Annotated in this window: 52 protein-coding genes, 2 pseudogenes and 1 riboswitch (2 of these 55 running past the window's edge); of the genes and pseudogenes, 8 read left to right on the top strand and 46 right to left on the bottom strand. The window is 52.0% G+C overall.

Features of this window, described 5'->3' with window-relative positions; translation table 11 throughout:
• Positions 1–947, top strand: the 3' portion of a protein-coding gene (locus EDM60_RS09420) for a peptide ABC transporter substrate-binding protein (protein WP_122963750.1). 700 nt of this gene lie to the left of the window's left edge; 947 of the gene's 1,647 nt are visible here — the last part of the coding sequence; the start codon falls outside the window, past its left edge; its stop codon occupies positions 945–947.
• A 159-nt stretch (positions 948–1,106) separates the two neighbouring features.
• Here EDM60_RS09420 and EDM60_RS09415 read toward each other — a convergent pair whose 3' ends face one another.
• The 5 genes from EDM60_RS09415 to EDM60_RS09395 form a co-directional block, all read right to left on the bottom strand.
• Entirely contained in the window at positions 1,107–2,984 is a 1,878-nt protein-coding gene (locus tag EDM60_RS09415; protein WP_122963749.1) for an alpha/beta fold hydrolase, read from the bottom strand.
• A 55-nt stretch (positions 2,985–3,039) separates the two neighbouring features.
• Complete coding sequence (locus EDM60_RS09410; RefSeq protein WP_122963748.1) at positions 3,040–3,612, bottom strand: TetR/AcrR family transcriptional regulator; 573 nt, start codon at positions 3,610–3,612, stop codon at positions 3,040–3,042.
• A gap of 141 nt (positions 3,613–3,753) precedes the next feature.
• Positions 3,754–4,614, bottom strand: a complete 861-nt coding sequence (locus EDM60_RS09405; protein WP_122963747.1) for a hypothetical protein — start codon at positions 4,612–4,614, stop codon at positions 3,754–3,756.
• Entirely contained in the window at positions 4,604–5,179 is a 576-nt protein-coding gene (locus tag EDM60_RS09400; protein ID WP_233454116.1) for a sigma-70 family RNA polymerase sigma factor, read from the bottom strand. Before EDM60_RS09400 ends, EDM60_RS09405 begins: the two co-directional genes overlap by 11 nt.
• 233 nt (positions 5,180–5,412) lie before the next feature.
• Entirely contained in the window at positions 5,413–6,591 is a 1,179-nt protein-coding gene (locus EDM60_RS09395) for a DUF4272 domain-containing protein (RefSeq protein WP_122963745.1), read from the bottom strand.
• A 148-nt stretch (positions 6,592–6,739) separates the two neighbouring features.
• Here EDM60_RS09395 and EDM60_RS09390 point away from each other — a divergent pair, with 148 nt between their 5' ends.
• Positions 6,740–7,828: a suppressor of fused domain protein gene (locus EDM60_RS09390; protein WP_122963744.1), complete on the top strand. Its 1,089-nt coding sequence runs from the start codon at positions 6,740–6,742 to the stop codon at positions 7,826–7,828.
• Between the two features lie 160 nt (positions 7,829–7,988).
• Here EDM60_RS09390 and EDM60_RS09385 read toward each other — a convergent pair whose 3' ends face one another.
• From EDM60_RS09385 to EDM60_RS09365, 5 genes are all read right to left on the bottom strand, one after another.
• Positions 7,989–8,840 carry a class I SAM-dependent methyltransferase gene (locus tag EDM60_RS09385; RefSeq protein ID WP_122963743.1) on the bottom strand — a complete coding sequence of 284 codons (852 nt, stop codon included), beginning with the start codon at positions 8,838–8,840 and terminating at the stop codon, positions 7,989–7,991.
• Between the two features lie 14 nt (positions 8,841–8,854).
• Positions 8,855–9,622, bottom strand: coding sequence for an ABC transporter ATP-binding protein (locus tag EDM60_RS09380; protein ID WP_217365289.1), 768 nt, complete (start codon positions 9,620–9,622; stop codon positions 8,855–8,857).
• Positions 9,623–9,641: 19 nt separating this feature from the next.
• Positions 9,642–10,697, bottom strand: coding sequence for a FecCD family ABC transporter permease (locus EDM60_RS09375; protein WP_229049759.1), 1,056 nt, complete (start codon positions 10,695–10,697; stop codon positions 9,642–9,644).
• A 28-nt stretch (positions 10,698–10,725) separates the two neighbouring features.
• The gene (locus tag EDM60_RS09370) at positions 10,726–11,892 is read right to left on the bottom strand and encodes an ABC transporter substrate-binding protein (RefSeq protein WP_122963740.1); all 1,167 of its coding nucleotides are present in this window, start codon (positions 11,890–11,892) and stop codon (positions 10,726–10,728) included.
• A gap of 150 nt (positions 11,893–12,042) precedes the next feature.
• Positions 12,043–12,240: riboswitch (cobalamin riboswitch) on the bottom strand.
• A 154-nt stretch (positions 12,241–12,394) separates the two neighbouring features.
• The gene (locus EDM60_RS09365) at positions 12,395–12,763 is read right to left on the bottom strand and encodes a winged helix-turn-helix transcriptional regulator (protein ID WP_122963739.1); all 369 of its coding nucleotides are present in this window, start codon (positions 12,761–12,763) and stop codon (positions 12,395–12,397) included.
• Positions 12,764–12,872: 109 nt separating this feature from the next.
• Between EDM60_RS09365 and EDM60_RS09360 the strand changes: the two genes are divergently transcribed.
• Both EDM60_RS09360 and EDM60_RS09355 read left to right on the top strand, forming a co-directional pair.
• Positions 12,873–13,667 (top strand): alpha/beta fold hydrolase, encoded by a 795-nt coding sequence (locus EDM60_RS09360; protein ID WP_167470264.1) that lies wholly within the window; start codon positions 12,873–12,875, stop codon positions 13,665–13,667.
• Positions 13,668–13,706: 39 nt separating this feature from the next.
• Complete coding sequence (locus EDM60_RS09355; protein WP_122963799.1) at positions 13,707–14,369, top strand: NAD(P)H-dependent oxidoreductase; 663 nt, start codon at positions 13,707–13,709, stop codon at positions 14,367–14,369.
• On the opposite strand, the gene EDM60_RS29570 is transcribed toward EDM60_RS09355, so the two are convergent.
• Positions 14,350–14,610, bottom strand: coding sequence for an NAD(P)H-dependent oxidoreductase (locus EDM60_RS29570; RefSeq protein WP_122963737.1), 261 nt, complete (start codon positions 14,608–14,610; stop codon positions 14,350–14,352). The two genes, EDM60_RS09355 and EDM60_RS29570, sit on opposite strands and share 20 nt — an antisense overlap.
• A 178-nt stretch (positions 14,611–14,788) precedes the next feature.
• On the opposite strand from EDM60_RS29570, the gene pdxR reads away from it, so the two are divergent.
• Positions 14,789–16,222, top strand: a complete 1,434-nt coding sequence (pdxR, locus tag EDM60_RS09345; RefSeq protein WP_122963736.1) for a MocR-like pyridoxine biosynthesis transcription factor PdxR — start codon at positions 14,789–14,791, stop codon at positions 16,220–16,222.
• A 124-nt stretch (positions 16,223–16,346) separates the two neighbouring features.
• On the opposite strand, the gene EDM60_RS09340 is transcribed toward pdxR, so the two are convergent.
• From EDM60_RS09340 to EDM60_RS09230, 23 genes and pseudogenes are all read right to left on the bottom strand, one after another.
• On the bottom strand, positions 16,347–16,577 hold the full coding sequence (locus EDM60_RS09340; protein ID WP_122963735.1) for a hypothetical protein: 231 nt from the start codon (positions 16,575–16,577) through the stop codon (positions 16,347–16,349).
• 63 nt (positions 16,578–16,640) lie between these two features.
• Positions 16,641–17,063, bottom strand: a complete 423-nt coding sequence (locus tag EDM60_RS09335; RefSeq protein ID WP_233454115.1) for a DUF6973 domain-containing protein — start codon at positions 17,061–17,063, stop codon at positions 16,641–16,643.
• A gap of 239 nt (positions 17,064–17,302) precedes the next feature.
• Positions 17,303–17,878: an SCO family protein gene (locus EDM60_RS09330; RefSeq protein WP_122963734.1), complete on the bottom strand. Its 576-nt coding sequence runs from the start codon at positions 17,876–17,878 to the stop codon at positions 17,303–17,305.
• Positions 17,879–17,895: 17 nt separating this feature from the next.
• A complete protein-coding gene (locus tag EDM60_RS09325) occupies positions 17,896–18,228 on the bottom strand; it encodes a c-type cytochrome (protein ID WP_122963733.1) in 333 nt (110 codons plus the stop codon).
• A 24-nt stretch (positions 18,229–18,252) separates the two neighbouring features.
• Positions 18,253–19,125, bottom strand: a pseudogene (gene cyoE, locus EDM60_RS09320) (heme o synthase); the annotation flags it as partial.
• 19 nt (positions 19,126–19,144) lie between these two features.
• Positions 19,145–19,450, bottom strand: coding sequence for a cytochrome o ubiquinol oxidase subunit IV (gene cyoD, locus EDM60_RS09315; RefSeq protein WP_063229517.1), 306 nt, complete (start codon positions 19,448–19,450; stop codon positions 19,145–19,147).
• 1 nt (position 19,451) lies between these two features.
• Positions 19,452–20,063, bottom strand: a complete 612-nt coding sequence (cyoC, locus tag EDM60_RS09310) for a cytochrome o ubiquinol oxidase subunit III (RefSeq protein ID WP_122963731.1) — start codon at positions 20,061–20,063, stop codon at positions 19,452–19,454.
• Positions 20,063–22,024, bottom strand: a complete 1,962-nt coding sequence (locus EDM60_RS09305; protein WP_122963730.1) for a cbb3-type cytochrome c oxidase subunit I — start codon at positions 22,022–22,024, stop codon at positions 20,063–20,065. Before EDM60_RS09305 ends, cyoC begins: the two co-directional genes overlap by 1 nt.
• Positions 22,025–22,048: 24 nt before the next feature.
• Complete coding sequence (cyoA, locus tag EDM60_RS09300; protein WP_122963729.1) at positions 22,049–22,954, bottom strand: ubiquinol oxidase subunit II; 906 nt, start codon at positions 22,952–22,954, stop codon at positions 22,049–22,051.
• 194 nt (positions 22,955–23,148) lie between these two features.
• A complete protein-coding gene (locus EDM60_RS09295) occupies positions 23,149–24,606 on the bottom strand; it encodes an aminotransferase class I/II-fold pyridoxal phosphate-dependent enzyme (protein ID WP_122963728.1) in 1,458 nt (485 codons plus the stop codon).
• A gap of 256 nt (positions 24,607–24,862) precedes the next feature.
• Positions 24,863–25,336: a DUF5680 domain-containing protein gene (locus EDM60_RS09290; protein ID WP_122963727.1), complete on the bottom strand. Its 474-nt coding sequence runs from the start codon at positions 25,334–25,336 to the stop codon at positions 24,863–24,865.
• Between the two features lie 196 nt (positions 25,337–25,532).
• Positions 25,533–26,852 carry an argininosuccinate lyase gene (gene argH, locus EDM60_RS09285; protein ID WP_122963726.1) on the bottom strand — a complete coding sequence of 440 codons (1,320 nt, stop codon included), beginning with the start codon at positions 26,850–26,852 and terminating at the stop codon, positions 25,533–25,535.
• Positions 26,853–26,902: 50 nt separating this feature from the next.
• Positions 26,903–28,459: an APC family permease gene (locus tag EDM60_RS09280; RefSeq protein WP_063229510.1), complete on the bottom strand. Its 1,557-nt coding sequence runs from the start codon at positions 28,457–28,459 to the stop codon at positions 26,903–26,905.
• A 257-nt stretch (positions 28,460–28,716) separates the two neighbouring features.
• A complete protein-coding gene (locus tag EDM60_RS09275; RefSeq protein ID WP_122963725.1) occupies positions 28,717–30,012 on the bottom strand; it encodes a hypothetical protein in 1,296 nt (431 codons plus the stop codon).
• 68 nt (positions 30,013–30,080) lie between these two features.
• On the bottom strand, positions 30,081–31,787 hold the full coding sequence (locus EDM60_RS09270; protein ID WP_122963724.1) for a HAMP domain-containing methyl-accepting chemotaxis protein: 1,707 nt from the start codon (positions 31,785–31,787) through the stop codon (positions 30,081–30,083).
• Between the two features lie 179 nt (positions 31,788–31,966).
• A complete protein-coding gene (locus EDM60_RS09265; RefSeq protein ID WP_167470263.1) occupies positions 31,967–35,470 on the bottom strand; it encodes an immunoglobulin-like domain-containing protein in 3,504 nt (1,167 codons plus the stop codon).
• Between the two features lie 44 nt (positions 35,471–35,514).
• Positions 35,515–38,379, bottom strand: coding sequence for an immunoglobulin-like domain-containing protein (locus EDM60_RS09260; protein WP_167470262.1), 2,865 nt, complete (start codon positions 38,377–38,379; stop codon positions 35,515–35,517).
• A gap of 552 nt (positions 38,380–38,931) precedes the next feature.
• A complete protein-coding gene (locus EDM60_RS09255) occupies positions 38,932–40,023 on the bottom strand; it encodes a GerAB/ArcD/ProY family transporter (RefSeq protein WP_122963721.1) in 1,092 nt (363 codons plus the stop codon).
• A 43-nt stretch (positions 40,024–40,066) separates the two neighbouring features.
• Positions 40,067–40,300 (bottom strand): hypothetical protein, encoded by a 234-nt coding sequence (locus EDM60_RS09250; protein WP_122963720.1) that lies wholly within the window; start codon positions 40,298–40,300, stop codon positions 40,067–40,069.
• A 69-nt stretch (positions 40,301–40,369) separates the two neighbouring features.
• Entirely contained in the window at positions 40,370–41,575 is a 1,206-nt protein-coding gene (locus tag EDM60_RS09245) for a Ger(x)C family spore germination protein (RefSeq protein WP_122963719.1), read from the bottom strand.
• A 24-nt stretch (positions 41,576–41,599) separates the two neighbouring features.
• Positions 41,600–43,135: a spore germination protein gene (locus EDM60_RS09240; protein ID WP_122963718.1), complete on the bottom strand. Its 1,536-nt coding sequence runs from the start codon at positions 43,133–43,135 to the stop codon at positions 41,600–41,602.
• A gap of 150 nt (positions 43,136–43,285) precedes the next feature.
• A complete protein-coding gene (locus EDM60_RS29375) occupies positions 43,286–45,850 on the bottom strand; it encodes a winged helix-turn-helix domain-containing protein (protein ID WP_122963717.1) in 2,565 nt (854 codons plus the stop codon).
• Between the two features lie 196 nt (positions 45,851–46,046).
• Complete coding sequence (locus EDM60_RS09230) at positions 46,047–46,226, bottom strand: hypothetical protein (protein ID WP_122963716.1); 180 nt, start codon at positions 46,224–46,226, stop codon at positions 46,047–46,049.
• 267 nt (positions 46,227–46,493) lie between these two features.
• Here EDM60_RS09230 and EDM60_RS29565 point away from each other — a divergent pair.
• Positions 46,494–46,835: pseudogene (locus EDM60_RS29565) on the top strand (RDD family protein); the annotation flags it as partial.
• Here EDM60_RS29565 and EDM60_RS28505 read toward each other — a convergent pair.
• The 6 genes from EDM60_RS28505 to EDM60_RS09205 form a co-directional block, all read right to left on the bottom strand.
• Positions 46,751–46,960, bottom strand: coding sequence for a hypothetical protein (locus EDM60_RS28505; protein ID WP_167470260.1), 210 nt, complete (start codon positions 46,958–46,960; stop codon positions 46,751–46,753). The pseudogene EDM60_RS29565 and the gene EDM60_RS28505 overlap by 85 nt on opposite strands.
• Positions 46,961–47,252: 292 nt before the next feature.
• Entirely contained in the window at positions 47,253–47,576 is a 324-nt protein-coding gene (locus EDM60_RS28500) for a hypothetical protein (protein WP_167470259.1), read from the bottom strand.
• Between the two features lie 35 nt (positions 47,577–47,611).
• Positions 47,612–48,445, bottom strand: a complete 834-nt coding sequence (locus EDM60_RS09220) for an alpha/beta fold hydrolase (protein WP_122963714.1) — start codon at positions 48,443–48,445, stop codon at positions 47,612–47,614.
• 87 nt (positions 48,446–48,532) lie between these two features.
• A complete protein-coding gene (locus EDM60_RS09215) occupies positions 48,533–49,264 on the bottom strand; it encodes an ABC transporter permease (RefSeq protein WP_122963713.1) in 732 nt (243 codons plus the stop codon).
• An 11-nt stretch (positions 49,265–49,275) separates the two neighbouring features.
• Positions 49,276–50,034: an ABC transporter permease gene (locus EDM60_RS09210; RefSeq protein ID WP_122963712.1), complete on the bottom strand. Its 759-nt coding sequence runs from the start codon at positions 50,032–50,034 to the stop codon at positions 49,276–49,278.
• Positions 50,031–50,942, bottom strand: coding sequence for an ABC transporter ATP-binding protein (locus EDM60_RS09205; protein WP_122963711.1), 912 nt, complete (start codon positions 50,940–50,942; stop codon positions 50,031–50,033). Before EDM60_RS09205 ends, EDM60_RS09210 begins: the two co-directional genes overlap by 4 nt.
• Positions 50,943–51,095: 153 nt before the next feature.
• On the opposite strand from EDM60_RS09205, the gene EDM60_RS09200 reads away from it, so the two are divergent.
• The gene (locus EDM60_RS09200; RefSeq protein ID WP_122963710.1) at positions 51,096–51,806 is read left to right on the top strand and encodes a response regulator transcription factor; all 711 of its coding nucleotides are present in this window, start codon (positions 51,096–51,098) and stop codon (positions 51,804–51,806) included.
• A gap of 2 nt (positions 51,807–51,808) precedes the next feature.
• Entirely contained in the window at positions 51,809–53,212 is a 1,404-nt protein-coding gene (locus EDM60_RS09195) for a sensor histidine kinase (RefSeq protein ID WP_122963709.1), read from the top strand.
• Between the two features lie 179 nt (positions 53,213–53,391).
• Here EDM60_RS09195 and EDM60_RS09190 read toward each other — a convergent pair whose 3' ends face one another.
• The 6 genes from EDM60_RS09190 to EDM60_RS09160 form a co-directional block, all read right to left on the bottom strand.
• Positions 53,392–53,985 (bottom strand): YdeI/OmpD-associated family protein, encoded by a 594-nt coding sequence (locus tag EDM60_RS09190; RefSeq protein ID WP_122963708.1) that lies wholly within the window; start codon positions 53,983–53,985, stop codon positions 53,392–53,394.
• A 288-nt stretch (positions 53,986–54,273) separates the two neighbouring features.
• A complete protein-coding gene (locus EDM60_RS09185) occupies positions 54,274–54,693 on the bottom strand; it encodes an SRPBCC family protein (protein WP_122963707.1) in 420 nt (139 codons plus the stop codon).
• Entirely contained in the window at positions 54,690–55,043 is a 354-nt protein-coding gene (locus EDM60_RS09180; RefSeq protein ID WP_122963706.1) for an ArsR/SmtB family transcription factor, read from the bottom strand. The genes EDM60_RS09185 and EDM60_RS09180 overlap by 4 nt, the downstream gene beginning before the upstream one ends.
• Positions 55,044–55,374: 331 nt before the next feature.
• Positions 55,375–55,563 (bottom strand): hypothetical protein, encoded by a 189-nt coding sequence (locus EDM60_RS29560; RefSeq protein ID WP_409362250.1) that lies wholly within the window; start codon positions 55,561–55,563, stop codon positions 55,375–55,377.
• Between the two features lie 1,304 nt (positions 55,564–56,867).
• Positions 56,868–57,422, bottom strand: coding sequence for a response regulator (locus EDM60_RS09165; protein ID WP_122963704.1), 555 nt, complete (start codon positions 57,420–57,422; stop codon positions 56,868–56,870).
• Positions 57,423–57,491: 69 nt separating this feature from the next.
• Positions 57,492–57,671, bottom strand: the 3' end of a protein-coding gene (locus tag EDM60_RS09160) for a hypothetical protein (RefSeq protein WP_122963703.1). It continues 201 nt past the right edge of the window; only the last 180 of its 381 coding nucleotides appear in the window; its start codon lies beyond the right edge, outside the window; it ends in the stop codon at positions 57,492–57,494.

Here is a 57,671-nt window from a genome sequence, read left to right as displayed (position 1 = left end):
ATAAAGCGAAGCTGGCCTTTTCCAAAAGCCCTACTTACTGGGATCAGGCCAACGTCAAGCTGGATCGGATTGAAATCGTCGTGATCGAAGACAACAACACCGCTCTCTCGATGTTTGAAAACGGCGATCTCGATTGGGGCGGCTATCCTTCCTTCGGCCTTTCCCCTGATGCAATCGGGCAAATCAAGGAACAGGGCAAGCTGGTCGTCGCCGATAATCCGGGGACAAAGGCAGTCATTTTCAATACGCAAAAACCGCCTTTTACCAACAAAAAAATTCGCCAGGCTTTCTCTTACTCCATCGAACGCCAACAGTTAATCGACAATATTTTGCAAACCGGGGTACCTCCTGCATACGGTTGGGTGCCGACCTCGATGGGCTTGAACCCGGACGGCTACTTCAAGGAAGACATAGACAAAGCCAGGCAGCTGCTCGCGGAAGGCATGAAGGAGCTGGGGTTGAGCGAGTTCCCGAAAGTGACGTACTACTACGACACGGGAGAAACCGACAAGAAGATCGCCCAGGCGTTGCAGGACGAGTGGAAGAAAACGCTCGGCGTGAACATCGAAATTCGCACAGCCGAGTGGAAAGTGTTCAACGACGACGTCCAGAACGGGAAATACGACTTCGGCATCTGGCTATGGGGCGCCGATTTCAACGACCCGATCAACTTCCTGGAAATGTACAAGGACAAAGAAGGCGGCAACAACGTCGTGCGCTTCGATAACAAAGAGTACCGCGACTTGTTGAACAAAAGCTACTATGAAACCGATGCCGCGAAGCGCAAACAGCTGATGTTTGACGCAGAAAAAATTCTCATGGAGGAAATGCCGCTCGCCCCTCTGCACTTCCGCGGCAACGCCTATGTGAAAAACGACAAAGTCAAAGATTTCGTGATCTTCCCGCTCGGAGGCTCGTACTTCAAGTACGCGTATGTAGAAAAGTAGCTCGCTTCGCTTGTCCGAAGTGGCCGAATCGCTCGAATCGCCCCAAAAGAAAGAGGAGCTTTGCCTGTTTGATCGGCAAGGCTCCTTTACTTTTTGCTGAAAGCGTTCCTAGCCCCACGTCTCGTTGGGAAGGGGGAAGTCGGGAAGTCAGGCTATCTCCTATCCCCTCAGTGACCGCAGCAAGCTGGCTGTCTCGTGCGGATGGCTGAGCGGAAAATGATGGGCCAAATCATGGCGGTGTACCGCGATCTGCCTCTCCCCAAGCGCTATCTCCTGCTCGCTTGTCAGGCGATAGGCGCTGTCTTGATTTCCCCATACAAGGTGAACGGGAAAAGCGGCAGCCTGCCCCCACTCCATTTGCTGAAAATCGTGCATGAAATAACGCAAAACCTCTGCGTGTGTCTTGCTGATGCGCGGTGATTGCAGAAGGCTTTTTGTCTTGTCCAGATAGCCAGCCGGCACCTCAGCCACGGAGCGAAACATCCCTTGTTCAATCATCGTGCTCTCCAGACGGGGGCGGGTCAGCTGCTTTTGCAAAAAGCGCTGGAGCAAGCTCTCGCTCTTCCCGATTTGCACAAGCAGCGGGTTCTGCTTCGGGGCGTGCAGCGGCGGTTGCAGCAAATACACTCCGGCGATCTTGTCCGGCACTCGCTTGGCCGCTTCCCATGCCAGGAAAGCACCAAACGAATGCCCTGCCAAATGGACGGGAGCAGGCAGCTCTCGGAGCGCGCTGGCGACAGCCTCGATGAAGCCGCCCAGCTTTTGCTCCCGGTGATGATAGGGCGATCTGCCAAAGCCCGGCAAGTCCCACAGCCATACCTTCTCCTCGCCAAGCTGCTCAGCCAGCGGGAACAAATCGCCAAGCTCGCTGAACAAGCCGTGCAACAGTACCCATGGCGCTCCCTCCACGCCTGGCTTCTGATAGGCAGCCAAGCCTGCGACTTTCGCCCGCTGAAAAGCATCGGGAGCGGCATCGCCCCGGGCAGACAAGCGATAATCGAGATCAGCCACAACGCTTGGCAGATGGCTGTCCACTTGATATTCGCCCACTCCCCTCGTTTGCTTCATTTGCTGAAAAGGCGCGAGCGGAAACTGTTTTTTCACGATAAAGTCCATCGAGTTGGCCGGAACGCCGAGCAAGCGGCTGCCTCCGTTGCGCACGATCGTTTTCAAAACGGACAGCGGGAACGGGACGGACGGCGGCTTCATTCGCAGTTCTTTTGCCATGAGTTGCACCAGTTCCGGGAAAGACGGCGTCGCCCCGCGCTCGTTCAAGGCGTAGTACGTCTGGTGCTTGATGCCTTTTGCCTCGACAATTCCGACGATCACTTCTGCCAGATCGTCCACGGCAAGCAGCGGGAGCCACCATTCTTTTCCGCCGGGCAATACGGGAAATTTCCCCTGCCGCATGGAGTTGACCACAAGTCCCAGGCCATCCGTCTGCTCGGTGCTTCCCGTATGCCGCGGCCCGATGATTGTGCTCGGATTGACGACAACCAGCGGCATTCCTGCTTGATGAGCCTGCTGCCGCACGTACAGGTCAGCCAAAAACTTGTATTTTTCATAGCCTCCCGCGTGATCGAACAGCTTGTTCTCGGCGAACACATCCGTGGCAAGCGTCGCGCTCGCATCGTCAAAAGGGCTCATGTAGCCGACAAGGTGAATGAGCTTTTGCAGCCTTTTGCGCTGGTGCAGCTCGCCCGCCAGCTTCAACAGATGATCGGCTCCTTGCAAAATGACTTTTCTGGCCGCTTCCTCGCCGAGTGCGATATCCATCGGCACCCCGGCATGAATGATCGTATCTGCGGCAAGCACCCGCTGGTAGTCAAGCTCTGACAGCCCCAGCCTCTCCTCGCGCAAATCCCCCCGTACTGCGCTGCTGTTCGCCTGCTCTTCGGCTGTCATTGCAGCCAGCTGCCTCTCCCACTTTTCCAGGGAGCGCACGAGCGCCAACACCGTATGTCCTGCGCGTGCCAAGCGCCTTGTTACCTCCCGGCCGATAAACCCTGTCGCTCCTGTTATCAATACAACTGCCATAAAATGAACCTCCCTTTAATAGGACTAATCGGTACTAATCAATTGCAAAAAAAGCCTACACTTGAATCAAGTGTAGAAAAGTAGCGCCTGCGTTTATAAAAGCTTCTGTGTTGCCGTAAGACTCGGCAAGCTGCATGGCTCCTTCCAAAATCGTGATGAGAAGCGCCGCTGTCTCGGGAACCGGAATCCCTGCCTTGAACTCTTTTCGCTCGACTCCTTCTCTTAGCACATTTTCCGCTACTCCTTGCAGCTCGCGCATAAACGCGTGGATGCGAACCCGAACCTGCGGGATTTGCGCGGACAGAAGGGACAGGATCGGACAGCCTCCCACACAGTCTCGCCCGTTCAGCTCGTCAGCCAGTGCGGCAAAAATTTGCTCGATCCGCCTCGCAGCGGTCAAGTCCCTGGCCTGGGCAATCTCATCAAGCACCGTGCGCAACAATTGGGCGCGGTAGTCCAACACAGCGACAACAAGCTCCTCCTTGCTCTTGAAATGGTAGTAAATATTTGACTTGGAGACTTTGCTCTGCGCCACGACGTCATCCATGCTCGTATTCATCAGCCCTTTTTGCAAAAACAGAGCGGATGCGCTGGCAATCACATGGTCGCGATTCGAGATTTTTTTCATGATTAGAACTATATAGTCCTAATCAAATAATGTCAAGCGACAAGCTGCTCGGCACATGCAGTTGGCAACAAAAAAACGTGCCCGCGGGAGCCACTGAAAATCATGGCGTCGCCTGGACACGCTTCGCTGGTTGCAATCCGCTTACTTACCGGACACGGGCGCGGGAGCTGGAGCAGGGCCAGCCCCTTCTGTAACAGGAGCATTTTTCAGCTTTTCTCTCGCTTGCTCGATTTCCGTTTGTGTCAGCGGCGCTCCTGTCGAGAAGCCGTCAATGATTTTGCCCAATACGTTAGGCGCAAAATCATCTTGCGCATACAGCTCGATCGTATACCCGTCCTTCTCCCAAATGACAATCCCGTTCGCCATGTATACTTTCGTTCCGTTCAGCACTTGCGTTTTGACTTCCTCTGTCGTTCCGATCCCGTTTTCCCCGCCTTTCGAGATCAGGAAGTTCACTGTTTTATCGCCATGCGCATATTGGACTTCCGCCATGCTGTCACCGTGAACGACCGTGTTGACGTACTCGTAATCGGCTACCCAGGATGGCGCGGGAAAGTTCGAACCGAGTACAGCGCGGGCTTCCTGCACCGTCAGATTGGGACGCGGCTGCAAAGTCACGGCACGGGCGCCGTCTGCTCCGGCTTGGACGGCTGCATTTTCGCTTGCAGGTGCAGCAGGCTCTTTGTCATATTGCACGATTTGCAAATTCCCCACTTGAAACCGCGCCAAAATAGAGGACAGCATTTCTTGGGCAAACGAGGTAGTCGAGAAAGCTCCCGTCAGGCAGACAATGGCAGCGACACTGGCCGCAACCGTTTTCCAACTGCTCTTTTTCATCACGATCTCATCCTTTTCCACAGGCTTTGCCTGGATTTTTCCGGCTTTCAGCTTGTTTGCAAGCCGGTTGTAGATTCTGTCCTTCGCTGCCTGGTCATCCAGCTCCACATGAGCGAGATAGTCGGCCAGCTCGCGAAATTCGTCTGTATCCGGCTTATTCCTCATGCCGAAAACCTCCTTTTTCCAGCTCTTTTTGCAGCTTCTTCAAGCATCTGTACAGCACAACCCCGATATTCGAACCGCTGACGCCAAGCAGCTCTGCGATTTCTGCGTTTTTCAAGCCTGCCGCATACTTCATGCCGATGATGTTGCGTTCTTTGTCGCTCAGCTTTGCCAGCGCCCGGAACAAAGCGGCATGGCGGTCATCGCGGATCACGATGTCTTCCGGAGACGACTTGGGCAAGGCCAAATTCAAAATCGAACTGAGCGAGAAGGCGGCCCTTTTTTTCTGTGAGCGGAAGTAATCCGTCACCGCATTTCTGGCAATGGCGAACAGCCATACTTCAAAACTCGCTTTTTCCGGCGAAAAGCGGTTGTATTTGGCAATCACCGCTTCGAATACGTGGCTGCATACTTCCTCTGCCGCATAGTGATTGTCGATCCGGTAGCAAATGTACTTGTAGACGCGTTTGTAGTACGCATCGTAAATCGCGGCGAACTTTTCCGCTGCCATGCACTCATCGTGGCTCTCGTTCAGCTGATTTTGGTGGATGCCCGTTTTGGTGCTCATTTGAACAATCTCCAACTACTTCCCCTGCCTTCCCTCCCGACTCAGACATGGTACAGGAACAAATTGCGCAATTTGTTGTGGTTGTCCGTGAGTCTCACGCTAGTTAATACGGGAAAAAGCAGATTGTATTAACAAATCGGTCGAGAAAAGTACCCAACTCTTTTTCGAGCACAACGAAAAAAGCCGACATCGTTCGTGAACGATATCAGCCTGTTGCTGCTTTTTAGCGAACCCTATGTGTCCATCTGCACATGATCCCACTCGTCTTCCATGTGACGCACGAGCCAGTTTAGTGCCCTGTGTCTTTCCATGACGACTCCCGGCTCCAAACCTCCCGCCACGGTCCGGTTGTTGATGCGCGCATCGACGCACGCCCAGTCGTAGCGATAGATCAAATCCGCCTGATCCAAAATCTCCGCCTTGCTCCGCACGACGGCGTTGTCGTAGAAAGTTTGATAGTTTCCCGCGCTGCGCAATACATCGATGGCGTAGCTGACATCGCAAATCTCGCTCGGAAACTCCAATTCTTTTTTATAGCCGAGCGCCCACAACAGCACCCAGTAGCATTCGTACATCCACGCCATCTGCACCATGTCGTTCTGGCTTGGATTCGGGTCGTCGAGGAGCTTTCTTTCGTTTTCCGTAAAGAAGTCTGCCGCGCCGTACTGCTCGATAATTCCTTCGATGAACTCGCGCTCTTCGGCAATCTCCCCGTTCTCCGCGATTCCGGCGGCGTAGACGGCAATCAGGCACAAAGCAATGGCCCGCTGCACGATCTCTTCCTTGGTCCTGATGACAGCATCCTCATCCCCGACGATGACAGGCAAATGGTTAATATACGGGACGCCTTGCTCCTGCAAAAGCTGGATGTTGCGCGCTTTGCGCTCTTCCCCGGACTGGGATGGACGCACGTGCCGATCGATAAACTCGGTGCTCACCGTCACCAAATAGTCGTCCACCTCTGATTCGCCCTCGGTGTTCAAAAGCAGGCGGCCCTCTTTATCGAGCATGTGGCCTGTCGGGAGGAAAACGATGCCGGATACTTCCTTGGCAATCGCCAGGACAGCAGCGAACGTTTCCCGGTCGATTTCCTTGCTGGCTACGATGCCTACGGCCACGTTGAGCGCGGTAATCTGGATCAGCAGCTTTTCCTTGACCTTTTCATGCGCCGTCTCAATCTGGGCAAAAAATCCGTACATCCCTTTTTTCATCTGCAAAAAGCGCTCCGGATCGGCTTCCTCGCGCATGAAGTTGAAGGCCAGTGTGCTTTTGCCAAACCATTTCTTGTCTGTGACGGTCACGCTTTGTCCGTCCGCAGCAGCTTGTACTTCCTTGTCTGGAAAAGTCTCCTTGATCGCATCGACTATTTTTTGATAGTCAGCTATGGAGACGTATAGTGTACATTGATTCATCGTTGCTCCCCGCTTTCGTTTCTATCTTTTGTCTAGACGAAATTTTGCCACCAATAGTCAATTATGGTATTCTACCCCTGTTCCGTGCAAGTTTACATCTACCTATTTTGATGAAGAATCTACCATATTCCGTTTGGAAGGTGATCCGATGAAAAACATTTTGTTGGAGGAATTTTCTCCACTTTGCGACATTCAAGCCTTTGTCGAAGAAGATGAATCTGGCGTTTATTTTTATTTGTGGGACTACCCCGGCCAGGAACACGCGAGTATTCGCTCCTGCTGGGTGCGCAATTACGGGCCAGCTCCCGAGACACTCGATTTTTCCGCCATGGAAGACGGAAACGCTCCCATGCTGCCGCGCGACTGCTGCGCCCATCCGCAAGGCGCGGAAAAGCTCGACCCAGATGAGCTGTCAATTGTCTGGCTGACAGAAGGAGACGCCGCAGCTTTGCTTTATCAAGACGAGGTGCTGTGCGTCATTCCCGGCTGGGCGGGGCAGCAGGCAGACGGCTCCAGCTATCCGGCTTATGCGCGAGACTGTATCGCAGAATCTCCTTTCTGCTTTCCGCTCGGCACACCAGACACAAACGCTTTGTTTGCGCGAATCGAAGCTGCCCGGCAATTTTGGGCGAGCTGGGATGAAAATCCTTGGCCAGACTTGCAGCATCAGTATCTCGACGCGATCACGGCAACGCTTGGCCCGGTCAAAAACTATTACGGCATCGACGGCGGTCACTGGCCGCCGAAAGCATTGGTCACGGTGGAAAAGGGCGAAATCACCTATGCCGTCACCTTGGGCGTCTCCATCGTGCCGCAGCCAAAGGTCGAGCTATATACCGAATCACCGGAACAACTGCGCCGCTTCGAGCTGGCTTTTGCCTGCGAAACCAAATGGCTGGCTGAAAATGAAAAGCAACTTTTGGCCTACATCAGCGGACAAACAACGCTGCCCTGGTCGTACATGACTTTTCTCGCCCAAGGGCACACCATCCCTTGTCAGGAGATCAGCGAGGTAGACGCCCGCTTCACATCCATGCTGCTCGCCAAGCCCCAAAGCGCCCCGGCGCTGGCCTTCCCGACGGTTTACGGCGATCCGGTCAACCTGCTCTGGATGATTCCCATCACGAGTGCCGAACAACGCTTCGCGGAGGAAAACGGGTCGGAAGCATTGATCCGTCTGGCTGCTGGGACGGAAGCGGAATGGATTTTCAATGGGATGGAAAAGTGGATGCGTTGAGTGAATGCGTAGAAAAAGTTCGGATTCGCCATGCCGAAAAGAGTTGCCTAGCATGATAAAAAGCTTCGCTGCATTTTGTGCGCGAAGCTTTTTCGTGCTTGTTTTGCTTATGTGTTTCTCCTGTTTCCTCCCTTCGCTACAGCTTCGATCAACACCATCTTTACAAGCTAATCCTTCTCTCCGGCTTCCAATACAACAACGCCGCTTTAAACTGATGCACATACGCAGGCTTGCCATCTACCCAGACCAAATATTGGCGCAAAATCGCCTCCGCTTTCTCCCGATCATAGGACGGCTCCATAATCGCGCTCAAATTTTGGCTGACAAACTGCTCCTCCGACTCGTACACGTACGTTTTTTGCAAAGGAAGAATGTTGCAGTTCACGTCAATGCCCAGCTCATACAGCAAATTGGTCAGATGAATATAGTCTCTGCGCGAAAACTTGATTTTGTACCCGAGCTGCTGATGAATATCCCAGTAGTGCGGCTTTTCCGGCCCGCTAGTCATCCCGATCACCGCCAACCGCCTGGCCGAATTGTTCATATTGACCATCGCCTGATCAATCGCCTGCATCCGATAATAGCAGTTCACACCAAACACGACATCATGGACGGGCGGCTCGTACTCTTCCCACTTGGCATGGACAAAGCTCATGTTGGATAGCCCTTTCGCACGCGCCCCCTGCTCCAGATAGCCCAGCACACTCGCCGAACTGTCTACGCAAGTGAGCGACCGCGCTTTGCTCGCCGCCGCAAACGTGTAATTTCCCCATCCCGGCCCAATCTCCAGCACTTCATCGTCTTCCTGAATAAAGGAAAGCAGCTCCCTGCCAATCTCCCGCACATAGTCATCCGGCTCCGCTTCCGCCGTTTTGCGCTGCAAAAATTGATCCCAAAAGCTTTCTTCCAGTTGGTCGTCAGTCATGCGCTCGGGCAGCTTGCCTTCCCAATTTTTCATCCCTTCCATCCAGGCTTCCCTGGACTTCATCCCTAGCCTTACTCCGTAGTACATGTTCTCCCCCTTGCTTATCGCGACTCTGGCAGCGTGGCCGTCAACTTCAGACCGCTGCTGCCCTGCCCGATCTCGACTTTTACTCCGTACACCTGCTCCATATTCGCAGAGGTAAACACTTCCTCCGGCCGCCCGGAAGCATAAATTTGCCCTTGCTGCAGCAAAAACACGCGATCTGAATATCTGGCCGCCAGCTCCAGATCGTGCATGATCAACACGACCAGCACTTGCTGCTGGAGGGCAAGCTGCCGAACCAGCTCCAGCACCTCCAGTTGATGGCGAATATCGAGAGCGGACGTCGGCTCATCCAGCAGCAGTATTTCCGGCTCTTGGGCAAGCGCTCGCGCAATCAGTACCTTTTGCCGCTCGCCTCCGCTCAGCTCGTCCATATAACGCTGCGCCATTTCCGCAAGTTGCAGCCGCTCCATGATTGCTCCCGCTACTTCCAGATCGTGAGCCGTCACGTTCCACTGCATGTACGGTTTCCTGCCCAGAAGCACCGTCTCCAACACCGTTAACGGATAGCCGAAAGCCGTGTGCTGCGGCACGTACCCCAGCGTTTTCGCCAACTCGTTAGCCGAATAGGAGCGAATGTCTCTGTCTTTGATCCAGATCCGCGCTCGTTCCACCGTGATAATCGACGCCATGCTTTTGAGCAAGGTTGTTTTCCCGGCACCGTTTGGCCCGATGATGCTTGCGACCTCGCCTTTTTGCAAGTTCATCTGAATTTGCTTCAGAATCATCTTCGTTCCGTACTTGATCGATAAATCCTTGACCTGCATGTACACCCGACCGTCCTCCTTATGCCCAGTAGTCCTTGCGCTTTTTCAACAGCAAATAGACGAAAAACGGGGCGCCAAACAACGCGGTGATGATGCCTACCGGAATCTCGATCGGAGATAATACCATGCGGGCCGCCGTATCTGACAAGAGCAGCAGCAAAGCGCCCATCAGGCAAGAGCACGGCAGTAAAAATCGATAATCCGTCCCGATGATGATTCTGCTGATATGCGGTGCCACCAGCCCGATGAACCCGATAATCCCTGTGAAGGCAATCGTGACGGAGGCCATCAAGGTAACGAGCAAAAGGCACACCCAGCGGACTTGTTTGACATTGACGCCGAGCGTTCGCGCCACATCTTCGCCAGCGCATAGCGAGTTCAGGTCCCAGGCGTATTTCAGCAAAAGGACAAGCGAGATGATCACGAGCGGCAGCAAAATGTGCAGCACTTGCCATTTTGCTCCCCAAAATCCCCCCATGAGCCAGACGACCAAGTCTTTCAACGCTTCGTTGTTGGAAAAAAACTTCAAACCGGAAACGCCCGCCGAAAACAGTTGCCCAATGGCCACCCCCGCCAAAAGCAGTACGGTCGTCGAGCTGTTTTTGAGCTTGGCGATGCCGTAGACCGCGCCCACAGCGAGACAGCCAAACACAAAGGCATTAAGAGCGATCATCCACTGTCCGCTCGAAACGAGGTTGATGCCAAACACACTCGTCCCGGCCACGATCGCCAATGCTGCTCCAAAAGCCGCTCCGCTCGATACGCCGAGCGTAAAAGGGTCTGCCAGCGGATTGCGCAAAATCGCCTGCATAATCGCACCGGCACATGCCAGCGAAACTCCTGTAATGATCGACATGACCATGCGCGGCAGCCGAATCTCGTATACGATGTAGGCGGTCATCTCATCGGAAGCGCGTCCGGACAAAATAGCCAAAAGCTCAGGCAACGCAACTTCTACAGCCCCTTGACTGACTGCGTAAAGCGTCAGCAGCACCAGCAGGAGGAAAAGGCTTGTCAAAATGAGCAGCTTGCTTTTCACGCTCCCGTGATAGATGGCCTGGATCGGTCGCTGCACTGGCTTGCTCAGCGGTTGTCCTTGGCTGTCATTGAACATCTTTGAACGAATAGTGCCAAATGCCTTGGTATGGCACGCCTAACCATTTTTCAAAATACTCTTTGGCATACTGCTCGGGATCGATATCCTGGAATTTATCCGGGTACAAATATTTGGCTAGTTGGAGATTGCCGATATACCGCTTGTCCGATCCGACAAAGTTGGTGTAGAAAAAGTAAATGTCTTTGCTTTGCCCCGCCTTGAGCCGCGAAACAGATGTCGTGCTCATAATATGGCGCAGCGCTTCTTCAAACGGCTTCGTATCCTTCACATTGTAGCCACCCAGCCAGGTGCCGTGCAGGGTAATGACCTCCGGGTTGCGCTTGAGCACATATTCCTCGTCGACCATGATCGTAGTCGACGCCTCCGCCGGATTCCATTGCAAGTCGGCAGCGTCTTTCCCGCCAGCCAGAATCGTCGCGTAGCCTTCCCCTACTCCTGGCTTCCCGTCCAACGACTGGCTGGGGAAAATCCGGTAGCCCCCGTTCGTATTGAGAAATCCGGCTGACAAGGCAAGCACCTGTTTTTTGTCTTCCTCCTTGATGCCTGCCACCCGGTCCGCTAACAGCTTTTCAATCGAATGCTTCCAGGCGAGAAATTCGTCTGCCTTGTCCGATTTATCAAAAATTTTGCCGAGCAGCTTCAGCTCCTCATCCATCTGTTCCGGCAAATAGTTGTTCATTCGCACGACTTTGATTCCGGCTGGCTCCAGCTTTTCCTCCAGCGTCTTGTCTGGGCGATTCGTATAGGCGAAGACGATTTGCGGCTTCAAGCTGATGATTTGCTCCAGATTGATCTGCTTCGTTTCCCCCACATCCGGCTTGCTGTCAAATCCGAGGTACGGGTTATTTTTGACCGTCGTGTCGCCTGTAGCCAGCACGTACTGCTCGGCTCCCAGCAGCTTGATCGCTTCTGCCGTGTTGCGATTGAGCACGACCACCCGCTCTACTGGCAGCTTTACCGTGATCGCAGTCCCTGCGGAATCTTGAAAAGCAAGCTCCTGCTTTTCCTGCGGCACCGCCTGTTCAGTTTTCTGTTCCGCAGGCGTTGACGATGACGGTGAAGCAGCAGAGCAGCCAGTCACGACCAAAAAAATCGTGAGCAGGCCAAACAGCCATGCTTTGCCGATCCAGCTTTTCCGGTTCTTTTGCAGCATCGTTTCCACTCCCTATCTTTTTGTGATCAATAGAAAAGCCCCGTCCCGCCGGACGAGGCAAACGTGTAGAAGTAATCAGTCGACATCATGAATAAATAGACACAAGCTGTCGCAGCTTCTTCCTACACCTCACCTTTTCCGCGAAGGATTACGGGTGTGACAAACTAGGTAGGTCTCCTGGCTTTTGGCTCATCGCGCTCTTTCGTCTTCCCCGATGGTTATGCTCCACACCGAGTGACATGTTGGAAAGAGAACTCACCAATTACAGTGGCGGGACCGCTCGGGATTTTCACCCGATTCCCTGTTACCCCTTGCTCTCGCAAAGGCACCTAGCTGCATGCTATTCTTGGCTGATTATACCATTATTTTCATAGGGAGGGGGGACCGTAAAAACAAATCGGCCGCTTCCTTCCCTTTTTTGCCTTCGCCCGAAAAAAATCCGCCGTTCTCAGGTGGTCGTATGGTTGTCGTATGCGATTATGGCCCGGTGCTTTCAGCAGTTTTAGGCAGTCGGCTCCACTTCATCCGCTACAGGCGTGCCAAACTGCTCTCCCCATTTGATCAAGTATTCAATCACGGGACGCAGTGCTTCTCCCCGCTCTGTCAGCTCGTACTCCACCTTTGGCGGAACGACCGGGTACACATGCCGCAGCACAATCCCCGACTCTTCCAGCTCCCGCAGCTGTTCCGCGAGCATTTTGTGATTCACGCCCATGATGTTTTTCTTCAGCTCACCGTACCGCTTTTTCCCGTTCAGCAGCTGGCAAATAATCGTCGTTTTCCATCTTCCTGCAAGAATGGAAACAGACAGCTCGATCGGACACTGAAACTGTTTGCCGTTTATTTGATAAATCACCTGTTGGTTCCCCATGGTTCTCACTTCCCTTTTGGTAAGTATTCAACGAAAAAGTGCGTACTTACTTTTTTACAGTGTATTCGGTAAGATCACTTTTGTAAAACACGATTTCAAGGAGGCCCTCATGGAAAAATTCGTTCAGGTTGGTCCCATAAACGTCGCATATGCAGTAGAAGGAAGCGGGCCTGCCGTGCTGTTGATCCACGGTACAGGAGGCAGTTACGAAGGCACGTGGGGCAATCTCGGCAAGGCGCTGGCACCTGACTTTACCGTCATCACCCCCAATTACAGCGGCTCGGGCAAAACGCAAGACGACCGCGAGCGGCTGGAGCTGGACGATCTGGTCGAGCAAAATGTGCAGGCAGTTATGCAGGAAGGCTTTACGCACTTTCATGTCGTAGGCTACTCGCTCGGCGCTGTCGTAGCAACGGCCATCGCCGCCAAATACCCGGAGCGAGTCCAATCGGTGACAGCGATCGCGGGCTGGGTAGAAAGCGATCTCGCTGTCGCCTATCAGTTCGATCTGTGGCAAAAGCTGTTCCGCCAGGATCGGGAGCTGTTCGCCCAATTCGCCATCCACACTGGCTTCAGCCCGGCGTTTTACAGCTCGTTTCAAACACTGGAGCAGTTGCATGAGTTTACCGCCAATTTGGCTGCGACACTTGCCGAAGGTACTGGCAAACAGGCCGAACTTGACACTCGCATCAACCTGCGGCCTTTGCTTGGCAAAGTCACTGCCCCAGCACTGGCCATCGGCTTGACTTACGATCGCATGGTGCCTGTGGAGCAGACAAGGGAAATGGCCGCCCTCCTGCCTGACGCGCGCTACCACGAGATCGCTTCAGGGCACCTGGTACTGTGGGAGCAGGAGGCAGAGCTGATCGAAACCGTCCTGTCCTTTGTCCGTTCTACCCGATGACTTCCCCAAAATAACTTACCTTATCTGGAGGATAACATGATCCAAAAAGAACAGATTTTGCAAGCATACGAAACCAGACACGCCACTAAAGAATTTGCCGCAGACAAAACGATTGCACAAGAAGACTTCGCTTTCATTATGGAAACGGCTCGCCTTTCTCCCAGCTCATTCGGTTTTGAGCCTTGGAACTTTCTCGTCGTGCAAAACCGCGCTCTGCGCGACAAGCTGTCTGTCGTTTCCTGGGGGGCGCAAAAGCAACTGGCTACAGCGAGTCATTTTGTCATCATCCTGGCGCGTACCAAGCAAGAGATGGCGGCTGATTCCGACTACGTAGTGAACCAGATGAAAAACGTGCAGCTTTTGCCGGAAAACGTCATCACCGCGAAAAGCGCCATGTACGACAAATTTTTGAAGCAAGATTTTGAGCTGTTTGCAGACGAGCGCGTCATGTTCGAATGGGCAGCCAGACAAACGTACATCGCCCTTGGCAACATGATGAGCTCAGCCGCCATGATCGGCATCGATTCCTGCCCGATCGAAGGCTTCGACAAAAAACAGGCAGAGGAACTCCTGCAAGCTGAAGGACTGCTGGACAAGGAACGCTTCGGCGTAGCCTGCATGGTTGCCTTTGGCTACCGCAAAAACGAGCCGCGCCCGAAAACAAGACAGCCGCGCGAACACCTCATTCGCTACGTCGAGTAACGACATCGCTACTGCCACTATTGCCGCCCCGAACAAGAATGGATGTTCGGGGCGGCCCTTTTTCCATATATAGTTGTTTCAAGACGGAAATGACGCCGTCCGCGCCGTTTTCCGTCATGCGAAATGCTTTTCTGGCGATGCACACCGCATCGATATACGCCTTCAACATCGGCGGCACGCCGTAATTCCACATCGGAGCAACAATAATATAGCCGTCAGCGGAAATAAACTGCTCGGTGATTGATCACCGAATACCACATTTTTCTCAAAAGCAAACCATCCAATTGCTCAGCCATTCACCCATCCATGTTCAATAGATTGGTATTCTTTCGGCCGAAGCTGCTTCCATTCGCGTGGTATGATAAGTTTGTTTCTTGTCAATATCATTGTTAACGAATATGTCCAAGGTTGTGATTATCATGTGGAAACCTGATCGGTCCAGCACGCAAACACTCTATCACCAAATCGCCGATGAGATCGAGCGCAGGATTTCTTATGGAGAATATCCTCCCGGAAGCTTGCTCCCCTCTGAAAGAAAGCTGGCAGAGCAGTTGGGGGTCAATCGAAGTACCGTCATTTTGGCTTACGAAGAGCTGCGTGCACTCGGCATCATCGAAAGCAGGACAGGCAGCGGCACGCGCGTCTGCAAAAACAAATGGGAAGCGACCCCCAAACACACTCCAAACTGGCATCGGTACGTGGAGGGCGGGCAGTTTCTCCCGAATTTGTTTTACTTGCGCCGCATTCGCGAGGCCCTGCAAAAAGACGGCATGATCGACTTTGCCAGCGGGGAGCTATCCGCGCAATTGTCTCCGGGTCAGGAAATCAGCACCTTGATGAAAGAAAACCCCTTTACGGAATATTTAGGGTACGACAATCCCCAAGGCTTCACGCCACTGCGCGAAGAACTCGTTTCCTATTTGTCGCGGTATCGGCAGATCAAGACGACAGACTCGTCCATTCTCATCACATCGGGTTCCCAGCAGTCGCTTTATTTGATCACACAATGTTTGCTCGCTCCCGGGGATGCCGTCGCCATAGAAGATCCATCGTATTGCTACTCTTTGCCGATGTTTCAGTCGGCTGGCCTGCGCCTGTTCCGGCTCCCGGTCAGTCCGGAGGGCATCGATCCCGAAGATATTCGCTCCTTGTATAAAAAAAACCGGATCAAAATGATTTTTCTCAATCCGACTTTTCAAAACCCGACAGGCATTTGCCTCAATCCGGCCCGCCGTACCCAACTGCTGAACGTGGCCAGCGAGCTGGGGCTTCCGATCGTGGAGGACGATCCATTCAGTCTCACGTCCTACGATGGCGATCCGCCTGCCCCGCTCAAATCGCACGACCAGCTCGGCTCCGTCCTGTACATCGGTTCCTTTTCCAAAATCGCGGCCTCCGGCTTGCGCGTCGGCTGGATGGTGGCCCCCCACTCCGTCGTGGAACGACTGGCAGACGCGCGACAGCAGATGGACTTCGGCCTGAGCGTCGTTCCGCAAAAAATTGCCGCCCAATTTTTGCACTCCAACTTCTTCCTGCCCCACCTGGAGCAACTGCGGATGCGCCTGCTCTATCGCCGCGATTTGCTGGTGGAAGCCTTGCAAACGGAACTGCCTGATCTGGTGACGTTCACGCTTCCGCAGGGCGGACTGCATTTGTGGTGCAAAATTGTGCCCGAGATCAACGACAACCAGCTGTTTGAAGAAGCTCTGCGGCGCGGCGTGGTTGTCGCCCCCGGAAGTGTGTACGGATCTGACTCCGGTTATATTCGCTTCACCTTTGCCCGCCCGAAAGAAGCAGAAATCACGCTTGGCGTAGCCAAATTCGCCTCGGCTCTGCGTGCGGTTTTAAGCTGATTCGCGCCACAATGTCCAGAAAAAGAAAACCTCCTGTCGCGAGTTTCTCAGGCTGTCGACTTTCTCGACGGCCTTTCTTTATGGCCTCAGTAATTCAGGGGAAAAACTTTAAAAGAAACCATTGCTATGTACAGCATTGTGCTACTTTCAATTCGTCACTTTTTCTTATCCATAAAGACCCATCTTCTTTGATTATATAATCTATTTTATTACTCTTTAGAGCTTCTATCTGTTCTGAAGATGCTCCATCAGAAAATTTATAGTAATCGGTTCCAGTCCACACATATAAAAATCCAAATACTAGCACCACAACTATTGCTGTTGCAGCCAAAGGCACCATTAATTTATTCTTCATAAATATCACCTTCTTTCAAAAAGGAGAATCAGGAATGATTATTCCTGGTTCTCTTTTTTCTTACTAAATAGGGGGAAGATCTTGATCTGCATAATCCTCTTCTTTACCTGTAAATTTATCTAGTGTCCAGGTACTCTCTTTTTTAGGGTTCGGTTTATTAATTTTTTTAAGCTTTCCGCTTTTGTATAACTCATCAATCGCAATTTTAATGTCTGAACGACTGCTATCACTGTCTATCCCCTCTTGTGCTGCTTTGTATCGTCCTTCTGCATTATTGTGCATATCCATTTTATATGTTAGAGATTTTTTGTTTTGATAGGAAGCACCATCTTCGTGGGCATTCGTCCACTTTTCTGCCCAACTATCATTCACTGCCCATACTATCCACATATTCCATAACGCATGTCGAAAAGCATCTGATTCTTCATCAGTACCATTTCTACCGAAAGCTAATTCTGTATAATTCCATGCCCCTTTCCCAGCCATAAGAGTCACCATCAGAGCTTGAAGCCAGATTCATCCGGCATTTATCTCGTTCCGATTGACCAAAATGAAAAAGTGGAAGCCGATTTCTTCCGTAACAACAGGCAAGTAGCTTTTGACAATGCGCCAGAGGAATTTCAAGCTGTTCTCCTAGCGCTGCTGCTGGCAAGATAACAAAACGGGACAGGGCTTTATCGACAAAAAGAGAAACTCGCCAAAGGAGTTTCTCTTTTTGTCTTGCCCTATTTTTGCAGCAGCTTGATGTCCTCCACGATCTCGTCGTAAGGCGGATCGGTCATGCCGTCATAGCGTGCCACCACTTTGCCGTTCTGATCGACCAGATAGAACAGCGTGTCGTGAATGACTTGTTCAGATGCAGCGTCTTTGGCAATCGTAGCCCGGAACGAGCGCAGCAAAAACGTTTTGATTTCGGCAAACTCGTAGCCGGTCAATGCATGCCAGTTGGAAAAATCGGCAGCGAATTTGCCCAAATAAGCCTTCAGTGCCTCCGGGCTGTCTTGCTCTGGATCGACCGAAAAGGAGACCAGCTCGACGTCCACTCCCGCCTCCTTCGCTTTCTTTTGCAACTGCGCCATGTTGGCTGTCATCGTCGGGCAAACCGTCGCGCAGTACGTAAAAATAAAGTTGGCGACCCACACCTTGTTTTCTACATCGGCTGAGGAAAAAGGTTTTCCGTCCTGGTCAGTAAACGCGAAAGGTTGCACGGGTATGTTCAGCTTGCTTGCCTTTTCACTGCCGCAGGCGGTCGCCAATACGATTGTGATGACTAAAGTGATGAACCAGACTGCTCTTTTCATCGCATATTCCTCCCGCTCTATTCCTTCTTCGCAGCCAACCATTTTGCCAGTTGGGAGATTTCTTCGGTCTTCAGGCTCTTTTCGTAACCCGGCATCCCTCTTGCACCCGCTTTGATGATGTCTCCAATCTGTTCCTCGGTCAGCCTGGAACCTGCTTGCTGCAAGCTCGGGCCGACCCTGCCGGACAAATCGTTGCCATGGCAGCTCATGCAGTTCTTTTTATATAGCTGCATCGCGCTTGTATCTTCAGCGGAAGCCGTCACTTCCGCCTGTTCTTCGGCCGCTGGGCTGCCGCACCCGGAAACTGCGGCGAGCAGAAAAAATACGATCAGATAGGAAGCTACTCTCATAAGAATCCCTGCCCTTCATCTGGTCTACCAAAATGGACGGCCTGGCGTATCGACGACCATGCACACGAAGACAACCAGCAAATAGTTTACGGACAAGATAAAATTCGTTTTCGACCATTTCTCATTATTTGCTGTCACAACGCCACTGATGGTATGTCCCATCCAGATCATGCCGAACAGCAAAGAAACCGCGAAAAACACAACCCCTGCATACCCTAGCAGGTACATCGCCGTGACCGTCGGGAGCAGAAACAGTACGTACGGAATCATTTGCAGCTTGGTTCGGGCGATTCCTTTGACGACAGGAAGCAGCGGAAAGCCAGCCGCTTTATACTCGTCCACGCGCCGAATCGACAGCGACCAGAAATGCGCGGGCTGCCAAAAATACAGCAAGGCAAACAACAACCATGCCCCGGCATCAAGCTCGTTCGAAGCGGCACAATACCCCATCACCGGGGGCATTGCGCCGGACACCCCGCCAATCGACGTGCTCCATGTCGACTTTCTTTTCAGCCACATCGTATAGACGCACCCGTACATGAACATCCCGAACAGTCCGAGCCAACCGACCAGCTCGTTTCCTTTCCAGAACAAAACCAGCTCGCCGCAAACACCGAGCATCAGGGCGTACAGCAGCACGCCCCCGGTTTTCAGTCGACCAGCCGCGAGCGGGCGGTCTTTTGTCCGCTGCATTTTGCGATCCAGCTCGTAATCCCAAACATTGTTCCATACGCAGGACGCCGCCATCGTCAGCGCCGTCCCGGTCAACAGCCACAAAAGAAGCAGCCAATCCGGCTCCCACTTGCTAGCCACCCAGTAACCGCCAAATGCTGCGATCAAATTCAACTGTAGGATGCGGGGTTTGGTCAGCTGTATCCAGTCTGCGAGCATCCGGGCCCCTCCTTTTGTTTCTTGCTCATATCGCTACCATGTTGTACATCATGATCCAGATGGAGCCGACCACGATCAACAGGACGATAAAAATCCCGAGCAAAAGCGACATCAGATTGTACCTCGGTTTTTCCTCGTCCTTCAAGTGCATGAAGAACACCAGCTGAACGATAAACTGCAACAGCGCCGCCGCCAAAAAGACGATTGTGCTGCCCAGCCCTTCCAGCCAATTGTTTACGAGGACGACAATCGGGATAATCGTCAACACGATCGAGCAAATAAACCCGGTGACGTACGATTTCAAGGAACCGTGTGCCGTTTGGTTGCTCACTTTACTTCACCCCCAGCAAATACACGATGGTGAAGACGAAAATCCAGACGATATCGAGAAAATGCCAGAACAGGCTGACGATGTTGACTTTGCGCTTGGTCACGGGCGTGATGCCGTGCTTGGCGATTTGGATGATCAAAATAATCATCCAGCCCAGGCCGAGAGCAACGTGCAAGCCGTGCGTCCCGACCAATGTGTAAAAGGCTGTCAGGAAAGCGCTCGTGCTGATCGTTGCGCCTTCGTGCACCATGTGCATAAACTCGTTGACCTCCAGGAACAAAAACGACGCTCCCAGAAAAATCGTCACCCACAGCCAGTTCATCAGAGCAAGTCGATTGCCCTTGTGCATCGCCAAAAGGGCAAGGCCGCTCGTAAAGCTGCTCGTCAACAAAATAAACGTACTGGCGTAAATGCCGTTCATCTGAAAAATGTCTTTCGGCCCTGGCCCGCCGTCCGTGTTGCCTTGCAGGACGATGTAAGTCGCAAACAAGGTCGCAAACAAAATGACGTCCGTCATGAGGTAAATCCAAAAAGCAAAGGTGCGCATTTCCTCCTGATCAGGATGTTCATGGCCGTGGCCGTGATGCTCGGCGTTGCTATGCGTCTGAGCCATTACTTGCTCCCCCTCCTTGCCGCAGCCTCAACCCGCTGCACTTCCTCCACCGGGACGTAATAGTCCGGCTTGTAGTTGAACGAATGGACGATCATGCAAGCGAGCACTCCCACAAATCCCGGTACCGCCAGCCAAAGCCAGTCAAATACCAGCCCGAATCCGCTGAAAAACCAAAACATCGACATGATGATCGGGATACCGGAATTTTTCGGCATGTGAATCGGTTCCAGCTCGACTGCCGGAGCACTCCAGCCTCTCTGCTTCTTCTCCCACCAGTCGTCCTGATGAGTCACCTGCGGCAAAGTAGCGAAGTTGTAAAACGGAGCGGGAGACGGAATCGACCATTCCAGCGTCCGCGCATTCCACGGATCTTGGGTTCCTTCCCGATCCATTTTTTTCAGGCTGTGCGCAATATCCCAAACTTGCACGATGAAGGCTGCGCCCATCAGGACGGCCCCGATCGTGGAAACGAGATTCATTTCAAACCAGCCTTTGTCCCAACCGTACGTATATACCCGGCGAGTCATCCCCATCAGACCGAGCGCGTATTGCGGCATGAAGCACAGGTAAAAACCGAGATTCCACAGCCAGAAAGCCAGTCGGCCGAGACGTTCGTTCAGCTTGAAGCCAAACAGCTTCGGCCACCAGTAGTACAATCCGGCGAAAAATCCGAATACGACTCCGGCGATAATGACCTGATGGAAGTGGGCTATCAGGAAATAGCTGTTGTGATACTGGAAATCGGCAGGCGCGACAGACAAGAGCACCCCGGTCATCCCGCCGATGACGAAGTTCGGAATAATCCCGATCATCCACAGCATCGGTGTTTCAAAAGTGACTTTTCCGCGGAACATCGTAAACAGCCAGTTGAACACCTTCACACCTGTCGGAATGGCAATCACCATCGTGGACAGGGCAAAGAACGCGTTGACATCTGCCCCGGAGCCCATCGTAAAAAAGTGATGCGCCCAGGTGAGGAACGACACGACGCTAATAATCATCATGGCGAACACCATGGATTTATACCCGAACAGCTTTTTCTTCGAGAACGTGGCGGCGACCTCGGAGAAGATGCCGAATGCAGGCAGCACGAGAATGTATACTTCCGGGTGGCCCCACATCCAGATCAGGTTGATGTACATCATCGGGTTGCCGCCGCCGTCCAGCGTGAAAATATGTCCGCCCAAATAGCGGTCGATGAACAGAAGCGCCAAAGTCACGGTCAAGATCGGAAAAGCAAACACGATGGCGATACAGCTCGACAGCACCGACCACGAGAACATCGGCATTTTCATCAACGTCATGCCGGGCGTGCGCATTTTCAAGATCGTGACGATGAAGTTGATCCCCGTCATCAAGCTGCCGATCCCGGAAATCTGGATGCCCCAAATGTAGAAGTCTTGCCCGTAGCCAGGGTTGAATGTTTTATCCGAGTACGGCGGATAGGCCAGCCACCCGGCATCCGGCGAGCCGCCGATGACAAACGACAAGTTGAACAACATCGCTCCCGAGAAAAACAGCCAGAAGCTGAGCGAGTTCAGAAACGGGAAGGCTACGTCACGCGCCCCCAGTTGCAACGGTACGATCACATTGAACAGCCCGAACATAAGCGGCATCGCCATAAACAAAATCATGATGACGCCATGCGTCGTAAAAATCTGGTTGTAGTGCTCGGCGGGCAAAAATTGCAGCTCTGGCATGGCGAGCTGCGCACGCATCAGCAGCGCGTCGACCCCGCCGCGAAACAGCATGAGCACGGAAGCCAAAATGTACATGATGCCAATCCGTTTGTGGTCGACAGTCGTCAGCCATTCGCGCCAGAGCCAGCCCCATTTTTTATAGTAAGTCAGCACAGAAACGATCGCGATCAGCGTCAAAGCGATACTGACATCCGCACCGTAGATGAGCGGATCGCCTGTCACAAAAAACTCCGAAGCAAATTCTTTCGCTTTATCCCACACGTCTTCCTCTCTCCTTCCTTCTGGCTATTCCTCGATGCGCACTTCCTTGCGTGCCTTCACGGACAAACCGTGGTTGTGCGAAGCAGCGTATTTCGTCACTGTCATCTCAAACAATCCTTCAGGGAAAGAGGAGAAATAGCGGACATCCGAGGTACCTTGCTCTGCCAGCTTTTTATAGCCATCCAGAGTCAATGCTGCCGATGTTCCTTTCACTTCGCTCACCCATTGATCAAAAGCTTCCTGCGATGTCGCCTTGGCCGTGAAGTACATGTCCGCGAAGCCCTTCCCCGTGTAGTTGGCGCCGGACCCCATGTACTCGCCCTGCTCGTCTGCTTGCAGGTGCAAAACCATCGCCATTCCCGACATCGCATAAATCTGTCCGCCAAGCTGGGGAATCCAGAAGGAGTTCATCGGGGCATCCGAGGTAATCTCGAAGCGAATCGGCACATCTTCCGGGAACTGCACGTAGTTCACTGTCGCAATCCCCTGCTCGGGATATTGGAACAGCCACTTCCAATCCAGATTCGTCACCTGAATCGTGATCGGTTCGACTTTTGACTCTAGCGGTTTGGACGGTTCGAGCGAATACGTATAGCGAACCGTAATAATAGCGATCAACGTAATGATGACAACAGGAATCCCCCACCAGGTCGTCTCCAGCGCCGTGCTGTGCTCCCACTCCGGGGTGTACTTCGCCTTTCTTCCTTTCCTGTCACGGTATCGCCACACAATGACAAAAGTCAGAATCAAAACCGGAACAATCACGATCAAGCATAAAAGCGTAGACAAAATCATCAGGTCCTTTTGCTGTTCACCGATCGGCCCCTTCGGATTGAGCACGAGATATTTATCTGCGCACCCGGTCGTCATGAACAGCAGCAGGAACATGTACAAAACGGACAGACAGCGTGCTGTCTTGGACGTTTTCATGTCCTCATCTCCTATCACCATGCTCGGTACTGGTTGAAACAAGTCCTACTGTAAGGGCGATCCAATCGAGTGTCACCAGCCAATGAGCAAGTCCTTGAACCAGCCATGTTCAAGATTTGGTTGCATTTACGACAAGGTTTGGTCACAGAAAAAGACAGCCCGTAGCAAAGGCTGCCTTTTTTTGCAGATCACATTTACTTGAGTACACGTACAGTCAAAAACGCTGGGTCTTCCGAGCCTTGGACAGGCAGACCTGCCTCCCGGTTTCTTTGCGCGTAAGCCACATTTTCCTTGGAAATGACTTCACCCGGAATAAAAATCGGGATTCCTGGCGGGTACACCATGACAAACTCGGCGATAACTCTCCCCTCCGCTTCTGCGACGGGCACGATTTCGGTCGGCGCGTAAAAAGCGTCACGCGGCGTGACAGCAAGCTGCGGAATTTGCGGCAGGGACATGTGCTCCTCTGCCAGCGCCTTCGCCTGCTCTCGAAAATGCAGCGACAATTCTTCCAGCGCATACACGAGAATTTGCAAATCCGCTTTGCTGTCGCTTGGTGTGACAATACAAAGGATGTTGTGCAAATCGGACAGCTCCACTTCAATATGGAAACGTTCCCTCAGCCATTTTTCCACCTCATGCCCGGTCAGCCCCAGCCCTTTTACGGAAATGACCAGCTTCGTCGGATCGTAGGCGACCACCCCGTTTTGTCCGATGATCTCGCTACCCATGCAAGTCAAATACTCGATCCGATTGATTTCTTGACGTGCCTGATTGGCAAGGCGGATTGCCTGATCCAACAGCGTTTTGCCTGCGGTCACCAGCCGTTTGCGCGCTACATCGAGCGAGGCGAGCAGCAAATAAGACGTGGACGTCGTGGAAAGCATGCTGGAAATCGCCTGTACGCGCGATAGCGAAATCCGGTTTCCCTGGATATTCAGCACCGAGCTTTGCGTCATGGAGCCGCCAAGCTTGTGCATGCTGCTCGCCGCCATATCTGCGCCTGCCTGCATCGCGGACAGCGGCAATTTCGGGTGAAAATGCACATGCGAGCCATGGGCTTCATCGACCAGTACAGGCACACCCCGCGCGTGCGCCACCTTCACAATTTTTTTCAGGTCGCTGGCCGTACCAAAATAGGTCGGGTGAATAACCAAAACAGCCTTGGCGTCCGGGTGTTGCTCCAAAGCTTCTTCGACGGATTTTGGAGTGATGCCATGCGCGATCCCGTAGACCAGGTCCATTTCCGGATGCAGAAAAATCGGATGCGCCCCCGAGAAAATAATTCCGCTCATGATCGACTTGTGCACATTGCGCGGCACAATGATTTTTTCGCCCGGATGGCAAACCGACATGATCATCGTCATAATCGCTGTACTGGTTCCTTGCACGGAAAAAATCGTGTGCTCGGCGCCAAAAGCCTCGGCAGCCAAGTCCTGGGCCTCTTGAATAATCCCGGCAGGCTGGTGCAGATCATCCAGCGGCCGGATGTTGATCAAGTCGATAGACAAGGCATTTTTGCCGATGAACCAGCGAAATTCCGGGTCCATTCCTTTGCCTTTTTTATGGCCGGGTATATGAAATTGAATCGGATTTTTTCGGGCGTGCTTGACCAGTCCAGTAAACAACGGTGTTTGGTCTTGATTTGACATGGCTCCTCCTTCGCTTGTCCAGCCTTTTCTCAAGTGTCAGCCTGTAGTGTGGCAAGCTGATTATAGGACAAGCCGCTGTCTTTCTTCTGATCCAATCGCGCTGTTTCTTACCCATCCAATTTGTCTCCATGCCAAAAAGCCGTCCAACGCAAAAAGCCACCTGTATTCTGGTGGCTTTTTGCCGCTTTTATGCCAAAATCGGTTCACGGGGCGGATCGGTTTTGGTTGCCCGCGCGAGATTGGTCATCGTGCAGCCCTACTTTTTCAACAACCCGCCATGATAGAGCAATTCATAGACAATCTCATCCTGGCGGTAAATAAATTCCTTCCCCTGAAAAAGAGTCACATTCCCCTCATTCGTATCGACGTAGCGCAAATCGTCCTGCGCATGCTCGAACGCCCCCAAAAAGCGGCCCTCCGCGTACATCTTCGACAAGCTCGCCTTAATGACCAGTCCCGCAGCATGCGCGTCGATTCGCTCCGGCTTGGTGATGTAGCCAAAATAATTCATCGCCCACACCGGACTTTTTTGGAAGTACACGACCTCTTGCCCGATAAAATCGCTCTCGCCCAAATAGCTGTCGTGATAGGCCCAATCCCCGCTTGCATATTGAATGTCCTTGGACCCCAGCCGATACGGCAACAGGCGCTTGGCTCCTCCAACGTATGTGTGCTGCTTGGCTTGCACGACAAACGCTTCCAGGTCGGCAACAGAAAAAAGCTCACGCATTCCCCAACACCTCTTTTTCGGTTCGTTTCCTCTTACATTTCAAGAAACGCGAGCAATTTCCTGTAAAAATTTTCTTTCAATTCCAAAAAAACAAGCCACCGCATCGGATGGCTTGCTGCTCTTCCTGCCCCTGAAAATTTTGCCCGGTTGGAGATTGCCCGGTTCGCAGGGAGGGGAAAAGCGCTTCGGCGTTCTGCTAACGCAGCAGTCCCACTTTGATCCCTTTGTTCAGGATGTTCTCATAATCGATAAACGCGTACAGATCGTCTCCGATGTACGGGCTGATCTGCTGCAATTCTTCCAGCGTCAGCTCCTCGATCGCCTTCTGGTGGTCCTCGCAGTAAATCACGATCGCCCCGACGATGCTGTGGGCGTCGCGGAAGGCAACCCCTTTGCTGACCAAGTAGTCGGCAACCTCCGTCGCGTTGAGAAAGCCCGCTTTTACTGCCTTTTTCATCTGCTCGTGATTGACCTTCATCGTCGCGATCATGTTGGACATGATCGCCAGGCACGAGAGAACGGTATCCAAAGCGTTGAAAAACGCCTCCTTGTCTTCCTGCATGTCCTTGTTGTAGGCCAGCGGCAGTCCTTTCATCGTCGTCAATAGCGAGGTCAACGAGCCATACACGCGTCCCGTCTTCCCTCTGATCAGCTCGGCGGCGTCCGGGTTTTTCTTTTGCGGCATGATGCTGCTTCCCGTCGAGTACGCGTCGTCGATTTGCACGAAGCGGAACTCCTGGCTGCTCCACAAAATCAGTTCCTCGCTCAGACGGCTGAGGTGCATCATCAGGATGGAAAAGCCCGACATCAACTCCAGCAAATAGTCGCGATCGCTCACCCCGTCGAGGAAATTGTCGACTGGCTTTGCGAAGCCGAGCGCTTTTGCCGTCATCTCCCTGTCGATCCGATGCGTCGTGCCTGCGAGAGCGCCGCAGCCGAGTGGGCTTTCGTTCATGATTTCGATTGCATTGGCGATTCGCAGTTTGTCGCGGCGCAGCATCTGGTAGTACGCCATCAGATGGTGCTGGAACGTCACGACCTGGGCGCGCTGCAAGTGGGTATAGCCCGGCATGATCACGTTGTTTTCGCGCGCCTTCGCTTCCAGGCTGGCTTGCAGCTCCTCGATGCTTTGCATGACCTCGTGCGCCTTGTTTTTCGCATAAAGCCGGATGTCTACCGCCACCTGGTCATTTCTGCTTCGCGCCGTGTGCAGCTTTTTCGCTGTGGCGCCAATCCGCTCGGTCAGCTTCGCTTCGACAAAGCTGTGAATATCCTCGTAATTGCCGCCGATCTCCAATGTGCCCGCTTCGATCTCTTCCAAAATGGCGAGCAGCCCTTTGACGATCTCCTCGCCTTCTTGCCGGGTGAGCAGCCCGCTATGCGCCAGCATGTTGACGTGGGCCACGCTTCCTTTGATGTCCTCTGCATACAGTCGCTGATCGACATGCAGCGAGCTGTTGAAGTCTTCCATCAGCTTGTTTTCTTCTTTTCTAAAACGGCCACCCCAAAGCTTCATAGCTACGTTCTCCTTTACGATCGATAAAAATGTTTGCCGCTCGCTTGCGCCTACTCCTCGGCAAGCTCTGCGACGTTTCCTTTTTTGCGCATGTACCAGACACCGTTGTACACCGCAAAGTAGTAGAAGATGAAGCCTGTCACTGCGGCGACGATCGACATGAACGGCTCAGGCAGGATGCCGATTCCGCCAAAGTTGCCGAGGTAGGACAGCCCGATGAGCACGAGGATGTAGGCGATCAAATACAGTCCGCCGATGATTTCCTCCGCTTTGTATTTGCGGATGAAATGAACGATCAAGTAGCAAGCCAATCCAATCAGCAAGCCCGTAATCCCCAACTGCACCTTGCTCCATTTCGTCCAGTAAATGAGCAGAGTGGCAAATACGAACGCCAAAGGCGCAATGACACTCATGCCCGGAAGACCTTTGTCTTTGGTCAAGCCCACCTTGCGAAACACCATGACGGTTACGCACGCAGAGGCGTACTTGTAAATGCCGATCGCGCCGACGATCGCGACAATCGCCGTCCAGCTTTTCAGCGGGAACAAAAACAACAAGCCGATGACAAAGTTAAAAGCGAGCGCGCGAGTCGGTACGCCAAAGCGCTTGTTGATCACCCCGAAATAACCGGGCAAAAAGCCGCTTTTCGCCATCCCGAATACATGTCTGGAAGTTCCCGCTGTGTAAGCGAGCGCAGAGCCTGTCGGAGACACCATCGCGTCTGCTGTAATGATCCAGGAGAGCCAGACCATGTTGGCAATCATCGCGAGATTGGCAAAAGGAGAATCAAACTTGATGCCGCTCCAGCCGTTCGCAATCATCTCCGGCGGCACAGCCCCGATGAAGACGACTTGCAGCAGCACGTACATGATCGCCGCCAAGACGAGCGACGCGATCAAAGCCAGCGGAATGTTTTTGCGCGGATTGACCACTTCTCCGCTCATCATGATGACGTTTCCAAATCCGGTGTAAGCAAAGAAAATTCCGCTTGTGAGCACCGCGCTCAGACCCGCACTGTAGCCATTCGGCGCAAAGCCCTGGCTCGTGAAGTTTTCCGGGTGAAAGCCTGTCATGAAAAAGGCGATAATCGTCAGCACCGGCACAACAAATTTGATGACGGTAATAATCGTGTTCGTCACAGCAAACAGCTTCACGCCGAAATAATTGAATACAACGAAAAAGACCATGAGTACCGTAGCAGCCAAAATCCCTGTCGTCGTCAACTGTTCGTTGCCCACGTCGTAAAGTCCGGGCCAAAACTGATTCGCGTACTGAATCACGCCAGCCGATTCTACCGGAGCGGTAGCGCAATAGCCAAGCCAGATCGAGTAGCTGGTCACAGTCGCCAGCATGCTTCCGTGCGAGTACAGCGGATAGCGTCCAAGTCCCCCGGACTCGGGTCTGACCCGCCCAAGCTCTGCGTATACGAGAGCGATAAACGTAATAACAATGGCACCGATTAACCAAGAAATAATAGCGGCAGGACCTGCCAGCTTCGCTGTTGCCCAAGGGCCGAACAGCCAGCTGGAACCGATGATTCCCCCGAGAGAAAGTGCCGTAAGAGACCAAAAGCCCATTTTCTTTTTCAGGTATTGTTCTTGATCCATGAATTTCCCTCTCTCTTCACGTCGTCGTTGTGCTCATAGCTTGCCCGCAAAAAATGGATACTCCTTTCTCTTCGGCCTGTTGATCCGCAAAGCTGTCTTCCCTCGCCAGACTGGATATGTTCAAATGAGTGCGATTGTCCAGCGACTTTTATTTAAGGGTAATAAAAGGGTAATTACCTAAAATGCATTATATTTGAATCATTCTCATTTTTCAACGCATTTTCGCCAAAAAAAATAACCATTCAACCTGCGAATGGTTATTTCAAACGATATCTTTTGCTTGGCCTGCCCCGGGCGGAAGAAGCTTCTTCCCCGACGCATTCCGCCAAATCTGCCTCGCACAGACTGACCATGAAGCGGCGCGCATTGCGCTCGTCCCAATAAAGATGCGTCGCCAAGTCCTTGATCGTAAAGTCGTTCCAGTTCATTCTTTTCATCAACGCCGTGACTTTGTAGTAGTTTTTCGCACTGAGCTTGACTTCCTTCAGCTTCTCGATCAGTTGCTTGTCGTCGCTTCGAAAGGAAAAGCTCAGCTCTTCTTCGTCGCCCGCCGACTGGACAATCGTGCCGTCCTCGCGGATGATCACAATTCCGTGCTCGGCCCGGTCTTTGGATAACTGGAGGGCGCGCTCGGCGTTTATTTCCGCTGTATGCACGGTGACACCGTAGCCGATCCCGACACTTGCGGCATGCTCAACCTCTTTCGCCAGTTGCTGGAGCGTCTCCTGCAGCTCCCTGATTTCCCGCTCGATTGCCCCGCGCGAGCTGATAATCACGTAGCGGCCGTTGCCTTTTTCCAGCAAAGAGCCGTCCAGCTTTTCACAGTACCGCAGCAGCGTCTCTTTTACCTTCATCTCGAAGTATTGCAGATGATAGGAGCTTTTCGCCTTCTCGCTGATTTTGGCGAATTGCTCGATTTCCACCAGTTGCACGCCAATCTGCGTGTCCTTGTAATAAAACGTTCGGATTTTTTCCGCGAGGATGCGCAGAGCCTGACGAATTTCCATATCTGTACTTTCGATTCGATAAGCGGGCACTCCGGCTTCGGTCAACGCAAAATAGACGGCTTCAAAGCACGTCAAAGCCCCTTTCGTTTTCCCGGCCCGGTACAAGTCCAGGTGAAAGTCGATCAGCTCTTGCGTACTCGAATGAACGTCAAAGGTCTTCACATACATGTCCTGCGGCGCAATCTCGATCTGTTCCAGCGCCTGCTCCAGGTGGGATGTCGTAATCTCGTCGATGCTCACCTTGCTCAAAAATTCGTGCTGATAGTACCCCATATGCAAAAGACTTTTGTAAATGCCTGATTCCGTATGCTGGATGTAGACCAGCTTTTCGTCCGTGCTTAACGTATTTTTCGCCACCATGTACGAGATTTGGCCAGAGAATAGCCAGGCGTCGACTTGCTGGTCGTATTCGCGGACGATTGTTTTCGTTTCCTGAAAGTCGCTGTATGAATAGCCGATAAATTTCATCGTCTGCTCGTATTCGTTCCCGAGCTGGATAATTCGTTCAACAGATGTATGAGGACCGACAACCCCAACTGTATACATGATTCCCTCCTGTTCCAGAAGACTCCTTATCTACCATTCTATCTGTTCCGGGAGGGAATTGACAGCCGCTACAGCTTGAATACGCGCACGGATGATTGCAGCTCTTCCGCCATCTGGGAGAGAGCGGCGGCAGAGGAGGCGATTTCTTCCATCGATGCCAGCTGTTCTTCGGCCGCAGCCGTAATATTTTGCGTGCCAAGCGCCACTGACTGCGCTACATTCGTAATTTGTGAAATCGTCTGGACGACTTGCTCGGTGCCCGCTGACATATGACCGGAAGCTGCGGAGACTTCCGCGATCCGGGCTGCCACTTCCGTCACGGACTGCTGTATTTCTCCGAAGGTTTGCCCGGCCATCTGAACGACGTTCATTCCTTCCCGCACTTCCTTCGTGCCTGTGTCCATCGTCGCCACGGCCTTCGCCGTCTCTGCCTGAATCGTCTGGATCAGGCAGGCAATCTGTTCGGCAGAAGCGGATGATTGCTCCGCCAGTTTGCGGACTTCCGCCGCGACGACAGCGAAGCCGCGCCCGCCTTCTCCGGCCCTGGATGCTTCAATCGCTGCGTTCAACGCCAGCAAATTGGTTCGCTCTGCAATGCTCGTAATCGCTTCTGTAATATGGCCGATTTCCGATGAGCGCTCGCCCAATCCTCTGACGACTTGTGCCAGCTCGGTCATCGTGGAGTGAATAGCGTCCATTTGCCGCGTGGTCGTATGGACAGCCTGATTGCCTGCCGAAGCCATGTTGGCAGCTTGATTGGAGATGACGGCTACTGCGTTTGCCTTGGTCGCAATCTGCTCGGAGTCGCCGGACATCTCCTCCACGACCCGGAAGCTTGCTTCCACACTTTGCACCTGCTGATCCGAGCCATTCGCCACTTCTTGAATGGAAATCGCAATATGTTCGGTCGCTTGACTCGTCTGCTCTGCACTGGCTGTCAATTGCTCCGCGGAAGCCGCCACTTGCTGGGCGGTCACATTCACCTGGGAAACGATTTCGCGCAGCTTTGCCAGCATGTTGTTGAAGTCACGGGTCAGCTCTGCGATTTCGTCCGTGCTTTTTACCGGGAGAGCTTCCATGCGCAAATCGCCTTCTGCAACAGCGTTTACTTGCTGGGCCAGCCTGTTCAGGCGAGAGCGGATACTGCGAGTAATCGCAGCAGCCCATACCACCGCTACCGTGACGGAGACGGCTATCAGCAGCAGTGTGACTTTTCTTCCCTCGTCATAGATCGCTGCCGCTTGTTCGCTCTCGTTATTTGCCCCGTCATGGTTGATTTTGATCAGGGCATCTAGGTCATTTTTCATGGCCTGAAACAGGGCAGACACTTCGCCAATTACGTCCTTTATGTCGGCGCTGTTGTTCTGTCTGGATGCGTCCATCAGCTTGTCGTGCAGTTGTTCATACGACTCCCATTTGCTCTTGAAGGAACTGAAAATTTTCTGGTCCTCGACGTCGTCCTCCTCCAGGGTGCTTTCGTAAGACGCCATATCCTCCCTGACTTCCTGCAAGGTCAGCACAAGCTCCTTTTCCAGCGGCTCTTTCTGTTCCTTGTTTTGATAAAAGACATGCGAGAATACGAGCGCATGGACATGCTCGGTCAAGTAGTTCAGATGGTTGATGTCTTCTACGGCCGGCAACCAGCTCGTATTGATTTCCACCGCCTTCTCGTTCAAATTTTTCATTTGATAGATGCCAAGCCACCCAATCGCCGCCATCAGCAACAACGTCACTGCGAATGCTGTGTACAGCTTTTTTCCGACTGTGAGTTTCATACGATTCTTCTCCTACTCTTCACGATTCCTGTTTGTACTATGTACCCTTTACAAAATACGTTAAAACTCATTGAAAGCATAAAATGTCGATTAATCAGATCAACAAATAAATGATTGGATCTGTGCCATAGAAAAAGGAGCCCGGTTGGTTGAATGCCAACGGACTCCACAATTGTCGGTTACGCCCTCTGCTTGACGGTAACCGGGTATGTTATGCTTTTGTCGCCATTTTCGATCGTAATGGTGATCACCGTTTCATCTGGAGCATCCGGACTGACTTCCAGCAAGCCATTTTCGCTGATTTTGGCATATTCCGTATCATCCAACGAATACTTTGTGCCCATGCTCGATTTGGTGATGTCGCTGCTGCTCCGATCCGTATACTTCCCTTTGACCTTCAATTGCAGCGTCTCTCCCGCATAGACAACAGCTTTTGCCGGAGACACGGCGATGCTGTCCAGAAAATACACACTGACCGTCATTTTCACCGTGCTTTGTCCGTTTTGGATAGTGATCGTCGCTTTCGAACCACTCTCCGCCTCCGGCAACACCGTGATCAGACCTTCCTCATCCACCTCAATCAACTCAGGCTTGTTGGACGAATAAGTCGTACCGTCTTCGGAAGCAGTCAAATCCACTTTTCGGCCGCTCGTCAAAGCTCCTGTCACCTGCACTTGATACGTCGCTCCCTGCTCAAGCTTCACTGTACGTTGAGCCACAGCGAGAGAGCGCAGCTTTGTTTCCGCCAGCATGTACGTCCCTGGCGCGCTGGTCAGAAAAAGCACCTGCTCCCCATCATGCTTGACGTATCCTTCGCCTTTGCCTGTTGCACCAGCCTTCCAGTTTTTTCGAGCGGCATCATACGTATAAGGAGTGAACTTTTTCGAGGAATAGGCGTACGGTATTCCGATCAATGCCTCTCCTTTGGCAAAGCTCTTGATTTCTTTTTCCCCGGCAAAAACCCGGAAATCGTATGCATCGCTTGTCTTGGAAAACGTAGCAGGGATCGTTGCCTCTTCGTTTTCTTCGACCACCACGGCTATCGTCTCAGCGTTGTAGCGGGCAAAAAAGGCTGGCGGCAGCTTCACGCTTGCTCCCGATTGCGCCATAACGGTAACGGCAAACTGTTGATTTGCCAAAGTCTCGACCAGCTCTTCCGACAGCAGCACAGTCGGCTCTTGGGACGCAGAAGCAGCACGGCTGGAACGCAGCTGTTCGCCATTGTCCTCTACGTCCGCCGCTTCTTCGTCCACCACTTGAATGAGCAAGTGCCGTTCGAGATCAAACAGGTCGGACTTGCTGCCAAGCTCCTGGCTCCAGTCCTGCACCAGAGCAGCAACCTCGTTCAGCTGTTCGCTCGTATCCGCTACTTCTGTATGCTGGGCTACCTGGAGGATGCTTTTGTGTTTGAGCAGCTTGTCCATAGCTTCACGGAAAGGCTGAGCCACTTCTTCCCTGACCTGATCATCTTCCAGCTCGACGATCACGTCCCGAATCACCGTGCTTACGAGCTTTGCCCCTGCTGCAAACACTTCCGAATCATCCAGTTTGCTTTGAGCAAGACCTTCGTTCACTCCCTTTTCTAAAAAGAGGGACAGCGCTTCTCTCAATTGCTTGTCGGAAACTACTCCTTCTTTCCATTTGACAACGAGCGGAGACAAAACTTCTGTTGAAGTGCTTGCTACGAGTTGAAGCTTCTCGGTATCGCCAAGCTTGCTGCCCATAACTTTATCTGCCAAGTGCGCGAGCGATTTATCCACTTGCTCGGCAATTCTTTTTGCGTCAACTGATTCCTTGATTACCTCTTTTGCCTGTTCATTCAAATGGTTCTGCGATTCCGGAATCGTTTCGGAATGTCCTGGATAAGTTGGTGGGTTCGGCGTCACAGGCGGAGCGCTATCCCTTGTCACACTCAACTGGTATGTCTTGGTCGAGCCGTTCCGCGCCGTCACGATAAACGTAATATCGTTTTGGCCTGGATTCAGGCTCACCTCTTTGCTTATATCGTTCACTTCAGCCGCCCCGTTAATGGTCAAGGTTGCCGTCTGATCCAAAGTTGCCGCCCGAAACCGCAAGCTGCTCACTTCGTTGGGCACTCGCAGCGTGTATTGCGCCACACTTGGCTGAAAAGCAGGTGTCATCGTACCTTCTTGCAGCCATAGACCTTTCAGTTCGTGAGAGACGACAGATACGGTCCGCGTCACGGGCAAAGCTTCAATTCCGTTGTCGTCCTGAACGTTATACACCAGATCGTAGTCTCCCGGTTCACTCGTAACCACCTGACCAGTCACTTGCACCTTGTTCGTAATGTCGTTATTGTTTGCGTCTCTCGCTGAGTAGCCTGGTTCTTGAAAGCTTTGACCGAACGGCACATACATTGTGTTGCCGCCAACCAGCGAAATTATCGGCTTCGTGATTTGTTCCACGGAAAACTCCGCTTTCGCTCCAGCCGTCAACGAAGCAGGAAGGCCACTGGTTGTTCCATCGTCTAGTAAGCTGTATTGAAAAGACGCTGTCCCTTGGAAGGTAGGGTCCAATGAAAATTCTACCTCTTGGTCGACAAGTCTGACCGTCCCGCCTACTGCTTGATCAACATCTGCCACTGTCAATGTTTGTCCGTGCTCATTGGCTGGCCCTGCCTGATCATTTGCCGTCAACAGCGAAAACGGAATCATCACTTTAGGCGTTCCTTTTGTCACCGTGGCGAGCTGATCGTTCTGGGCGGTCGGTGCATCGTTCACTTCCTGCACCGTAATGACCGCCGCCGCCGCTCCGCTTAGCCCTGCACCATTGGCATCTTTGGCTGCTTTGACCTTGAAGCCGAACAGATCGCCAGCTGGCGTATTCGCATCCGCATTAGGCACGAATTTCAGCCCTGTAGCACCATCTGCTTTTTGCAAAAAGTTGCCATTCGTTAACTCAGTCACTCCATCGTTCAAGTAAAGCTTTCCGCCCTGAATTTCGCTGACCTGAAAATGGGTCACGCTGCTGGCGTCCGCCGGGTCAGGAGTAATCACCAGTCCACTTGAAGTTGCGGTATCTTCCAGGGTAGTAGCTGGGGTCACTTGCGGTTGTTTGGCTGCATATTCGAGCACGAGACGCGGGTAATTGCCGTCTATGATTTCATTTGACCCAAATCCGAAAGCCCCTGTCTGTGTATTGCTCAAAAGCGCAAATGTCACGTTCTGGCTTTGCGCCTCTAGCTGGAGGCGAAGAAAATTGGTTACGTCAAATTCCAGCCAATCGCCTTCTTGCAGATTTTGCCCAAATGAATCAATGACCGGATCATTGGGATTCAGCGGAAAATCGTCGTCCCATGCTCCGTAGGTGGAGCCGTACAGGGTGAAGCTCGGAACCGTTTGAGCGTCCCCGTTCACATTGGTCACGTACAATTTGAGCTTGGCCTTGATAAATGACGTATCAAGCTGAGTCAACGGGAATTGCACGGCTGCTTTTTGCATGCCAAAATTTTCGTCTAATCCTACATAGTTGGAGCTGTCCTCAAAATAGCTCCCATCTTCGACTTCCCCGCCGGAGTACCAATAACCATCCACTGTAGAATTGATTTCTTCCAGTGGTCCCTGAGCGTGGGATTGTGCTGCAAATCCAAACAGGCTCTGTATGGCAAGCAATCCGATTGCTGCTGTCTTGATCATTTTGGCTTTTTTTTGTGTTAGGCTCATGTTTTCCTCACCTTTTGTACGTCTTGTCATCAATAGCTGTCTGTTTACGGATTATGCCGCCCAATGTTCTGGTAATAACCGGCAGGATAAATGTCCCATTCCCCTTCGAGGCTGAAGCTTTGCGAGCCTGTATAGATTCCCGACTTGCGAACAATCGTGCCCGTTTGCGCCAGGATCGGGGAGCGGTTATTCGGATCGGGATTCCCCAAAACATCCACGATTTGACCATCTTTTTTCAGCACGAACGCCGTGACATATCCTTGGTAACTCATATGAACTTCTTCGTTGTAATAAGTAGCTGGAGTGATATCAAGGAAGTCATAGAAAATCGGGTCGATAATAATATAGGCCATTTTCGGAAACAGCGGCATGATTGGCTTTGTCTCCACTGCTTTTGTCTGCGTACTTGTCATGTACCTGTGAATTTCCAGCTCGTACCCTGTGACCTTTTGACCGTTGTTGTCTCCCTGGAAAAACAGCTGTAGCGCATTGCGGCCATCTGTTCCGTATACATAATCCGAGAAGAACAGTTGCGGCTGTCCTTGCTGCTGAATATCTACCTTGATTAGCGCAACCTGGTCGCTTTGATTGGCAACCCACAGCCCGCTTCCAGGCACGCTTGCAGGGATCAGCTGGAGCTTGGTGCCCATCACGGTGCCGCCTGTGCCGTTATTGAGGATTTGCAGGGAGTTGGCCGGAGCGCCCGGAAAATATTTGTTCAAGTCCAGTTGCACGTTCATGACCCCTGATTTGGTCCTGATCGTGACCTGCCCGCCTGCGACGAACTCATAGGCGTGAGCTGTAAAAGTAACGTCTTGTGTGCCGCCCTTGCCGTCATTGGCCGTGACCGTAATCGTGACCTCTCCTTTGCCGACCGGAGCAAGACTGAGCATGTTGCCGCTAATGGTCGGCTGCACGATATTTTGCGCCGTTGCCGTTGCCTGGTACTGCAAGGCATCGTTATCCGGGTCAGCAAAAATAGTAGACAGATCGATCTGCGGATAAGGCTGGCTTCCTGGCAGCAGCGTCTGGTTGCTGATCGTGCCTACTGCCGTCGGCGGCTGGTTGTTACTTTGCGCCGCTTGCTTGAGTACGGTAAGGACAAACGGTATGGTGTCCGAGCGGTTTCCGTTCGTGATGGTCGCCGTCAATGTGACGGTAGCGTCTTGCTCGATAGCTTGCGGGCGCGTAACCGTTCCGTCCTGCGCAATCACAGCCGGGTCGTCCGAACTCCATGAGATCAGCGAGCCATTTGCCCCTGACGTTGCCAAAACCACATTTTGCGTGACATGATCGGCGTCATCCCCGCTGGCATAACCGATAGTCAGCGCCTGGCGATCAACTTCAAGCGGGTCTTCTGTCACGGTTACGGAGACAACTGTAGCAGCTGTTCCCCCTCTTCCGTCGTCCGCCACGATGGAAAAGCTGTCCGTTCCTGTAAAAGCATTTTGTGGCGTATACGTCCATGCTCCGCTCGGCAGAACGACAACAGTCCCGTGTGCAGGAGTTGTGGAACCGAGCAAATACGTGATGGTGTCGCCATCCAGGTCAGCCGCAGCAACAGTTCCGCTTGCTAACGTATTTTTGAACGTTTGCGCCGTATAGCTGCTGTTGATGACAGGCGGGTTATTCGCCGCGGGAACGTTCGTAACCGTCTGGGTTGACGTGTAAGTTGCCGGCACCCCGCTTCTCGTTCCTGTGCTGGCGATAGGTGTCACTTCAAACGTCACATGCTTCCCTACATCATCCTGCTGCAACACATACGTTTTTTTGTTCGCGCCGGAAATTTGCACCTTATCGGAACCGTCTGACAGTGAACCGCGGTACCATTTGAACAAGGACAAGCGCTCCGGGTTGTTTTCCGCATCGGTGTACACATAGCTGCCCGTCAATGTCTCGCCTGCTTGGAACGTACCGGAAATCGTTACTTGGCTGGCAACAGGCGCCTGGTTTGCAGGCGGTGTAGGTGGAGTCGGCGGTGTTGGCGTAGCAGGTTCATTCGCGTACGCCACTGTCGGTATGTTGACTTCGCTTTTCACATTTACCGAGCTGTCGGCCAGCACGAGCTTGTCTATCGTGCCCGATCCTTCCACACTGGCGCTTGCATTCGCTTCAATTACTTCGATTTTGCTCTCTTTGGTGGTTTCGATCCGTGTTCCTTCAGCGTCTTTGTCTACAACCACCTTTGACACAACAGAGTCGACTACCACCCAGGAAGGAGATGTAATTTGCAGCGTACTGTTAGTAGCTGCTTTGCCTTCGATCACGACAGGGAACTGTGTGGACTGGGCAGATACCTCTACCTCTGGCAGCTCAACCTCATCTTCGAGAACAAGCCGTGCGCCATTCTCATCGGTGATCACCAGTCGGTCGGCTGAGACATTATTTACATGCAAACTGTTGGAAGCAACGTCCTTCACCTTGATCTCCCCTGAGACGTGAACGTTGTCCAAAGTGACAGAACCGCCGTTGTCGATGACGAGATCGCCGTCCAGCTTCGTGTTTCTCAGTAAAACAGTAGTCTCCTTGCCTTTTATCTCGATTGTTCCACTCGTTTTATATACTCCCGATTCCGGGCCAAATTCTCCATCTTTGGAAATCGCCGCCGGAACTTGCTGCTTGCTGACGACATCGATTTGATAAGTCTCCGTCTTCCCAGCGATCGTTGCCGTAATTTCCGCAGTTCCCGCCTTCTTCGCCCACACTCTTCCTAGCGAAGTAACAGAAGCAACTCGCGAATTTTCACTTGCCCAGGTAACTTTATCATAAGCAACAATCGCACCTTCGCTGTCTTTCGCTACTGCCAGCAATTTCGCTTCCCGATCATTGCTGTCGCGCAATTGCAATTCAGAATTTCCCCAAGTGTTCAAAATCTCGATCGATTCTACCTCGGAATCTTTCGGCGCCAAAACAATAGAACGCTCTGTCGGTTCTGAATCTTCATAGCCGATGCGGATCGTTATTTCTTGCTCTGTGTCGGTTGATTGAAAAGGTTTAAAGGGAATAAAAAAGGTTCGCGTAGATTCTTCCCATTTTGCTGGGAGGGGGGATAAGGAGTGTGTCTCAGAATCTTGCGTGTAAGAGAGGGTAAACTGTCTGGTCTTAGGATTTCTTTCCGGGACCGAATAAAATGGAACGGTGATAAGGCCATTGGTCACTTTTATTTCGGAGAAGTTAACATTTTCCGCTGTAGAAGAAGTGGTTGTTTCGCTTTCAAAAGCGAATGAGGGTGAAACGGGACAAGAAAAGGAATAAACAAGCAGGCATAACAGGATCATTCGCATGACCCAATGATTCAGTCTCATCGTGGTTCCCCATTTCATGTTCGGCGTATTTGTCTAGCTGATCATGGTTTCCTTCGAATAAAGAGCAAAGCGCTGTCTTCCACCCCTCCTTTTCTCAAAAAATAGTATAAACGATGAACTAGGTCTTTGGCATCATTTTTCCTTTCATTTTTCCTTTCATTTCCCCAACCTTTTCCGCAGTCCGCCCACCACGAGCAGCAGCACAGGCAAAAACAAGCCGTACGTCAATGAGTACGGCATCCAAATCTCCGAAACAAAGTTGTCAAAATACGGCCGATTGGGCATCGTGGCAAGCGCGACGATGACCATGATCATCGCCAGAGGCAGCGTCAGTCTGCGATAGTCGGTCAATCGCAGCGTCTGGGCAATCCCGCAAGCCGTAGCATAATAACAAACCGTTATTTTGATAAACAGCGTGATGAACCAAATGACAGCCATCAAAACCTCGATGCGTTCAAAAAAGTTGCCGACGCTAATTTTTTGCGCCAGCGTGTAGCTTGGATAGGCAAGCAGTACGGTAATGTTGGGACCGAGCACCAGCACCGCGACGGTTGTAATGATTGTCAGGAAAAAATTAGCAATCAAAATGCCCATAATATACGCCTTCGCTGCGTGCCGCGGCTGTTTCACAAGCGGAAACAGAAAGATCAGGACGACCGATTCCAGCAAATAGCCCATATAGCGGAAGTTGCCGCCAAAAACGGGCGCCATCCCATGGGCAAGGACAGGCTTGAGGTTATCGACCTTGATTTGCGGGGCGATGAACGCAATCAGCGTGAAAAACAGCAGCAGAAAATACGGAAACAACAGCTCGGAGACACGCGCAAGCGGCTCCATCCCGCAGCGGGTTCCCATGACAATAATCGCCGCAAACAGAACGAGAATGATTTCGATCGGCGTCTCCTGCATGATCTGTGTGGTGACAAAATCGCCGATTTCCATCAGCATCAGTGACGCATCGATAAAAAAATAGGAAAGGAACAAAAAAGCGACCGCTTTTCCTGCCCACTTGCCCAAGATGTCTTCGCTGTATTGAAGTATCGTCCGATTCGGATGCCGCAAGCTCAATGCCGCATACAAACTGGTCAAAAGAAAGCCCTCTCCCCAACCGATCAAAGCCGAAATCCACGCGTCCTGCCGGGCGGATGTGGCGGTGAGCGAGGGAACGTACAAGACTGCATCGCCAATGACGAACAGGGTTACCAAAATAAAAAACTGCCTCGCACTGATCAGACTGTTGCCAAGCACCCTTGTTTCCCTCCCTTCTCTTGCGCACCGCTTATGTTCACCGTTACTCCACCATGCTTAAAATCAAGTCGCTGAACGGCCGATAGACGAATGTAATCCAGTCCAGCGGGTTTGGAATGTTTGCCTCCACCGCTTCGGCGATGCAAAGCCCTGTCCCGAGCAGCAGCAAGCAGCCAAAAACAAAAAGCTCCTTTTTCAAGCCGTTCCTTTTCAGAAAAGGAGCTTCGATCGCTACGATCACCAGACTAATCAGCAAAATCAACAGGATCATCCACATCGGAACAAGTCGCACCTACTTCTTGCCAGGAATATCCTTACCTTTTCCACAACAGGAAATAGTTATGCTCTAATCCTTTTTGATAAAGGGGATAAAAGAATTGCCGACTTTGCCTGTTCGCCGGAGCTTCACATCTACGTTGATTTTCACCTTCAGGTCGGCAAAAGCCTCGTTCCAGTTGTGCTTGACCTTTTCCCAGCCCTTTGGATCGTTCTGGTAAATGACTTGCCCAAATCCGAACGCATCGGAGTGAAATTGCTTCTGCGCTTTTGTAATCACATTCTGGATTTTTTCCTTGATTCGCTTTTCTACCTCTCGCTCCAATTTGTAGATCGTTTGCGACTTTGCCAGGTCAATCGCGCACGCTACTTCTCCTACATTTCCTTCCGCTTCGATTTTCACCTCGACTTGCGGTTTGCCGTTTACGACACGGCCATCAAGCGTCGATTTGCTGTGAATGATTTCAATGATGAGCTTGCTGTTTTTGTCGCACGGTATGGCTTCAACTGTGCTGTCCAGCCTGTCTGTAATATAGCTGAAGCCGATGCTTTCCTTTTCATTAAACCATCCTTGCAGCTTGTCTTCTTTGAAAACGCCGATATCCTCATACTTGAGCAGGGTAGAGACGCTTTCCTGCTGCGGGTTGTTTCCGTTGCTTCCTGTCTGAACCTTGCCTTTTACAGTAACCCCTACCAACACTGGCTCCGACCCTTCGCTCAGCAGCTGTGTAATAAATTCGTCCAGTTGGATCGAGATCACGGAGCCCCATGCTTTTTCGCCTGTTTCCAGGCTTTTGTACAGCTTGGTGGCAGGGATTTTCTCCAGCGGATCAAGCATGCTCAAAATGTGCAGGGCCGAAGTATCTTTCGCCAAAATGACGTAAAAATCCGGGCGAACTTCGTGATCGCGAAACAACAGGTCGAGCACCTCTTTTGTCCCTTCTCTCGCTACCTGCTCCCCCAACACCAATACTTGAATATGCGAAAAGTACAGCCGGCGCGGAGTCATGGTCGTCAAGCGGCGTATCCCCTCAAAAATGTCCGCAGATCGCATGCTGTACGTGGCTACTGCCGACTGAGTGCCTCCTGCCCCGTCCTTGGAGGCGGCAACTCCACCCGGATTGACGATTTGCGTAGACAACAAATACTCTCCGTCCACCTTGTCGATGCCCACCGCCATGACAATCGCCAAGTCGTTCAATTCCCTGCGGTTCCAACACCCTGTAGTCAACAGCAGCAGAACAGCGGCCAGAACGAACACCGCCTTTCGTTTCATGCTATTCCCACCTCGGCAATCAATTTAATGAACAGACTCTCTCGGAGGATTGGGCTTGTTGTCATGCTCTCTGATACTGTTTTTCGGCCGTAAAAAGTAGGGACGCGTGTGCATCATCCAGATCGGCAGACGCAGCAGCGTATCTCTCTGGTCGGCCAAATTCAACGGAGCGAGCGGCGACATGTACGGAACTCCGAACGAGCGCAAGGTGCACAAATGCAGGCAAAGCGCGATCAAACCGACAAATACGCCAATCAGGCCAAAGCTGGCAGCAAGTGCAATCAAGCCGAAACGCAGCATGCGAATCGGAATGGACATGGAAAACGACGGAAACACAAAGCTCGTAATCGCCGTGATGGAGACGACGATGACGGTCGCAGGAGATACGAGTCCGGCCTGTACCGCCGCTTCGCCCAAAACGAGCGCCCCGACGATTGAGATGGCAGAACCTACGGCACGCGGCATGCGCACTCCGGCCTCGCGCAGCAGTTCAAAAGTCAGCTCCATCAGCATCGCCTCGACAGCAGCCGGAAACGGAACACCCTCCCGCTGGGCCGCAATACTCATCAGCAAGTTCGTCTGGAGCATTTCCTGGTGAAACGTCGTAATCGCTACGTAGATGGAAGGACCGAGCAGCGCGATAAAAAAGGAAAGCAGCCGCAACATGCGAAGCAGGCCAAAATCCGAACGCTGATAGTAATCCTCCGGCGACTGAAAAAACTGGACGAAAATCGCCGGAACCAGCAGTACAATCGGCGTTCCGTCTACCAGGATCGCGACCCGCCCCTCCAGCAGCCCCGCTGCTACCGAGTCCGGCCGTTCGGTATTGTAAATCGTCGGAAACGGCGTAAAGGCCGCGTCCTGGATCAGCTCTTCTATGTTTCCGCTCTCCAAAATGCCATCGATATCGATCCTGTTTAGCCGCCGCTGCACTTCCGCAATGACGTTTTCGTCCGCAACCCCCTTTATGTACATCACGCTCACTTTGGTTTGGGTCATTTTCCCGATCTGTTTCGTTTCCAGCCACAGATGACGGTTGTTGATCCTTCTTCGCACCAGCGCGGTGTTCGTCCGCAAACTTTCCGAGAAAGCCTCCCGGGAACCACGCACTACGGTCTGTACAGAAGTCTCCTGGACACCGCGATCCTCCCACTGCTTCGTATTGACGATAAAGCCCTGCGTACACCCCTCCACGAGCAGAACCGTATCTCCGGTCAATACAGCATTGAAAAGCTCGTCCAAATCATCCAGCAGCTCCACTCCACCCATCGTCAGCATGAAATCCTTGATCAACGACAGCGGCTCGTCTGCCAAAGCGTCGTCGGACGGAATTTCCCTTTTGTGCGCATGAACCATGAGCGACTCCATGAAGTTGCTGATCAGGCTTTTATCGACTAATCCTTCTGTGTACAGAATGCCTACCTCGATTTGCCCAATCGCTTCCATCCGTACAGTTCTGGTCACGAGGTCGGTGCTGTTCCCCAGCTCCCTTTTCACCACTTCCATGTTCTCTTCCAGCGAGCTGCTGAACGACACTTGTTGCTTGGCGTTATGACTCATTCTCCAATCACTCTTTTTCCAAATCAGGATAGCTTTACTATCCCTCAGCGAACATGGCTCTATGCCCATGAAAAAAAGCCCCCTGCACGTACAGGCGACTTCTTCGTTCTCTGGCATGTATATCATCGGGCGAACCTTTTGCTGCCCCGGTTACAGCTCGCTCTCTCGCAGCTTGACCACAGCCTGTGTCCGATTGCGAACTTGCAGCTTGGCGTAAATCTGGTGAACGTACACCTTGACTGTCCCGATCGTCAGGTGCAGCCTGCCCGCAATCTCAGCGTTGGACAACCCTTCTCCGATCAGAGACAGCACTTCTGCCTCCCGCTCGGTCAATTTGTCCAGTTCAGGCGACACGCGAATTTGAATGTCCAGCGCCGGAAACTCTTTTTCCACCGTCTTGAGCAGACTTGCCATATAGTCAAGTTCTTGCCTGGAGCACGCCTTGCTTTTATAGAGGGCGTACAGCATTTTGGCGACCTCTGGCCCTTCGTCCAAAAAGATGCGCACGTAGCCTTCCGGTGCCGCCAACATCACCGCTGTGCGAATACATTCGGCTGCCTCGTGATGCCGCTTTTGGCTGTGATAAGCTTGGCTGAGCAAAATCAGCGTCTCGATCCGGCTCCCCAGCCGATCCTTCACCTCTGTCTCATGCTTTAGCCGGGTCAGCAGCTCACACGCTTCATTTTCCCTTTTGGCAGACAAGTACACACGAGCCAAAGTCAACCGTTCAAACTCGTGCCGGGAATGAATCAAGTCTTTGCTCATTTTTTCAAATTGGCTCGCCCATTGCTCTGCTTCTTCCCACTGATTTTCGTCCAGCAACAGCCGCACACGAAACGCGTCCAGGAAAGCAATCCAATGAGGCGGGGCTTTTCGCTGGCGACACAGCTCCGCTATTTCCGCAAGCGGCAGCCACATCTCCGCCCCTCGCTTCTCCGCCTTTCGCCAACGGGTCAAAACCAGATAAGCCGGGACCAGTACGCCAAAATTCATCGTATTGCTTCCCAACTGCAATGCTCTTTGCACAAAGTACGTCAATTGCTCGAACTCGTTTTTCTCATAATACAGCTCTGCCATTACAATCGAGCCGTATGCGAGAATCCCCAGGCCGCTGTGCTTCCAAATCGTTCTGATGGCAGGGTAAAACTCGCTTACCTTGGACAAATAGCCGCTTAACGCCACGCGACTGCGAAGCACAAAAGCCTCGTCTCCATTCAGCTCAATCCCGACGATAAAATAGCGGCTGAATTTTGGCTTCATTTTGACCGATTCTTCCAAGTACGAAAGGGAGAGGGTAATATTGCGCAGAATCAACTGCACGTATCCGCGAAGCACCCAGATTTCTACCCGACATTCCTCAAGCCCCTCATTTTTGCCGTGCAGACCATCCTCAGCGAGATGCAACAACGCTTCTGCCTGCTCAAGCTCGTCCGATAATGCGTGCATCCAGGCAAAAGCAATGCACAGCTCGGGATGACTCTTGAGCCACACTGTATCAAAACGCCTCATCCAACGGCGCAATGTCACATTTTCGTGCTGCTTCAACATCCAGGGAGCGTGCTCGACGATCAGCCTGGTTGCACGCGACCAATCACTGCCCTTGAGCGCGTGGTCGATTGCTTCTGTCATCCATCCGTGGCCCTCAAACCATCGACTGGCAGCCACATGAAGCGTTGGCAGCTGTTCACTGTATGTTTTGCGCAAATGCGTGTGCAAAAGATCCGCAAATAAATGATGGTAGCGGTACCACTCGTTGACTCCATCCAGCGGTACGACAAAAGAGTTCGTACGTGCAAGCATCTCCAAAATGGCGTGGGCATCCGGCTCACTCGCTACGGCTGCGCACAGTTCCCCGGACAGGCGCGGCAATATGGAAGTTTTTAACAAAAATTGCTGTACCGATTCCGGCAATCGCTTCAATACTTCTTCGGTCAAGTAGTCTTCCACGTATTTGTCATTGCCGGAAAAGCTGTGCATGGTAACCGTGGAGCCACCCTTCCCCTGCATGGACAAAGCAGCCAGCTGCAACCCGGCAATCCAGCCCTCTGTCCGTTTGCTGAGTACGTGAATGTCCTCGTATGACAAATCTAGCCCGAGCAGTTCGTTAAAAAGCTGACGACATTCCTCTTCATTGAACCGGAGATGCTCCGCGCCCAATTGTCCCAGCTGTTTGCGTACGCGCAAGCGATGGAGAGACAGCGGCGGCTCCTCACGGCTGATGAGAATGACGTGTAAAAAAGGCGAGGCGTGCTGGAGCAATGTTTGCAAACCTTCGTGAATCGAGCGCTCCTTGATCAGATGATAGTCATCCAGCACCAAATAATAGTCGGTAGGCATAGCAGCGATTTCTTCAAGCAGCATGGAGAGCAGATTGTCTGCTGACGCCGCATAGGTCAAATCGAGCATCGCAGAAGCTTCACGACCAGCTTCCCGTTGTGCCATGCTCAATGCTTTTGCGAAGTAGCGCCAAAAACGGGCCGGATCGTTATCCGCCTCATCCAGCGACAGCCATCCCGCCGGCTTGCCGATACTCGTAATCCACTGACTAACGGCTGTTGTTTTCCCGAACCCGGCCGGAGCGCAAATAAGGATCACTCTGGCTGTCCTGACTTCATCGATTTCTTCCACCAATTGATGCCGATGCAACAGGTCCGAACCATATGTAGGAACATGTAATTTCGTTGCGATAAGTGAACTGTACTTTCCTTGATCCATGTGCATCTCCCTGCCTAAAAAGAAAATGACCCCACAAAAGAGCAGCCTTTTTGTCTCGATCCAATATGTGCACAAAGTTATTATGTGGAATCCTTCCGAACAATGCAAGTAAACTGCCTTATAAGAAGAGAACGTTATGTGGACGCAAAAAAGCCCTCCAGCTAGAGGGCCCGTGGACGGCTTGCTTTTTACTTGATTAAATCGTATCTCCCGTAAACCAAAAATACCCTCCGGTCGCGATCGCCAAGACTACTATGATAGCGAAATACCATTTCGTGAATCGAAGGTTTACCCAGGTGCCTTCCCACCACATCGTGAGGTAGGCGACAACCCCCAGCACTAAAACAGCGACAAAAGCAGTCATAGGCGTACTCATCATAATCACCCTGTATATGGTTTTTCTTACATCAGCTCGCTTCCTAATATAATCGTCGCAACTATCGTGTGTCACCTATCTTTAGGTAGGTTTCTTGCAGAAAAGCAAAATTTGACAGAGTGAATTTTGAAGTGTTTAAATGTTATATGTTTACATTTTTGTTGGAGGTGCACAAGTTTGGAGAATCATTCATTGCCGCAAGCAGATTCATCGGTAGCTCCCCCAATTCCACCACCAGACAGACCGATTCTGGAAGGACCGCAATTAATGGGGTCCATTACGCAGACTTACGGAGCGTCGATTTTTTTCCTGCGTTGGGGAGCGCATGTGATAGATTACATTTTGCTCATTTTTTTCGTCTTAGGGGTGGTCGCGCTGGCTGGGCGTTCGTCTGACGATCCGTCCATTATCGGGTTGCTTGTTTTCGTACTCGGAATTTTATCTTACTACGTTCTTCTGGAAGGTTTTACTGGCTATACCATCGGGAAATTCGCCCTGCGAATCAAAGTGGTGAATCAGGAAGGTCAACCGCCAGGGCTGTGGAAATCGGTCATTCGTTCCTTGATCCGCATCGTCGAAACCAACCCGATGCTCATCGGCGGATTGCCTGCCGGGATCAGCGTACTGGTGTCGAAAAAGAAGCAACGGTTCGGCGATATGGCAGCGAACACTTTTGTCGTGAAAGTAAAAGATTTGAAAAACGAGAGCAAGCAGCTGACCACCAGCTTTGCCATCGGCTTCTCCTTGTTGGCCCTCGTTATCATTGCTTGCGGTATTTATGGCGTTTCCTTTTATGCCAAGCAAGACCCGTTAACAGGTTCGTTTGAGAACAAAGCTTTTTTTTACAAGGACAAAACCATGCAAATCATTGCTCCGACTTCCTGGAGCGAGAATGCTAGTCTTCACCCAGACGCATCCCTTGCCCTTTCCAACAACTTCGCGGACAAGCATCTGCTTATTCTCGCGGACTCTAAAGAAGAATTGAACGGTTCATTTGATTATCCCCAATACGTCGATTTCGTGGAATCAAACTTGTTCAGTGAATTGACAGATGCAATCGTGAGCAAGCATGTTCAGCTCACGATTGACGGACGTCTTTCCACTCAATTCACGATGCATGGGAAAGTCAATGGTCAAAGTATCTCCTATCTTGTAACCGTCACAGAGTCTCCGACGCACTTTTATCAGATTATGTGCCTGACGCAAACGAGAAAATTTGACAGACTGCATGGCGAGTTCAAGCAAATAACCGCCAGCTTTCACGAAATGCCAGAATGGCCGGAAAAAAGTGCTCGGCTTCGCCGGGCGTGCCTGCAAAGTCGCGCCTCCTTTTTCCATGCCAAAGCTCATAAAAAGTGGCTGCCCACAAGGACAGCCACTTTCTTTTATCTTGCTGTTTTTTCTGCATGGAGAAATTGTGTGAGCAGCTCATTAAACCGTTCGGCATGCTCCCAAAACATCATGTGCCCGCCCAATACTTCCACTGCGGACTCGGGGGCATGCTTTTCCATGAACCGTTTTGCAGTCTCGGCCCAATGCTCAGCCACAATCGTCAGCGTCGGCACCGACTCGCTCGCAACCTTTGCCTCTACCCGGTAGTCAGAGAACATCCCGGACGCGAACAAGTTCGCCGCGATATAAGGAGGCGTTTTGAGCGATTGCTCGATGATCCAGGAAAGCTCATTTTCCGCAAGCTCTCTTTGCACCATGACCCCTGTCGCGTAGCCCGAGATAAACTCCCGCTGCTTCTCGGCATCCCGCGTGTAGTAGTTGTAGGCGGCGGCGATTTCATCGAGCGGCCCTTCCACCCAATCTTGCTCGTGATTGGTGGAGAGCGGCTTCGGCGACAAGTCGACGAACACGAAAGATTTCACGTTTCGCGTGCCGTGCTGCCGAACGTATTCCCACATCGTCAAGCAGCCAAATGACCAGCCGACCAGCGTCACATCCACAAGCCCCAGCGCCTCGATGACTTTTGCCAAGTCAGTACCGTGCGTGGCATAGTCGTTGCCGTGCATCGTCACGGACGATCTGCCATGGCTTCTCGGATCAATCGCGATCACCCTGTTAGTCTTTTGAAAATGCTCGATCTGCTTGTGAAACACTTCGGTTGTAAACGTCCAGCCCGGGATCAGGACGATCGGATCACCTTGTCCCACGTCCTGCACAAAAATCTCGACCCCTGGCTCCACCTTCACGTATTTTCCACCTTGCAACATGGTCGCAGCCGCCTCCTATCGTGAGTGAATACTCAGACTTTTATCCGTTATTCTCTTCACTTACGGAAAAACCCTTCTTTTCAAAGATCAGGCGAGCACATCCGACTTGCGTAATCGGCGAAGGCTAACTGTACTGATTCCCACTCCGAACAATGCATTCATCAGCAGAAAAACCACGTTGCTGCCAAAATCAAGTCCCTCCTGGCTCAATACCCCCATCCCCACTGTTAACAGCGAATGCGGGAAAAACAATCCGAGCTTCAGCACATACATTCCCAGCCCGAAAAAAACGGCACACAGACCGATGCCGACTGGCGTTGCAAAGCTTTTGATCCGCATCGAGAGCGCCAATTGAAAAACCGCGATCGTCATCGCCGCGATCCATCCGCGCAACAACCAGCCGGGCAATTCTGCGGGAAGCGACGCGGAAAGCCCTGCCAAAAGCCCGCCGCATACATACTGCAAGCAAAAGAACGCTTGGACTAGGAGAAGAAGAGTTGCCACGACTCCCAGTTTGGCTGCAAACAGGGCCGCAAGCGATACAGGTGCGGTCAACACCAGATGCCAGTTTTTGTTTTGATGCTCCAGCCGGCATTGATACGAGCAGCCGATCGCAATGAGGATAGGAAAGAAAAACTCCCCGTAGAACAAGCCAACCTGCGACCACAAGCTGTACCATTCCTTTTGCAGCGTCCCTTGGTTCATGACGTAATTGGCCCAGCCGATGATGACGCTGACCAAAGGCAGGAGCATGAACACCACCCAAATATGGGAGCGGCGCATTTTCAACCACTCCGCCTGAAAGCATTGCTTGATCATCACTTCTCCCCCTACCCTTCCAGTCTGGATGCATGGCGTCTTCCCATGAGAAAAAGCAGCGCGGCAACCGCCAGCAAAACAGCCGCGGCAGACGAGATCGGGCCTGCCTCCCGGACGACGAATTGCATCTTTTCGCTCGCATACTGCTGTGTAACGGGACTAAGCCCCGTATAGTACGCCCAGACGAATACGCGTCTTGCCGCTTCCGGAAACAAATCGCCTACCATTCCGAGAAAACCGCCGAGCATCCCCAGGCAAAGCGCAAACGCCTGATTTTTCACCACCGTAGAAATCCACTGCTGCAAGGCAAGGACGACCAGCGTCGTGACCAGCGTGCCGAAAAGAAACCGCGCCAACAGCACAAGCGGAACAGACGTCAAGTACCCGGATTGGACGCCAAACACCGCAATCGCCAGCAGCTGACACAGGCAAACGCCCAGCATGATCAATCCGGCGCATGCGTACTTCGCCGCATACAGCTTCCCTGGCTGCACGGCCATAGAGCGAAGCAGCCTCCACGTATTCCCTTTATGCTCCATGTCGCAAATCCGGGAAACGACAATAGCCGAAAGCAATGGCAAAAACAGTCCGTTCATCGTGGACAGCATGGCGACGATCACTTCCCAGCCCGCGCTGTCACGATTGCGCTCAAAAGACATGCTGACGGCGATCAACGCCCAGACAAGCTCCACCGTCAGGAACAAAAGCGCCATCGGCAGCACGTATTTGCGACGCAGCTTGTAAAACTCAAGCGACAGCGCCTTCCTCACAGACTCTCGCCTCCTCCTGTAAGCTTCAGGAACATGTCTTCCAGGCTTCTTTTCTGTTCCTCGATGCGTAACACATCAATATGTTCAGCCAGCAGACTCCTGTTTGCCTGCGCTACCTGCCCATCGGCAAGCTTTTCAAAAACAAGCGCGCCCTCCTCCACGCCGGGGAAAAAGCCTGCCCGCATCAACACGTCCCTCGCCGCCCTGTTATCTGTCGTTTTGATGATAATGCGCGGCTGGTTTTTTTGGTGCAGCTCGCTCAGCTTGCCCTGGAACAGCATGTGACCATGATTGATAATGCCCACGGAAGTCGCGATCTGGTCGATTTCGGATAAAAGGTGGCTGGAAAGCAAAATCGTCATTCCATATTGTTGCGGAAGCGCTTTGATCAGCTCCCGGATTTCTCCGATTCCCGCAGGGTCCAAACCATTCGTTGGCTCATCCAAAATCAACAGCTTGGGAAACGACAGCAATGCCATCGCAATTCCTAGCCGCTGTTTCATCCCCAGTGAATACTTTTCAACCTGCTTCTCCTTCTGTTTTTCCAGACGCACGATTTTCAGCGCTTCCTCGATGTTTTTCGCCGGAACATCGCGCAGCTTCTGCACGACACGCATGTTTTCCAGCCCGGTCAAGTGCCCGTAGTACGAGGGCGATTCAATCAGTGAACCGATTTGACTGAGAACGAAGCGGCGGTTTGCCTGAAGCTCCTTCCCGAACACCTGCACCTGGCCGCTCGTCGGTCGTACCAGCCCCAACAGCATCTTTAATGTAGTCGATTTCCCTGCTCCGTTCGGTCCAAGAAATCCGTAAATCTCCCCTTCGCGTACGGACAAGTTCACTTCCTTCACGCGCAAGGCATCACCGTATCGCTTCGATAGTTTGGTAGTAGATAGGATCGTCTCCATCTGTCCCTCCTGCAATGGCTTTATTTGGCATATATGCAGTATGACAGGAGATTCTTTCAGCAATCTGACGTTCACCTTACACTAGCCTTAAATTTGCTGCAAAAGCCGATTATCCCGCGCCAAAGCCGCTATAGTAGAGAGAGGTGATGACAGATGGACGAACTGAAACAGAAAAAGCTGCTTATCGTCGATGATGAGCCTGAAATCCGAAAAATGATCGAGCATTTTTTGCGCAAGGAAGGATTCATGCGCATTTACCAGGCGGGCGATTGCAGAGAAGCGCTGGAGCTTTGTCGTTCCATCCAGCCTGACCTCGCCATTCTTGATGTCATGCTGCCGGATGGCGACGGCTTTTCCTTGCTGCAAGCGATCCGGCATATTTCGAACTTGCCCGTGCTGTTTTTGTCTGCCAAAGGACAGGATGAAGACCGAATCCTCGGCCTCGGACTGGGCGCGGATGATTACATCGTGAAACCGTTTTTGCCACGGGAGCTTGTCTTGCGGCTGACGGCTATTTTGCGCAGAGTGTACATTCCCCACACGCCGGAAAAACGCCCTGTTTTTCAACTGGACGACCGTCTCATTGACTTGGAGGCTGGCACCATTCGCCATGACGGAACAAATATCCCGCTGACCGCAAAAGAAATCGCTCTGCTCGGCAAGTTTTATGAGAACCACAATCGCATCGTCACGAGCGACGCGCTCTGTCAGGCCGCATGGGGCGACGACTATTACGGCTATGAAAATACGCTGATGGTGCACATTCGGCGCATTCGGGAAAAAATCGAAGCGAATCCTTCCCGGCCCGCTCATTTGCTGACCGTGCGCGGACTCGGCTACAAGCTGATCGTAAAGGAGGAGTAACGATGGAAGGCACCTCGCGCATTATCAAGCGTTTTGTTCACGCCACCATCCTGATTTCGCTGCTGCTCCTGGCTCTCAATGCTGTCGTGCTCTTGATCTGGATCGGCAGCGGGATCAGCGATGGCGCCTCTCCTTCCGCTGTTGTGCATTTCGTCAGCGACGACTTGCATGGCAAGCGAGACGCCTATGCCATCGCTCCCCGCTCGCAACAACTGTTGGAGCAAAACGGGGCGTGGGCCATGCTGATCGACTCCAAAGGCTACGTGGCATGGAAGTTCCAGCTCCCTGCCGAACTGGAACGGCCGTACTCTCTCGCAGATGTAGCCAAGTTTTCACGCAGCTTCCTGGACGATTATCCGGTCTTCACCTGGGAACATCCAGATGGCCTTGTCGTCGTCGGTTACCGGAAAGGCTCCTACGCCAAATACCAGCATATTCTTCCGGTTGGCTGGGTGGAGAATTTGCCCGAGAAGGCGTTCTTTTTGTTGGCAGGCAACATCGTGCTGGCTCTGTTGCTCTCGCTGTTCATCGGTTCCAGACTCATCGCTTCCATCCGCCCGCTGACAAGCGGCATTCAAGCGTTGGGAGCAGACAAGCCTGTCCAGATTGAGCCAAAAGGCGTGCTGGCGAATCTGGCGGTAAGCATCAATCATGTGTCCGCCCTGCTGCAACAAAAAAACGCCGCTCTGAAAGCAAGAGACGAGGCCCGCTCCAACTGGATTTCCGGCGTTTCCCACGACATCCGTACGCCGCTTTCCATGCTCCTCGGCTACGCGAGCGACATCGCTGACAGCCCGGAGCTGCCGGCAGAACAGAGGCGCTTGGCCGCGATTATGCGCCAACAAGCCGAGCGCATCCGTTCTTTGGTAAGTGATTTGAACCTCGTCTCCATGCTCGAATACGAGATGCAGCCGCTGGGCAAAAAACCGCTGCGGTTGTCGGCAGTCGCCAGACAAGCGGCCTCGGAGCTGTTGAACAACGGACTGGATGAGCGGTATCAGCTGGAAGTAGAGCTTGGAGATGAATCCCCGCAAATCGATGGGGATGAGCGCCTTTTGTTGCGTGCCCTTGCCAACCTTTTGCAAAACAGCATCGACCATAATCCGGCGGGGTGCCAACTGCGCATCCAAACCTTTTTTGATCCCGGCAACCAAGCTTGTCACGTAGTCGTCTCGGACAACGGAAACGGAATTTCCCCAGACGAACTGCCCGACTTGCTGGAACTGCCTTACGCAAGCAAACGCAAACGCCCGCGCCAGAACGGACACGGCTTCGGCCTTCCCATGGCCGAGCGAATTGCCAAGGCTCACGGAGGAAAGCTGTCGTTATCGAGCGAGGTCGGCAAAGGCTTCTGCGCGAGTATGGAGCTGCCTGCCCTCTCGCAAAAAGAAAAGAGCAAGCCGTAATGGCCTGCTCTTTCTCCAATTAGATTTCTTACTATTGCGAACAAAAGGTTCGTGACTGCGGTGCAAAAAACAACCGTACGTCACAGCACGGCGTCCCATTTGCTCACTAATTTTTTGCATTCACCGGATTTCAGTTGGTTCGCTCCGTTTGACGCTTATCGCTGAATAGCTGCGCTAGGCTAATCATTCAATCCTTTTCCGTTTAGAATTTGCTCCATGTATTTTTCCACTCTCGCCACTCGCGTCTTGGATTGTTTCGGTTCAGAAAAATAATAAAGGTATGCTCTCTGCCGTCCCGGTGTCAACGCTTCGAAGGCAGCTTTCAGGTCAGGATTTTCAGCCAATTTCGTTTGAAATTCTTCAGGAGCGGTATATTCTTCTGTCTTCTTGAAATCCACTTCCAAACCGGCTTTTTCCACTTCAATAGCCTGATGAATATAGGCTTTCAAGACGTCTTCCATCTCCACGATTTCTTGCACGTTGGTAAAGCGAATTTGCCGCGCCGCCTGTACATTTTCCGTCTGCTGGATGAGGATTCCGTGCGGATCTTGCAACAACGCACCTTTGTGGAACAGGAGCGCACAGTATTCTTTGAAACCATGGATTAATACGACGTTCTTTTTCTCAAGCGTGTAACAAGGATGCATCCATTTAAAATCTTCGGTCAGCCCACAGTCGAGAACGATTCTGCGCAACTGCACAAATTCTTCCTGCCACTTTTTCGCTTTGCTTAAAAATTCGTCGACCTTCGGATGCGCACTACTATTTGTCATCAAAGAGCACTCCTCTTCCATCTTTTGATCAACTGACAGTGAAAAGAATGTTCATTCAGTCGTAATAACCTCTTGCTCTTAATTTTGCCCATTCTATCATAATTAAGACTGTGACTATGCGAACAACCGCGACAATTCACTTGCACGCAATTGAAAAACCTCCCATTCGAGCACTCTATCCCGTTTGCTGCAACTGGAAGGCTTTTCATTTGTGTGTATGGAAATGATCATCCATTCATCTAGCATTGCGGACGGAGGTAATCAGCGGTACATCCGGCTATCCGGTTATTATGCCAACGCCTTTTCCAGCTCGCTGCACCACTTGCTCCAGCCGTACTTCGCTCCACCCAGTGCCTGCTCATTGGAGATTCCGGATTGTTCGAGATGCAGGTTAACTTTTCCGTCTCCTAAATCCTGTAGCGTCCAGACAACTGTGTGCTTCTCTCCCCCGCTGCCCCACGTGTAGGACAAGCGGTTTGGTTCGTCTACGATAAGCACTTCGCCCTCAACGACTCCATCCCAATATTCGGTCGGCTGAGTGCGAAACTGAAAACGATGTCCCACCACAGGTTTAAAATCATTTTCCATCGGCTCTCCAGTCTGGATGTTGCACACCCATTTGGCCAGCTTGCTTGAATCAGTCAAAGCGGACCACAGCTTCTCAAGCGTTGTCTTGTACTGAAAATCCAAAGATAATGTCAAACTCATTCTGCTTCCTCCTCTAATAGTTGGTTCAAGCGCAACAAATTCGCACTCCAAAACTTGCTGTAGAAAGCCACCCAATCTTGAATTTCCCTCAGTGGGGCCGCGTTGAGCCTAAAGCGCGTTTCCCTGCCGACTTTGCGGTCGAGCACCAGTCCGGCCTCTTTCAGAATTGTCAAATGCTTGGATACCGCCGTCCGGCCCATTTGAAACTGTGCCGTTAGTTCATGAAGCGGCAACTCCTCTGCTCCGGCCAATAACTCAATCAGTCGTCGCCTGGTTGGGTCCGCTACAGCATCAAACACATCCCGAGACTGGTTGTTTTCGTTTTCGTTTTCGTTTTCATTCTCGTTCACAACACTCCCTCCAAAATATTAATTTCTGTAGGACATAGGTATTGGTGGCGCGAAAGGACGAATGTTAATTTTGAGCACCTCCCTAAAGTTTGCACCCTGTGAATGCAGCGCCCATGCGGCGAGATTTAGCGCGGAATAAAAGAGCGGGAGGATAGCAGAAAACTCGCAATCACCGTAATCGTTGGCAAACACATGAGAGAAAGCTGCACCAGTCATTCAAAAGTAGAGACCAGCGTGAACCATTCTTTCAGCCGAGGCAAACCTGGCACGGCAAAAGCGATGGCTCCGGGCACTTTTCAAATCCCGGGAATGGTTAAGAGGGTTAAGATAGTCAAAGCCTATAGCGGGCAACCAAACTTCGCCACCAGCTCGACGCTTCTCCCGCTTGCATCAGTTGACCGATGCCACTTGCCATCACCGTTGCTGCGAGTAAGAATGTCGCTGACCAATAAGCAGTTATTTTTCCCCAGGGCTGAATTTCTACACTCGCGATTGTTCTGGCACTGATCAGCTGGTCCATCTGTCTCCCCTCTCATCCATATTTCCAATGAGGCTTATTCAGGTTGTGAGCTTTGCAAATGGTTTTTTCTTATTGGACACCTTTTAGTGTCTGTTTTAATAATAAGACACCATTTAGTGTCCTGTCAACAGGAGCTTTTTTTCTGCATAAGTCTGAAAGTCAGTGCGTGGGGAGAATTTGTCCCCTGAACACATGCTAAAAAGCCTCGTCGCGTTAATGCCGAAGCTATCTATGTCCGCTAGCTCAAATCCTCGGGAAAATTGTATACTTGCTACCCAATCTATATACTTGAACGGATGTTAGGATGCTGACAAGGAGATAGGTGCATCTTGCGGGATTGTGGGTCTCCCCAACATAGGGAAATCGACAAATACACGCTCTCCCTTCGGCTGTGACTTATGACTCGCTATACGTTTGCTCTTTCGTCATTTGCTTCCCATATAGCAAATGCGCCATAACCTAAAAACTCGCGCACCTCAAGAAGTTAGCGCCTGTAACGCTCAGATCACTCATGAAAATCGCTCCTGTTCGTCTTTGTGTAAACTTCAGCCATTGGCAAACGCCAACTCAACACAGCTTCGGCAAACGCAAAACATCTGAGAAGATGAACAAGCCAACTGAGCCATCCCCGAAAATGAATGTCGCGTCTTAGCGCACGCGGCAATGCCCCCTTTATTTTTCCTTAGTGTGCGCATCTTCATGCAATGCTGTTCTCTCCCTCGTTAACAAATTGTCTGTTTTGTCGAACATAAACAATGTAAATTCAGACATATGAGTTGTACGATAATATTGCCTGTTGTTCATTTTCTTTCTGATCCGTTGATGAAACGCCGTGTGCGATGAAAGTCGCCCGCACGGTGTAGGCTCGCTATAAAACCAAGATAGATAGAGGAATAAATAACTACATTTGACATTATTTTCATGTCCCAAATAGATAGTGGAGACGGAGTGAGCGTTCAGGTCAAGTCCGCTTTTTACCATAGATTCCTGCGGGCTGCCCTTGTTAACACGAGATGAGCTGCATGATTATTCCAAGCACAAATCCGAGTTTCTGTTTTCTGATGCAAAACAACTGACAGGCAGACTTTTATGCAGCGCCCCTGAACTGAACTTGCCATCAATCGCAAGAAAGAGAGTGCTTTTTAAGTGATTTCCTTACCTCGGAACGGAAATCCATTCGATGAAACCACATGTTATCGCTCGTATGAAAGACAGTGCAAAAAAAGTGGATAATCCGCATTCACTGTTGAATCGGATTATCCACCAATTGCTCCCCAAGCTTGGGTCTATTTTTCTATCTTAATCTACCTGTCCGCGATCGCCTCCACGCCATCCGCCTGTTTCATCGCTGTATGCGGCAGAGCATCCGTATAGCTCAACGCAACAATACTATTCAAGACGTTGTACAAAAAATGCGGCTTGATTTGCGATTGCAAAAACGCAACCTCCAGATCGACCGCCTTGGCGAGCGACTCCTTCATCGCCAGCACGCAGCCGATTCTTGCCTTCAGCTCCGCCAGTTCGAATGGCTTCGGCAGGAAGTCGTTCGCCCCCGCCTCGAACGCCGCTACCTTGTCTTGAGGTTGAATCGCAGCCGTCACCATCAGCACGGGAAGCTCCAGCAGCGTGTACGTTTTGCGAATCTCCTGGCACACTTCGTACCCCGACATGCCCGGCATCATCAGGTCGAGAATGACAAGATCTATCTTATGCCGCTGGCTGATTTGTTCCAGCGCCTCATAACCGTTTTTGACGGCAATGACATTATAGCCAAAAGGCTCCAGCGGCGCATCGAACAGATAGGGAATGTTTTGCGCTTCGATTCCTGTGCCTGTGTCCTGAACCGAAATTTCAATCATGCCGTCCGTCTGTCGCCGCTGCCGTTACGGCAATACTGCCGCCCTCGGTATGCTTGACCGCGTTGTCGATCAGATTGCCGATGTTTTCAAACCGTAAACCGCTGCCGTATCGCCGACTTTGATCCGCAGACGGTATGTTGCCATGCCCAAAGTATTCATCTGGTCCGACCACGAGCCCGGCACTTCGATCCGCCTCGGCAAACGATTGTTTTCATTCGCGGGGGAGGATGTGAAATCTTCATGGAAGAG

Origin of the sequence: Brevibacillus parabrevis (genome assembly GCF_003710905.1) — a bacterium.
Lineage (GTDB): Bacteria > Bacillota > Bacilli > Brevibacillales > Brevibacillaceae > Brevibacillus > Brevibacillus parabrevis.
Note: the sequence above shows the minus strand (reverse complement) of the source record. Positions and strands in the feature narration are given on the sequence as shown.

What these genes read in the sequence shown, in the direction of transcription:
- EDM60_RS09415 (WP_122963749.1), bottom strand. Translation starts at nt 2,984, where the DNA reads ATGGCAGTTGTATTGATAACAGGAGCGACAGGGTTTATCGGCCGGGAG.
- EDM60_RS09410 (WP_122963748.1), bottom strand. Translation starts at nt 3,612, where the DNA reads ATGAAAAAAATCTCGAATCGCGACCATGTGATTGCCAGCGCATCCGCT.
- EDM60_RS09405 (WP_122963747.1), bottom strand. Translation starts at nt 4,614, where the DNA reads ATGAGGAATAAGCCGGATACAGACGAATTTCGCGAGCTGGCCGACTAT.
- EDM60_RS09400 (WP_233454116.1), bottom strand. Translation starts at nt 5,179, where the DNA reads ATGAGCACCAAAACGGGCATCCACCAAAATCAGCTGAACGAGAGCCAC.
- EDM60_RS09395 (WP_122963745.1), bottom strand. Translation starts at nt 6,591, where the DNA reads ATGAATCAATGTACACTATACGTCTCCATAGCTGACTATCAAAAAATA.
- EDM60_RS09390 (WP_122963744.1), top strand. Translation starts at nt 6,740, where the DNA reads ATGAAAAACATTTTGTTGGAGGAATTTTCTCCACTTTGCGACATTCAA.
- EDM60_RS09385 (WP_122963743.1), bottom strand. Translation starts at nt 8,840, where the DNA reads ATGTACTACGGAGTAAGGCTAGGGATGAAGTCCAGGGAAGCCTGGATG.
- EDM60_RS09380 (WP_217365289.1), bottom strand. Translation starts at nt 9,622, where the DNA reads ATGCAGGTCAAGGATTTATCGATCAAGTACGGAACGAAGATGATTCTG.
- EDM60_RS09370 (WP_122963740.1), bottom strand. Translation starts at nt 11,892, where the DNA reads ATGCTGCAAAAGAACCGGAAAAGCTGGATCGGCAAAGCATGGCTGTTT.
- EDM60_RS09365 (WP_122963739.1), bottom strand. Translation starts at nt 12,763, where the DNA reads ATGGGGAACCAACAGGTGATTTATCAAATAAACGGCAAACAGTTTCAG.
- EDM60_RS09360 (WP_167470264.1), top strand. Translation starts at nt 12,873, where the DNA reads ATGGAAAAATTCGTTCAGGTTGGTCCCATAAACGTCGCATATGCAGTA.
- pdxR (WP_122963736.1), top strand. Translation starts at nt 14,789, where the DNA reads ATGTGGAAACCTGATCGGTCCAGCACGCAAACACTCTATCACCAAATC.
- EDM60_RS09340 (WP_122963735.1), bottom strand. Translation starts at nt 16,577, where the DNA reads ATGAAGAATAAATTAATGGTGCCTTTGGCTGCAACAGCAATAGTTGTG.
- EDM60_RS09335 (WP_233454115.1), bottom strand. Translation starts at nt 17,063, where the DNA reads ATGGCTGGGAAAGGGGCATGGAATTATACAGAATTAGCTTTCGGTAGA.
- EDM60_RS09330 (WP_122963734.1), bottom strand. Translation starts at nt 17,878, where the DNA reads ATGAAAAGAGCAGTCTGGTTCATCACTTTAGTCATCACAATCGTATTG.
- EDM60_RS09325 (WP_122963733.1), bottom strand. Translation starts at nt 18,228, where the DNA reads ATGAGAGTAGCTTCCTATCTGATCGTATTTTTTCTGCTCGCCGCAGTT.
- cyoC (WP_122963731.1), bottom strand. Translation starts at nt 20,063, where the DNA reads ATGGCTCAGACGCATAGCAACGCCGAGCATCACGGCCACGGCCATGAA.
- cyoA (WP_122963729.1), bottom strand. Translation starts at nt 22,954, where the DNA reads ATGAAAACGTCCAAGACAGCACGCTGTCTGTCCGTTTTGTACATGTTC.
- EDM60_RS09295 (WP_122963728.1), bottom strand. Translation starts at nt 24,606, where the DNA reads ATGTCAAATCAAGACCAAACACCGTTGTTTACTGGACTGGTCAAGCAC.
- EDM60_RS09290 (WP_122963727.1), bottom strand. Translation starts at nt 25,336, where the DNA reads ATGCGTGAGCTTTTTTCTGTTGCCGACCTGGAAGCGTTTGTCGTGCAA.
- argH (WP_122963726.1), bottom strand. Translation starts at nt 26,852, where the DNA reads ATGAAGCTTTGGGGTGGCCGTTTTAGAAAAGAAGAAAACAAGCTGATG.
- EDM60_RS09280 (WP_063229510.1), bottom strand. Translation starts at nt 28,459, where the DNA reads ATGGATCAAGAACAATACCTGAAAAAGAAAATGGGCTTTTGGTCTCTT.
- EDM60_RS09275 (WP_122963725.1), bottom strand. Translation starts at nt 30,012, where the DNA reads ATGTATACAGTTGGGGTTGTCGGTCCTCATACATCTGTTGAACGAATT.
- EDM60_RS09270 (WP_122963724.1), bottom strand. Translation starts at nt 31,787, where the DNA reads ATGAAACTCACAGTCGGAAAAAAGCTGTACACAGCATTCGCAGTGACG.
- EDM60_RS09265 (WP_167470263.1), bottom strand. Translation starts at nt 35,470, where the DNA reads ATGAGCCTAACACAAAAAAAAGCCAAAATGATCAAGACAGCAGCAATC.
- EDM60_RS09250 (WP_122963720.1), bottom strand. Translation starts at nt 40,300, where the DNA reads ATGTGGATGATCCTGTTGATTTTGCTGATTAGTCTGGTGATCGTAGCG.
- EDM60_RS09245 (WP_122963719.1), bottom strand. Translation starts at nt 41,575, where the DNA reads ATGAAACGAAAGGCGGTGTTCGTTCTGGCCGCTGTTCTGCTGCTGTTG.
- EDM60_RS09240 (WP_122963718.1), bottom strand. Translation starts at nt 43,135, where the DNA reads ATGAGTCATAACGCCAAGCAACAAGTGTCGTTCAGCAGCTCGCTGGAA.
- EDM60_RS29375 (WP_122963717.1), bottom strand. Translation starts at nt 45,850, where the DNA reads ATGGATCAAGGAAAGTACAGTTCACTTATCGCAACGAAATTACATGTT.
- EDM60_RS09230 (WP_122963716.1), bottom strand. Translation starts at nt 46,226, where the DNA reads ATGAGTACGCCTATGACTGCTTTTGTCGCTGTTTTAGTGCTGGGGGTT.
- EDM60_RS28505 (WP_167470260.1), bottom strand. Translation starts at nt 46,960, where the DNA reads ATGGCAAAGCTGGTGGTCAGCTGCTTGCTCTCGTTTTTCAAATCTTTT.
- EDM60_RS28500 (WP_167470259.1), bottom strand. Translation starts at nt 47,576, where the DNA reads ATGAGCTTTGGCATGGAAAAAGGAGGCGCGACTTTGCAGGCACGCCCG.
- EDM60_RS09220 (WP_122963714.1), bottom strand. Translation starts at nt 48,445, where the DNA reads ATGTTGCAAGGTGGAAAATACGTGAAGGTGGAGCCAGGGGTCGAGATT.
- EDM60_RS09215 (WP_122963713.1), bottom strand. Translation starts at nt 49,264, where the DNA reads ATGATCAAGCAATGCTTTCAGGCGGAGTGGTTGAAAATGCGCCGCTCC.
- EDM60_RS09205 (WP_122963711.1), bottom strand. Translation starts at nt 50,942, where the DNA reads ATGGAGACGATCCTATCTACTACCAAACTATCGAAGCGATACGGTGAT.
- EDM60_RS09200 (WP_122963710.1), top strand. Translation starts at nt 51,096, where the DNA reads ATGGACGAACTGAAACAGAAAAAGCTGCTTATCGTCGATGATGAGCCT.
- EDM60_RS09195 (WP_122963709.1), top strand. Translation starts at nt 51,809, where the DNA reads ATGGAAGGCACCTCGCGCATTATCAAGCGTTTTGTTCACGCCACCATC.
- EDM60_RS09190 (WP_122963708.1), bottom strand. Translation starts at nt 53,985, where the DNA reads ATGACAAATAGTAGTGCGCATCCGAAGGTCGACGAATTTTTAAGCAAA.
- EDM60_RS09185 (WP_122963707.1), bottom strand. Translation starts at nt 54,693, where the DNA reads ATGAGTTTGACATTATCTTTGGATTTTCAGTACAAGACAACGCTTGAG.
- EDM60_RS29560 (WP_409362250.1), bottom strand. Translation starts at nt 55,563, where the DNA reads ATGGACCAGCTGATCAGTGCCAGAACAATCGCGAGTGTAGAAATTCAG.
- EDM60_RS09165 (WP_122963704.1), bottom strand. Translation starts at nt 57,422, where the DNA reads ATGATTGAAATTTCGGTTCAGGACACAGGCACAGGAATCGAAGCGCAA.